Raw genomic sequence first — 55,800 nt, 5'->3', positions numbered from 1 at the left:
AAGTGGTGCAGCTCGGTTTAACGGAACGGGAACTGAAAGAGTTGGCCCAAAAGTCGGTGCAACTGATCCTGAGCCCGCGAGAAGGAGATAGCGAGGCGCTGGCTCAGTACAAAGCCTCGGCCGAATTCCGGGCAGGAGTTCATCTGGCCTGCGCGGCCATGGTGCTCGTCTTGGCGGAAAACAACGAGCGGATTAGCCAGCAGTTGGCTGCTCTCCAGGAAAAGGGATCCCTACCTCTACAGGAACCTTCCCAAAAACCTGCCAGCTAGAGCTGTGCCATGGTTCCAGAGACAGACCCACTGCAAGTGCGCAGCGAGCGGGACGCGATGGGGGAGCGGCAACTGCCGCAGTCGGTGTACTACGGCATCCAAACCGCCCGCGCCCTGGAGAATTTTCCCATCAGCGGCCTCAAGCCGCTGCCGGAGTACGTGGAGGCCTGCGTGCTCATCAAAAAAGCGGCGGCGGAGGTCAACGGCGAGCTGGGCTGCATTCCCCCCGACGTGGCCAAGGCCATTGTCCAAGCGGCAGACGAGATCCTCCAGGGATCCCTGCGGGATCAGTTTGTGGTGGATGTGTACCAGGCCGGGGCGGGCACCTCCCACCACATGAACGTCAATGAGGTGTTGGCCAACCGCGCCCTGGAGATCCTGGGAGAGCCCAAGGGGCGCTACGAGCGGGTCAGCCCCAACGACCATGTCAACTACGGCCAATCCACCAACGACGTCATCCCCACCGCCATTCGCCTGGCGGCCCTGCTGCGGGTGCGGCGGGATCTTTTGGGCACGCTGGACAACCTGGTGGCGGCGCTGGAGCAGAAAGCACAGGAGTTCCACGGCATTCTCAAGGCGGGCCGCACCCATTTGCAGGATGCTGTCCCCATAAGGCTGGGAGATAGCTTCGGCGCCTATGCGGCCATCTTTGCCCAGCACCGCCGCTGGATCGAGGAGGCCAGCCAGGCTCTGGGCAGCTTGGGGCTGGGGGGCAGCGCCGTCGGCACCGGCCTCAATACCCATCCCCAGTACCGGCAAAAGGTGGTGCAACGGCTGGCAGAGTACACCCAGTTGCCCCTTACCCCGGCCCCCCATCCCATGGCGGCGATGCAGAGCATGGCCCCCTTTGTGCACCTGTCGGGATCCCTGCGCAACCTGGCCCAAGATGCCATCAAAATGGCCAACGACCTACGCCTGATGGATTCCGGCCCCAAGACTGGCCTCAAAGAGATCCAACTGCCGCCGGTACAGCCCGGCTCCTCCATCATGCCCGGCAAGTACAACCCGGTGATGGCCGAGATGCTGAACATGGTCTGCTTTCAGGTGATCGGCCTGGACACCGCCATTCTCCTCGCCGCCCAGGCAGGCCAATTTGAGCTCAACGCGATGATGCCGCTGATTGCCTATAACCTCCTGCATAGCTTGCAGATCCTCAACAACAGCCTGCGCGTCTTTACCGAGCGCTGCGTCCGCGGCATCACCGCCCAGGCGGATCGCTGCCGCAGCTATGCTGAGGGGACGCTGGCTTTGGTGACTGCCCTCAATCCCTACATTGGCTACCTGCAGGCGGCAGAGGTGGCTAAGATCTCCCTGGAAACCGGCAAGCCCATCCGCCAGATCGTGTTGGAGCGCAACTTGATGAGCCCGGAACAGGTGGCCAAGGCGTTGAATCTGGAGGCGATGAGCCAGATGCGCTCTTAGCCCCTCCGCGAAAAGGGCAATTAGCCCTCTCGCCTGCCCCTTCCCCCTAGACTAAGTAAGACTCTCCTTTGCCAAGGCAGGCCATGACCGGAGAACGACTGAGCTTGCGGACGAAGCTGGCCTATGGGGTGGGGGATCTGGGCACGGGCATGACGGCCAGTATCCTCATTTTTTTCCTGCTGCCCTTTCTCACCAACACCGTCGGCATGGCAGCAGGCTTGGCCGGCAGCATCTCCGCCCTCACCCGCTTTTGGGATGCCATCAACGATCCCATCATCGGCCTCCTCAGCGACCGCACTCGCAGCCGTTGGGGTCGCCGCCGCCCCTGGCTCCTGTTTTCAGCCATCCCTTTTGGCCTAACCTTCGTAGCGCAGTGGTGGATCCCTTTTCCCGGTCGAACTGGGCTTCTGTTTGCCTACTACCTGGCGGTGTCGCTGCTGTTTAACGCCTTCTACTCGGCTGCCAACATCCCCTATGCCTCCCTGACGGCGGAGCTGACCCAGGATTACGACGAGCGCACCCAGCTTAACCAATTCCGCTTTGCTTTCTCGGTGGGGGGCAGCATGGTTGCAGTGGCCACCTTTCCCCTCTTGGTTAACCTGCTGCCGGATCGAGCTAGTGGGCATTTGCTGGCAGGGAGCTGTTTTGGGGTAATCTCCACTCTGCCTCTAGTGCTCTGCTTTTGGGGGGTGCGGGAACGGCATCAGTCCTGGCGGGATCCGCTGCCTTTGCTCCAGCAGTTGGGGGTGGCCCTCAGCAACCGCCCCTATCTATTTGTAAGCGGCATCTACCTATGTTCCTGGCTGGCATTTCAGTTTACGGCCACCATCATCCCCTACTTCATCGTTTTCTGGATGGACTTGCCCGAGGTGTGGATTTCCCTGGTGGTGCTGGCGGTTCAGAGCGTTGCCGTGCTGACCCTGTTTGCCTGGACGCGACTGAGCGCCCGGCTAGGCAAGCGCGCCATGTACCTGATCGGGGCGGGGTTCTGGTTGATCGCGCAGGCAGGCCTGTTCTTCCTACAGCCCGGCCAGGAGCAGCTCATGATTGCGCTGGCGTTGTTGGCAGGAGCAGGGGTTTCAGCCACGGCCTACCTTGGCCCCTGGTCGATGTTGCCAGATGTCATTGACCTGGACGAGCTGCAAACCGGGGAGCGGCGGGAAGGGATCTTCTATGCCTTGATGGTGTTCCTGCAAAAAGTAGGCCTGGGGCTGGGGCTGTTTTTCCTGGGGCAAGTTCTAGATTGGGCTGGCTTTATCCCTTCGGTAGCTGGAGAGCCTCTTCCTTCCCAGCCCGAATCAGCCTTGCTGGCCATCCGCCTCGCCATCGGCCCCCTGCCGGCAGTGGCTTTAATCGGTGGGATCCTGCTGGTGTGGCTGTACCCCATCACCCGGCAGCGCCACCGGCAGATCCTAAGGGAATTGGAGGCAAGACGAGCGGGAGCTGCTCCTGAGGGATCCCCTTAGACAGGGGGCCGCTTCCCGTCTGTCAGTTGAGGATGATGCGCAAGCCACTGCCGGAGGGCTGCACCGGCTCGGAGTTGGGCAGAATCCGCAGGCCGCTGCCGGAAGGCTGGATCACAGGGTTGTCAGTATTGACGAAGAAGGTGTTGGAGCGGCCATCCCGCTCGTAGACCACCACGTCGTTGGGGTTGAACTGGGAGCGGCAGATGATGGGAGAGTTGTCGGCAGCGGTGGCGGCGCTGCAGCGGTAGCCAGGGGCAGAGACCACTTGGCCCTCTGCATCGAGGGAAAAAGGAACTCCCCCAGGCGGGATCGGAGCCAAGAGCGGCTGGTCGGGGTTGAGGATGACCGAGCCACCGGTGCTGGGTTCGACCAGGATCCCGCGCCCGTCGATGACGATCCGCTGGGCTTGTGCAGGGACGACCGCCCCCAAGAGCAGAGCCAGGCTCAGGCTGAGTTGGAGGGGAATAGACAGCTTCATCGGATATCTCCTTTGGCCCAGGGCCATCCCACTTTTTGGGATCCATCGGCCATCCCCGATGGGATCCTGACTTGATCTTGGCCCAGGCAGAGGGAGCACCCCAGGGCGGAAGCCGTCACCTCGGTTGCCAGGATGGGCACTTTGGCCTCGGCTCGACTACCCCAGCCCCAAGCGGCCCAGCGCCAGCCCCACCACCAGCATGCCCAACACCAGAAAAGGCTGAGCGCTGGCCTGGTATTTGACGTCGTTGTTGAGGGGATCCCGCAGCAGGTACATGTCTTGGAAGGTGATCTGCGGGATAATCAGCAGCACCAAAATTGCGGCGTAGAGCTTTAGGCCAGCTCCCAGCAAAAACGAGGCCATGCCGAACTGAAACAGGTCGATCATCAGCGCCGCGATCCAGGCCGCCCCCATCGCCCCAAACATCACCGGCAAGGAGGCGAGGCCAAATTGTCTATCCCCCTCCATGCTTTTGAAATCGTTGACCACGGCGATCCCCAGGCCGGCCAAGCTGTAGATCAGGGTCAGAATGCAGATTGTCCAGTTCAGCTCGCCAAAGAGGGCATGTCCCGTCCACCAGGGCAGGGCGATGTAGCTGGCCCCCAGGGCGTAGTTCCCCAGCCAGCCGTTGCGCTTTAGTTTCAGGGGCGGCGCCGAGTAGATGTAGGCAATTAGGGCTCCCGCCAGGGCAATGCAGGTGATCACCGGAAAGTCGTGGCCGGTGTACCAATCCAGGGCATAGGCCAACGCCAGCCCCAGGATCAGCAGCACCCAGATTTGGATGACCACCCGCCGCAGGGAGATGGCCCCGGAAGGGATGGGGCGATAGGGCTCGTTGATGGCGTCGATGTCGCGGTCGTAGTATTCGTTCAGGGTCTGGGTGTAGCCCGTCATCAAGGGGCCGGCCAGGATCATGCCCACCAAGATGAGGGCCACGTTTTCCCAAGTCCAGGTGAAGTGGCCGGAGGAGGCCGCTCCCGGAATCAGGCCCCACACCAGCGGGATCCAGGTCACGGGCTTCATCAGTTGCAGGTGGACTTGCCAAACGGAGCGAGACTCCACCTCTGCCCCTTTCATGCCCAAGAGTTGGCGGACACGCCGGGCGGCGGATCCCTTGTCGGCTTCAGGAGCCGGGGCGGTTTCTGCGCCAGGACCCACAGCAGGGGCCATTTCGTCTGCCGTCGGCGCCCAAGATGGCTCTTGAGAGGTGCTTTCGCTCATGGTGGGGTGCGCAATCAAACTTCAACAACGGGGATACCCACCCCCATTCTGAGGCATCTTCCCACATTCCTCAAAACTTTCCTCTACACAATCTGCGCTGCCACGAATAGGGAGTGGTGCTGGGCCGGGATCCGCTCTTTCTCGGCTGCCGGGATCACCAGGGGGGGCTGTCGGGTATAGTTGACGGGATCCCGGAACCAAGGTCGGCTGTAAGTGTTGTAGAGGAGGGGCCGGGGAGCAGCAGAACGATTGGGCCGGCCCAGGTGAATCAAGCGGTAGTCGAACAGCAGGCAGGATCCCTTGGCCAGCGGCGGATCGACAAAGGGCATCTGCCGGGCCAGCTCGGTGTAGTGGGCCTCGAAAACAGCGTGGCTGCCAGGCCAGAGGCGGGTCATGCCGTTCTCTTCGTTGACCTCCACCAGCGGGATAAGCAAATTCAGGGCATAGCAGGGGACGATGGCATCTAGAATTGCGTCGCCGAAGAGGTGGGAGAGATCCCGGTGAACCTGTTGATCGGCGGATCCCGGCAGAGAAACTACCACCCCCAGCCCGCTCAGGATCAGGCTTGATCCCAAGATTCGCTGCAAGATAGGCAGGATTAAGGGATGGGCATAGAGCAGGGGATCGTTAAAGGGCCCCTCCAGGCGCACCGTCACCATCACTCGTCGATTGCCCACCAACAGGGCGTCGGGGTGGTTTTCGTGGGTGCAGTAGCGGCTGTAGGTGGTCAGAAAGCTACTGTGTAGCTTGTCGATGAGCGCCGTGGGGAAGATCTCCGGCAGCACCAGGTAGCCCTCGGTGGAAAACAGGTGAAACGCCTGCTCTACGGTCTCTGGATCCGGCTGCCGGCGCTCCCGCTCGGCATGGCTAAAGTGCACCTGGGCTAACACGAGCCTTTACTCCTTCTGCAAGCTGGCCACTGCCATGAGCATGCCCCGCGCTTTGTTCAGGCATTCTTGGTACTCCCGCTCCGGATCCGAGTCGGCCACGATGCCCGCCCCGGCTTGGATGCTCACCTGGTCCCCCTGAACCAGCAGGGTGCGGATGGTGATGGCGGTGTTCAGTTGGCCGGCAAAGTCGTAGTAGCCATAGGCGCCGGCGTAGGGGCCGCGGCGACACCCTTCCAGCTCGTGGATAATCTGCATGGCGCGGATCTTGGGAGCGCCAGTAACCGTGCCGGCAGGAAAGGTGGCCCGCAGCAGATCCCAGGCGCTGTAGCGGGGATCCAACTGCCCCACCACATTGCTGACGATGTGCATCACGTGGCTGTAGCGCTCGATCTGCATCAGGTCGTCCACCTGCACGGATCCCAGGCGGCAGACCCGCCCCAGGTCGTTGCGGGCCAAGTCCACCAGCATCACATGCTCTGCCCGCTCCTTGGGATCCGCCAACAGCTCCTGCTCCAACTGGCGGTCTTGGGCGGGGGTGGCGCCGCGGGGGCGGGTGCCGGCGATGGGACGCACGGTGGCGATGCGCTCTTCCCCTATCCGAGTGAGCTTGACCATCACTTCTGGGCTGGAGCCGACAAGGCAGAGATCGCCAAACTGGAAAAACGCCATGTAGGGGGAGGGGTTAATCAGCCGCAGGGAGCGGTAGAGCCGGAAAGGATCTCCAGCAAAAGGGGTGGTGAAGCGCTGCGAGAGCACCACCTGAAAGATCTCGCCAGCCCGGATGTAGGCTTTGGCCTGCTCCACCGCCTGGCAGTAGGCGGCGCGGCTGAGGGTGCTGGGGGGAATGGCATCGGGCAGTTGCGGCTTCCAGTCGAGGCTGAGGTGGGCAAGAGAAAGGGGGGCGCTGAGCTGTTGCACCAACTGTTCCACCCGCCGGCAGGCTTGGGCGTAGGCCTGCTCCGCCGGCTGCTGGCGTGTGTCGGCAAAGGCCACCACCCAGATCTTGCGCTTGACCTGGTCGAAGATCAGGATGCTGTCCACCTGCATGAGGATAGCGTCGGGGGGATCCCCCGGCTGCAGGGGGTGAATGGGCACCTTGGGCTCGATCCAGCGAATCAGCTCATAGCCCCAGTAGCCAAAGAGCCCGCCGATGCTGCTGGGCAACTCCGGCAGGTGCACCGGCTCATAGGGCTGCAGGCAGCGGGCCAAAACGGCAAAGGGATCCCCTTGGTGCTGCTCTCGATGCCCATCGCGGTGGATCTGCAAGGCCTGATCCCCGCGCACCTGCAAAACCCACAAAGGGTCGCAGCCGAGGAAGCTGTAGCGGGCCACCTGTTCCCCTCCCTCCACCGATTCCAGCAGAAAGTTGTAGGGCCGCCCGGCACAGACCCGGTACCAGGCAGAGACAGGCGTTTCCAAGTCCGCCACCCATTCTTGGTAGACCGGGATGAAATTGCCCTGTTGGCTGAGGGCGAGGAACTCCTTCAGAGAAGGGGAGATCATGGCCTGCACCTTCGCTTGCCCCTCTGACTTTACCTTAAGGGGGGAGCTCCAACAGCACCGCCACCGATTAAGCTGAGGGGGGCCTTTCTCTGAGCAACCTTGCCATGCACACCCCATCGCAGATCCTTCGCGAGCGCCTGCGCTTTCAAGGCCACAAGTACACCTTTGTCAGCCAGCGCTTGCGCTTTCCCAACGGCACCGAAGGGGAGCGGGAGTACCTCCTCCACCCCGGCGGCGTGGTGGCCGTGCCGGTCACTGCCGAAGGCAAGTTCGTCTGCATTCGCCAATATCGCTTTGCCGTCGCCGCCTACCTCTACGAGTTTCCCGCCGGTACCGTCGAGCCAGGGGAACATCCTGATGAAACCATTCGCCGCGAGCTGGAAGAAGAAACCGGCCTGCGCGCCCACCGCTGGGATCCCCTCGGCCAATTTTATCTGTGCCCCGGCTATTCCAGCGAGATCATGTACGCCTACCTGGCGCGGGATCTGGAAGTGCTGGATGCTCCACCGGCCAAGGATGAAGATGAAGACATTGCGGTGGTGGAGCTTTCGCCTGCCGAACTGACAGAAATGGCCCGTTTTGGCCTGGATTTCGACAGCAAATCCATCACCTGCTTTTGGCGGGCCCAGTTGTTTTTGGCAGCGGAAAATGCGGCCTTTGCGAGCAGGAACAAGCCCTAGGCATGGCCATCCTGCGCCTTGCCCAGCCCCCCTCTCCCCCTGGGAGAAGGGAGCGGGGGATCCCTGCCGCCAACAGGCTTAACCTCTACAGCAAAGTGGCGGCATAGTGGGCAGCCCCTATCAAGCCCACCTGGGCGTTCACCACCACCTGCACTGACAGTTGCTCCAGCAGAGTGCGCATCCGTCCCTTATCCAAAAAGGAGGGCAAAAACTCTCCCTCCCGCAACAGGCTCAGGAGCTTGGGCGCGATCCCGCCGGCGATGAACAGGCCCCCACGGGGCAGCAGGTGCAGGGCAAAATTGCCGACAGCGGCCCCATACAAGCTGGTAAACAGCCGCAAACACTCCACCGCCAAGGGATCCCGTCCCTCCAGGGCGGCATTGGCAATTTGGGCGGCTGGGTCGACGGGGCTGGCTCCCCTTTCCCAGGCGGCAATTTGGGCCAGCAACTGCTCCTCTCCCTGGCCCCAGCGGCTATCCCGCAGAAATTGATAGATGGCCACGATCCCCTGCCCCGAGACCACCCGCTCGGTGGAGACGCGCCCATGTCGTTGTTGCAGATACCGCAGCAGCTCCCATTCCAAAGGGGTCCGTGGAGAAAAATCCACATGCCCCCCCTCGCTGGCATGAACCTGGTAGCCGCCTTCTCCCCAGGTGAGGTAGGCCTGCCCCAGCCCTGTGCCCGCCCCGATGACGCCGATGGGCGCCTGGGGCTGCCGCTCTCCTGTCTGCAGCGTTTCCAGATCCTGATCTCGCAGGGCCAGCACCCCATAGCCTACGGCGCTGAAGTCGTTGATCAACGCTAGGCGGGGGATCCCCAGCTCCGCCGCCAACTGGCTTGAGTGCAGGCTCCAGGGCAGGTTGGTGATTTTGGCCCTCTGTCCCCCGGCTCCTGGACTGCTTTTTTCTTCCACTACGGGGCCGGCCACAGCAAAGCAGGCGGCAACCGGTTGGGGATCTCGCCCCAGCTCCTGCCGTGCCTGGGCCAGAAACTCCAGCACCACCGGGGTGAGGTTGGGATAGCTCTGGCTGGCGTAGCGGCAGTGGTAGAGGCTGTGATCGGGATCTTGGGCATTGAAGAGGCTGAGGCTGGTCTTGGTGCCCCCGATATCTCCCGCCAACAGCAACTCCATAGTGTTTTCCGGGCAGCGCGTTATTCTCACCCTGACATTTTCGGCAGTACCCTGGCAACGCCGGCCCCTCTCGGCCGGGGCGGGAAAGGGCAGGGAAGATGCTATGTTAACTGATGTAAAAGTTTCTAAGATTGCGTTTTGTTTCCTACCTCTTGTTCGCCGCCTCTCCAAGAAGAGCCTTCCCTGGCCTCCCAGGGCCCAGTCGGACGGGAGATTCCCCGTTCTTCTCTGCGAAGGCGGTTTCCCTCTCACCACGCCATCGGGGGAGCGGCGGCTGTGCTGGTGTGCCTACCCGTTTTTGTGGCAGCGCCCCTGGTGCGCTATAGCCCTTGGCTGAGCTTGGCGATGACTCTAGGCTGGCTGGGCCTTAGCTGGCGGCTCTACTCGCGGCCCCGCACCCGCATCTGGGGGGATCTGCTCTACGGCTTCACGCTGACTTGGCTGGCAGGATCCCTGTATTGGGGATGGCTGCGCTTTGAGCCTCTTTGGCACATGCCTGTGGAAGCCTTGGGGATCCCGATTGTCTGGTGGGGGACACGGCGACGGTTTGCCCGCATCGGTACCTGGTTTTATCTCGGCTCCCTGTGGGGTACGGCGGTTACAGATCTCTACATTCACTCGGTGGGGCTGCTGCCTGAGTGGCGGCAGGCGATGCAGTTTGACCGGTTGGAGCAGGCGGTTGTCCCTTTTAGGGCGGCCCTCGACAAAATGGCTACCCCCTGGGGCCTGGGTTGGGGCATCGGCTTGGGCCTTCTGTTGCTGGGTGTTGGATTGTGGAGAGTGCAGGGATCCCGCCGCTTGCACCACTGGGCATTTGCGGGAGCAGTGCTGAATACCCTGTTGGTGGATGGGCTATTCGGCTGGGGGGCAGCTCTGCTGCGGTGAGCCAACCACCTCTGCGGTGCTGACCCAGAAAATGGCGGCGCAAGGGACAACATTGAGGCCTGCAGAGGAGCCTGCCTACCGTTGTTTGGAGTTTCTACGTAGCGCTTTGTTGTGGCCAGGTAGCCGCGAAGGATCTCTTCCTCCCCAGGGAAGGTAGCTGACTTCTCCGGTGGGAGCAGTCCTCCAGCCTAGGAAAGAGTTCTCTGGCTTACCCCTGGGCGAAAGCCAGCTATAGGGGCGGGGAGAGCGTCAAGGTCAGTCGGGTGTCGGTACGCCTGTTCGGCAGGAGGCAGCTCCGGCAGCGGTGCCGGCTGGGGGAAAAAGTCGATGACCTCCCAGCTCTTGGCATCGGGAGAGGGATGGGCCAGTAGCCACCGTTCGGGCAGGGTTTTGGGCTGCGCTCCCCCAGGGGAAGGGGAACTTTGCGCCTTCTGGTGGGCCAGGGTGAGCTGGAAGGGATCCCCCTTGCGGCGGTAGGGGCGGCGGGATCCCGGTGGCTTGACAATTACGGTATAGGTGCCGCTGAGGTGGTGGCCTTCCAGTTTCTCTCCTGAGGCCAACAGCAGGGGTTCACGGCGATCCTGACGAATTTGGACATCCTGCACTTCCAAACGGCCTGCTAAGCGGTCGCTGCCCACCAGCGAGGCAACCGGCTCAGCCGGGTGGGAGATCTGGTAGGCCAGAGCCTGCTGCACAACCGACTTGGGAGGTCGGGGGCCACAGCCCCCCAGTAACCCCAACAGCCCAATGGCCAGGAGGCTCATCAGGCAACGCAGGCTATTGCGCAGGGCCTGCCCCCTATGGCGCCGGCTTCTCTCCGGTTTTGCCATGGCCTCCTCCCTAAGCAATCTCTGTTGGCATCGTGGCCAAGCCCCTCAGACGACTGCCACGGTGGGGTGCTGCTTCAAGTACTCGGTATTGACTCCCGACTCGCGGGTGAGAGCTACCAGGCCGGTGCGGGCAATCTCCCGAATGCCGAAGCTGGTTAACATCTTGATGATGGCCACCATTTTGCCCGGATCCCCTGTCACTTCCAAAGTCAAAGACTCTTCCGCCACATCCACAATCCGGGCACGGAACATCTGCGCCACGTCCATGATGGCCGAGCGAGTTTCGATGCTGGCGTTGACCTTGACGAGCATCAGCTCCCGTTCTACACAGGGGACATGGGTAATGTCGGTTACTTTCAGCACGTCGATCAGCTTGTAGAGCTGCTTGGTCATCTGCTCCACATCGTGCTCATCCCCCTGCACCACCATGGTGATGCGGGAGATGCCAGGCCGCTCGGTGGGGCCAACGGTGAGGCTGTCGATGTTGAAGCCCCGGCGGGCAAACATGCCGGCGATGCGGGTTAAGACCCCGGGCTGATCCTGCACAAGAGCGCTGAGGGTGTGTTTCACGGCAGCCACAGAAGGAGGTGGGAAAAATCCAACTGCAGATCAGGGGAATTGAGATGGCGATAAGCAAATTTTACGCCAGTTTCGCGGCAATGTTCTGAGGGGATCCCTTCGACCTCGCTAGCCAAAGGCTCCGGGATCTCCGTCCAAATCCTGGAGCTGCCGCAAAGATCGATGCGCCTGTTCCTGCAAAACTAGGTTGTGGTGTTGGCGGCTGACCTGCAAAGCGGCTTGCCAACTGGAAATAGCCGTTGCCCTATCTCCCATATTTCCGTAAGCCAGCCCCCGACCGTACAAGCCGTACTCGTCGGTGGGATCCCCGAGGTTGCCGTCGGCTTCCAAGCGAAAGGCCTGGTCGTAATCGTCGAGGGCAGCTTTGATCTCCCCCAGCTCGTAGAGAAGATTGCCCCTGATGTAGAGAACGTGGGGTTGGCAGGGTTCTGCCTCGAGGCTGCGGCTGAGGTCGGCAATGGCCTCGTCATAGCAATCGGCCCAAGCATAGGCAACGCCCCGCCCATAGTGGTGGGCCGGACAGGGATCCCAGCGGATGGCCTGGGACCAATCGGCCACAGCCGCCTCCCATTCTCCCAGGTAGCCGTACACCGTAGCGCGGCAGGCATAGGCAGGCGCCGAGGTGGGATCCCGACAAATGGCCTCGTCCAGGTGAGCTAGAGCTGAAGGCAGGGATCCCTGTTGCCTGAGCAGGTTGGCCAAGCGGAGGTGGTGGGGGGCGCTAGGATGCCGGCGTACTACCTCGGCAAGCTCGGCTATTGCCCCCTGCAAATCCCCCTGCAACTGAAGAAGGAGGCCGCGGTAGAGATAGGACTCTGGCCGGCGCGGGGCCAACCGGGTGGCTTGGTCGAAGTCCGCCAGCGCCTGGGGAAGTTGGCCGAGTTCGAGGTAAACCTGGCCGCGCAGAAGGTGGGCGTTGGTCAGACAGGGATCCTGCTGCAGCGCCAGGTTGAGCTGCTCGACAGCCCCTATCAGATCCCGGTTCAGCCACCGTTCGCGACCCCGGTTGTAAGCCAAGATGGCGGGGCGGGTGAAGGCTGAAATGGCTGCCGCACTGGCCAGACCCATCACTGCCGAGAGGCGATCCTGCCGCCAACTGGCCAAGCCCCCCAACAGCAGGGCAGCCGCGAGCAACAGGCGCAAACCGGCCGAGTCGTGGGCTTTGAGCATGGCATCAACCCGGAGCTGGTTTCTCTGATTCTGCCTGATTGGGCAGCGAGAAACACCCATCCGCACGAATTTGGGGAGTCTCTCTTGTTCAGGCTGGATCCGCATAGGAAGGGGATCCCTGCTGTTCCCCTTCCTTCTCCCTTTTGGGTGGAACGGACATTCTAGGCCCAGAGCATCAGCCGCAGCTCATAGGGATCGTGCATGTCAGGATGAAAGGGCAGCAGGCGGATGGCCAGCCCCTGCAAGCCGCTGGCCTCGTAGCGAATCTGGCCGGAGAAGATGGCCCGATCCTCCACCGTCTCCACGTAGCGCAGGGGGGTTGCTTGGCCGTTCCGGATCTGGCCGTTGTCGTCCACCGGCCCCTGGTAGGCCTGGACGATGACATCCTGGGGTTGCAGGGATCCCAGCCGCACCTCAACGGTCACCGTGAGGGGATCGCGGGCCATCACCACTTGGTCGTTTTGCGCCGAGGGGAGGCCGGCGGCGGAAGCTTTCTTGGGGGGTTCGACCTGGACATTGACAACCCGAATGTTGTACCAGTTCTCCTGCAGATGGCTGCGCCAGCGGGTAAACTGGCGAGCCGACTCGAAGTTATCGCGGCGCATGCGGTCGAAGTAGTTGCTGAGGGGAATGTAGGCCCGCTCGGCATACTCCAGTACCATGCGCTGGGTGCTAAAGCGGGGGCAGTTGAGCTGAATGGCCTGCTTCATGCGCCGAATCCAGGCGTGGGGCAGGCCATCGCTACCGCGCTGGTAAAACAGAGGGGCAACCTCCTGTTCCAGCAGGTCGTAGAGGGCGTTGGACTCCACCTCGTCTTGGTAGGCGCGATCCTCGTATTCCTCGCCGCGGCCAATGGGCCAGCCGGTCTGGTAGTAATCGGCCTCATCCCACCAGCCATCCAAAATGCTCAGGTTCTGTCCGCCGTTGGCCGCCGCCTTCATGCCACTGGTGCCGCTGGCCTCGCGGGGGCGCAGGGGGGTGTTTAGCCACACATCCACCCCGGCTACCAGCAGGCTGGTGATGTACATGTCGTAGTCTTCGATAAACACCAGCCGCTGGCGAAACTCCGGCTGGCGCGACACTTGCACAATTTGCCGGATCAGCTCCTTGCCGGGGTTGTCGCGGGGGTGGGCTTTGCCGGCAAAGATAAACTGCATCGGGTAGCGGGGATGGTTGAGCAAGGCTTTGAGCCGTTCCAGGTTGTGAAACAAGAGGGTGGCCCGCTTGTAGGTGGCAAAGCGGCGGGCAAAGCCAATGGTGAGCACTTCCGGGTTGAGGGCTTCAGAGGCCCACTGAATTTCCACCGCTGAGGCCGCCCGCTTTTGCAGTTGCTCCACCAGGCGCTCGCGAACGAAGTTGATCAGGCGCGAGCGGCTGCGCTCGTGGGCCCGCCACAGCTCCCCATCCGGGATCCGATCCACTTTCTGCCACAGGGGATCCGAGGGGGGAGCCTCCGCCCAATCCGGCCCCAGGTAGCGATCGTAGAGGGCCTGGTTCTCTTCCCCCACCCAGGTGCGGGCATGCACCCCGTTGGTGATGGAGGTAATCGGCACTTCCTCCAGCGGGATCTCGGGCCAGAGGCGGCTGAACATCTTGCGCGAGACCGACCCGTGCAGCTTGCTGACGCCGTTGACAAACGAGGCCATGTTGATGGCCAGCACTGCCATGCTGAAGGGGGATTGAAAGTCGCCGGTGTTTTCGCGGCCCAGGGCCAAAAAGCGCTCCCGGCTCAGGCCCATCTGGCTGTAGTAGAAGCCGAGGTAGTAGTCGATTTTGTCGGGCGGGAACAGGTCGATCCCGGCAGGTACCGGCGTGTGGGTGGTAAACATCTGGCTGGACTTGGCCACCTGCCAGGCTTCTTCAAAGCTCAACCCCTGCTCCACCATCAACAGGCGGATGCGCTCCACCGCCAAAAAAGCCGAGTGCCCCTCGTTCATGTGGTAGACGGTGGGATGGATGCCGAGGGCGCGCAAAGCCCGCACGCCGCCGATCCCCAACATGATCTCCTGGTGGATGCGCACATCCTGGTCGCCGCCGTACAGCTCATCGGTGATGTCCTGGTCGTACTGGCTGTTGGGCTCGATGTTGGTGTCCAGCAGGTAGAGGGGCACCCTCCCCACCGTCACCTTCCAAATGCGGGCGAACACCTTGCGGTTGGGATAATCCACCTCAATGCGAATTTCGCGGCCCTCCGCATCTCTCTGCAGCTCCAGGGGCATGTTAAAGAAATCGTTAACTGGGTAGCGTTCCTGCTGCCAGCCGTCGGGGTTGAGGTACTGGCGGAAATACCCCTTTTGGTAGAGCAAGCCCACGCCCACCAGGGGCAAGCCCAGGTCGCTGGCCGCCTTGAGGTGATCCCCGGCCAAAACCCCCAAGCCGCCTGAGTAGAGGGGTAGACAATCCGCCAAACCAAACTCGGCCGAAAAATAGGCATAGCATTCCCCCTCCACCGCTTGGGCCGAACGATACTTGCGATACCAAGTGTCCTCCTGCAGGTAGCTCTGCAGTTGTTGGCTGGCCCGTTCCAACTGGGCCAAAAAGCCGGGATCCTCCGCCAACTCATCCAGCCGTTCCTGCCGGATCCGACCCAGAAGAGCCACCGGGTTGTGGGCACAGGCATCCCACAGATCGGGATCCATGCGCCGGAATAGGCTGCGGGTTTCTACGTTCCAACTAAAATGCAGGTTGTAAGCCAACAAGCGCAGACTTTCCAGCGGAGTAGGCAGGTAGGGAGTGACCTTAAACGTGCGTAGCGGCTTCATAAAGACTGGGAGGAGCGTTGTTTCCACTGTCAGGCTACCTTGCCCTCAGCCTGAGGGCGTGGCTTTTTAACTTGAATGTCGATTTGTAATCCAGTGGATGCCGAGCTGTAATCCAACGGCTGCTCGAACTCCCTCAGGGCTCTATTTGGGATGGATCCGACTGCGCCCCTGGCCGATACGATCGCTGCCATTGCCACTGCGGTGGTGCCTGAACAGGGCAGCGTGGGGATTGTGCGCCTTTCCGGGTCACGAGCCCTTCCCATTGTCCAAGCCATCTTTACCCCTGCCCGCCGCAACGCAGTCTGGGAGAGCCATCGGCTCCTCTACGGCTGGATCCGCGACGAGAAAGGCCAAATCCTAGACGAAGCGCTGGCTGTTTGGATGCAGGCCCCCCGTTCTTACACCCGCGAAGATGTGGCAGAGCTGCATTGCCACGGTGGCATCATGGTGGTTCAGGCCACGTTGCAACAATGCCTGCGGCAGGGGGCGCGGTTGGCCCAGCCGGGGGAGTTTAGCCTGCGCGCTTTTCTGAATGGCCGCATTGACCTCACCCAGGCCGAGAGTGTGGCCGATCTGGTGGCGGCCCGCTCCCCTCAGGCGGCCCGGATGGCCCTAGCAGGCTTGCAGGGTAAGTTAGGGGGATCCATTCGCGCCCTGCGCCAGGAGCTGCTGGGTTTATTGGCAGAAATTGAGGCTCGCATCGACTTTGAAGAGGATCTGCCCCCCTTGGACGTTGCTGCTTGGCAGGCCCGGCTCCAAGCTATACAAACCCAGATCCAAGCTCTGCTGGCCACGGCAGAACGGGGACAACTGCTGCGCACCGGGGTGAAGGTGGCCATTGTCGGGAGGCCCAATGTGGGCAAGTCCAGCTTGCTCAATGCCTGGTCAGGACAGGATCGGGCCATCGTCACCGATCTGCCCGGCACCACCCGCGACGTGGTGGAATCCCACCTGGTGGTGAAAGGGATCCCCGTTCAACTGCTGGACACTGCCGGCATCCGCGCCACCGAAGATCCGGTGGAACGGCTGGGGGTGGAGCGCTCCCAACGCCTAGCCCAGGCTGCCGATGTGCTGGTGCTGGTCATCGACGCCCAGGCCGGCTGGACGGATGCCGACGCCGCCATCTACGCGTCCATCCGCCACCGCCCCCTCATCCTGGTGATCAACAAAACCGACCTCGCCCCCGCCGACAAGATCCGCCTCCCGCCCGAGATCGCCTACCGCGTCCCCGCCGTCGCCGCCCAAGGCCAAGGGATCCCGGAGCTGGAAGAGGCCTTGGAGCAGCTTGTGACTCAGGGGCGGCCCCAGCCCAACCTGGAGGTGAGCCTCAACCAACGCCAGGCCGCCGCCCTCCGCCAGGCCCAAGCCAGCCTGGAACAAGTCGTTCAGGCTATGCAGGCGCAGCTCCCCCTCGATTTTTGGACCATCGACCTGCGCGGCGCCCTGCACGCCCTTGGCCAAATCACCGGCGAGGAGATCTCCGAAGCGGTGCTGGATCAGATCTTCAGCCGCTTCTGCATCGGCAAGTAAGCGCTTGCTAACTCATACTCATTCCGAGTTTGTGTTAGTATGGACTCAGTCGGGAATCAGCAGGCCCCAGAGCCGAGGCGGATCCCAGATAATGGAAACACAACTTAGGAGGTTGGCTATGGTTACCGCCGCAAAAACCCGTCTCTACCCCACCCAGATCGACTTGCCGGCGGAGGCCCGCGCGCAACTGGTGGAGCTGCTCAACCAGTCCTTGGCGGACACGCTGGATTTGAAAACTCAGGTGAAGCAGGCCCACTGGAACGTCAAAGGCATGAACTTCATCGCCCTGCACGAGATGTTCGACACCTTTGCCGGCACTCTGGAGAACTACGTGGACATGCTGGCGGAGCGGGTTACAGCTTTGGGGGGCATTGCCCGCGGCACGGCCCGCATCGTCGCCCAAACCTCAGCCTTGCCGGAGTACGACCTGACGGCTGAAGACGGCCGGGCTCACCTGCAGGCTTTGGCGGCCCGCTACGGCCAGTATGCCGCTTCGGTGCGCCGCAACATCGACCGCAGTACCGAACTGGGGGACGCCGATACCGCCGACCTGTTTACCGAGATCTCGCGCCAGATCGACAAAGATCTTTGGTTGATCGAGGCTCACCTGCAGGCGTAACGCTGGCAAGGCAAATCTGAAGAGGCAAGCGGGATAGGCAAAATGGGCGTCAACGCTCCCCTCCTGTACCTGGTGGCTTTGGCCGGTATCCTCAGCGTGGTGGGCTACTTCGTCCTGCGCGAGGTGCTGCGGATACGGGCCCAGGAAAGAGTCATCCGGCAGCTCCAGCCCCGCCTGAGCAAAGGCAAGGGATCCCCGCAGGAGCACTACGAGTTGGGCAGCGTCTATCTGCAAAAGCGCCTCTACGACCAGGCCATCGTCCAGCTTAAAAAAGCTCTAGAGGTGGCTGGGGAGAACATTCCCCCCGTCTGCAACGCCCTCGGCTTTGCCTACTTCAGCCAGGGGCAATACGACTTGGCCATCCGCTACTACAAAGACGCGGTGGCAGCGGATCCCGGCTATGTAACCGCTTGGAACAATCTGGCCCATGCCTACGAGAAGAAAAATCTCTACGGCCCTGGCCTCGAGGCCTACGAGACGGTGCTGCAACTGGATCCGAAGAATGCCATTGCCAAGCGCCGCGCCGAGTCCCTGCGCAAACGTTTGCGGCCCAGCCCCCGCGGCTGACCGTGTTTTATCTGGGTAGATGTCTGCGCAGATATGTATAAATATGTATAAATACTTATGGCAGCTCGCCTATCGATTGGCGGTAGCTGCTCAATCCCGACTATTGGAGTTGCTTCTTTTCCCCTCACAAGAAAGGTGAAATCTTGAGAGGGAATGGAGGATTCGGTATCGTATTGCCTGGGCTGGTATTATGTCTTAAAAAAAGAGAGGCCATTTCATGGATGCACAATCGGTGGCACCTGTGGTTCTGGTAATCCTGGATGGCTGGGGTTATCGCGAAGCCCCTGAGGGCAATGCGGTGCTGGCCGCCCGAACCCCTGTCGTGGACAGCCTATGGGCTACCTACCCCCATACCCTGCTGCAAGCTTCGGGGCGAGCCGTGGGCCTGCCGTCAGGGCAAATGGGCAACTCAGAAGTGGGCCACCTGACCCTGGGGGCGGGGCGGGTGGTGCCGCAGGAGTTGGTGCGTATCAGCGACGCCATCGAGACGGGATCCCTTTTTCACGAGCCCCTCTTGGTGGAGGTTTGTCATCGGCTCAAGGAGCAGGGGGGCCGTTTTCATTTCATTGGCCTCTGCTCTGAGGGGGGGGTTCACTCCCACATCGACCATCTCTACGGCTTGCTGAAGCTGGCAGCCCAGGCGGGGATCCCTGCCTATGTCCACGCCATCACCGATGGCCGCGATACCTTGCCCCGCGATGGAGCCAGGGTTCTGGCCGCTCTGGAAAAAGAGCTGCAATGGCTGGGCAGCGGCGTCATCGCCACCCTGAGCGGCCGCTACTACGCCATGGATCGGGATCGCCGTTGGGAGCGCACCCAGAAGGCCTACGAGATCCTGACGGAAGACGGCCCTGGCTGTGGCCGCAGCGCCGCCGAGGTGATGGAAGACTTTTACGCCCAGGATATTACCGACGAGTTTATTCCCCCCACTCGCTTGGCTCCGGGGGCGGTGCAGTCGGGAGATGCGGTCATCTTCTTCAATTTCCGCCCGGATCGCGCCCGCCAGCTTACCCAAGCTTTTGTCTGTCCCGACTTTTCCGGTTTTCAGCGCCGTCTGATTCCGGATCTCACCTTCATCACCATGACCCAGTACGATCCGACCTTGCCGGTGCAGGTGCTTTTTAAGCCGCAGAACCTGGATCACCTGCTGGGCCAAGTGGTGAGCGAGGCCGGCCTCAAGCAATTGCGCATTGCCGAGACGGAAAAGTACGCCCACGTCACCTACTTTTTTAACGGCGGCATTGAGCAGCCCTTTCCCGGCGAAGATCGCATCTTGGTTCAAAGCCCGCTGGTGGCCACCTACGACCAAGTGCCGGAGATGTCAGCGGTGGAGGTGACCGACAAAGCCATCGAAGCTATCGCCCGCCGCGAATACAGCCTGGTGGTGCTCAACTACGCCAACCCCGACATGGTGGGCCACACCGGCAACTTCAAGGCCACGGTGCGGGCGCTGGAGACGGTGGATCGCTGCCTGGGCCGTCTGCTGGCGGCGGTGGTGGACGTGGGGGGAACCACCTTAATCGTTGCGGATCACGGCAACGCCGAGCAGATGTGGGACGAGCAGGGCAACCCTTGGACGGCCCACACCACCAACCCCGTGCCCTGCATCCTGGTGGAGGGGGAAAGGCGCAAGATCCCTGGTCGCGGTGGCGATGTCAAGCTGCGCTCTGGCGGCACCCTGGCCGATGTCGGCCCCACCCTGCTCGAGATCCTAGGCCTGCCTCAGCCCCCCGAGATGACAGGGCAATCTCTTCTGCAGCCGGCAGAATACACCATCCTGCAGCGCCAGCCCAGTCCAGTGGGGCGCTGAGACCGGGAATTGCTCACTCGGCCACGGGGATCCCTTCTTGGATCAGCCAAGCCCTCAACTCCTCCCAGGTTCGGTAGAGGGCCAAAACCTGCGAGCGCTCAGGGTGATAAGGAGCGCTCAGGCGCTCCAGTTGCAAAAAGCGAGCCTGGGGAGGGATCACCGCCACTTCTGGATCGGGGGGCGTAGCCCGCTGCAGGGAGCAGCTATAGCCACGGTAGATCAGCACCAAATCAGCTTCCCCCTCGCTTTCCACCTCCACCCGCAGCACCTCCTGGGGGTGGGCCTGGCTGTAGCGCTCCAGAGCCAGCGGCCAGGGCAGAGCACTCATGCCAGCTCCCCCCTGTCTGCGCCAGGCCGCAGCCGCCAGACAAAGTAGACGCTGTAGAGCAGGTAGGCCACCAAGCCCCAGGCCCCCACGCTCCCCAGCAGCTCCGGCGGCACATTGGGATGGAAAATTTCTCGAAACCCCAGCGGCGGCTCAAACCAAGCTCGACACTCTGCCGATAGGGAAGCCCGGAAGGCACAGGGCACAAAGGCCCCCGAAAAGAGGATCCCAATCCCCATGTAGCCAGTCAAGATCCAGCGCCAGAGCAAAAAAGCTCGCGCCGCCCCGCTTCTCGACTGCTCAAGGGCAGTGCTCCAATCCTGCCAGAACCACAGACCCATTGGGATCAACAGCCGCGCCATCGCCCCGCTCAAGAAACTGATGGGCAGACCGCCGATCATCAAATACACCGTCACCGCCAATAGGCTGGATACCCGCCAGTAGACGATCAAGAGCTGAATCAGAGGACGCAACCCCACCGCAAAGGCCCAAATTAGGAGAGCCAACGGCAGCACCACCGTCAGCGCTACAGCCAAGCTGTAGTCCACCCAGATCGCCTTGACCAGCCAACTCACTGGGATCATCCTCGCCCTTTCTTCTCACTGCCCCATAGTATATAGAGCAACAGAATCGGCGGGATCCACCTCAAAACAACAGGAGGTAACAGAAGATTGCAGCTTCTCAGCCACCCCAGGCAAAACTTTACATCCGCGGTCTTTCAGAAAGTTTTCCATTTTTGCCGTTGCCGATCCACGAAGGTGGTAAATTCTTAGAGGAACATCTCCGTCTGTCGAAGGGCTAGTCGTCTTTCGAGGCGATAGTTGCAAGGTTCCATCCCGCCCTGGCCTCGCCCAACTCGTTAAGTATTGTTACTTAGTCGTGTTATTTTGGGTTAAGGCCAGATCCTCAGAGGTGGTGACCTCATTCCCATGGCACGTTCTTCCCGACTCCTCTCCCACAGTCCTGCCCGTTGGAAGGCGACCCCGTGGAAGCCTAAGCCTTTGCCGCCCCTGGAGGAGGCGGCGCCTCCGCCACAGCAGGAGGCGGGTCTGGGCTGCCAGAGTGCGTTGCAGCCGTCGCTTGCCCCGGGCAAAGCGGATTTGCGGGAGAAGGCGACAACGGCTGGCAGGAGCTATGAAGCACTGCAGCTATGGTTGGTGCTGGTCACCTTGGGGGTGAGCCTGGCCATTGCGGTGGGGGTGGCTTTGGTTTACTCGCCGGCGGTGGCTGCCAATTATTTGCTGGGGGCAATCGTCGGCGTAGTCTATCTGCGCATGCTGGGCCGCGGCGTCGCGGAACTGGGCAAAAGTCGCAGCCGACTGGGGGTAACGCGTTTGGCTTTGTTTGTCGGGCTAATCGTCCTGGCCACCCAGGTGAAGTCTTTGCAGATTTTGCCCATTTTCTTGGGGTTCATGACCTACAAGGTCACCCTGCTGATTTATCTTGTTCAGACCTTGACCCGTTTATCTTCTTCTGCGTGATGCTCATGAACCTGTTCTTCTCCGCTCCTCCTCTGGTAGCAGAACTTGAGGTTGGTCATCACCTTTACTGGCACCTGGGCAAATTTACGGTTCACGGGCAAGTTTTGATTGCCAGTTGGATTGCCATCGCCCTGATCTTGACCGTGGTGCTGTTGGGGACTCGTCAACTGCAGCGGGAGCCCGCTGGTCTGCAAAACTTTATCGAGTACACCCTGGAGTTTGTCCAAAGCATTGCCCGTGCCCAGATTGGTGAGAAAAACTTCCGGCCCTGGGTGCCCTACGTTGGCACCTTGTTCCTGTTTATTTTTGTCTCCAACTGGATGGGCAATCTCTTCCCCTGGAAGTTGATTCCCCTGCCGGAAGGAGAGCTGGCCTCTCCCACCAACGACATCAACACCACCGCCGGCTTGGCGCTGCTCACCAGCGTCATGTATTTCGTGGCCGGTATCAGCAAGCGAGGGCTGTCTTACTTTAAGAAGTACATCGAGCCCACGCCAGTTCTGTTGCCCATCAACGTCCTGGAAGACTTCACCAAGCCCCTCTCCCTGAGTTTCCGTCTGTTCGGCAACATCTTGGCAGAAGAGCTGGTGATTGCGGTGTTGGTGTTGCTGGTGCCGTTGTTGATCCCGGTGCCGGTGATGATCCTATTTCTGTTTACGGGGGCCATTCAGGCTTTGATCTTCTCCACCCTCTCGGCCGCTTACATTGGAGAGGCGCTGGAAGGTCATGGGGGTGGGGATCACCACGATTGACCTGCGGAGGGAAGGTGGGGACTTCTACCCAGTTCAACGCCCCCTCTCCTTCAAAGGTCGTCGCAAGGGATCCCTTCTCTGGTAAGGTTTGTTGGGGCCGAGGGCTTGAGCCTGGAGGCCGCCGACAAAGAGGCGATCGGCTCGACTACTCCGGTCAGATCACCTCAAGCTCAAGACGCTGTTGCGTTCGTGTCAACATCTGTTTTGTAACGACAAGGAGCATCTTGCTATGGATCCGTTAACCTCTGCTGCTTCTGTGTTGTCTGCCGCTCTGGCAATTGGCCTGGGATCCCTGGGCCCGGGTCTGGGCCAGGGGAATGCTGCTGCCGCTGCCATGGAGGGGCTGGCCCGTCAGCCGGAAGCAGAAGACAAAATCCGCGGCAACCTGTTGGTTAGCCTGGCCTTCATGGAAGCCCTGACCATCTATGGCCTGGTGGTGGCGCTGGTGCTCTTGTTCGCCAACCCCTTCGCCTGATGTCTCTGGGGGCGGCCCGGATCAATAGCTCTGTTGCGCCGGTTCGCCCCCTGCCTTGTTCGATGTTGGATCCCGTTTCTGTTGGTGCGGCCCCATGATCTGTTCAACCCTGTTGGCCGTTGAAGCTGCCGAGAAAAATGGCCTCTTCGATCTCGACGCCACCTTGCCCATCATTGCCGTCCAATTTCTGTTGCTGGTGGCCGTGCTCAACTCCCTCTTCTACGAGCCGGTTACTCGGGTTATCGACAGCCGCAACGACTACATCCGCACCACCCAGGCGGAGGCCCAGGAGCGGCTGGACAAGGCGATGGCCCTGACCCGCCAGTACGAGGCTGAGATCGGCCAGGCCCGCCTCCAGGCGCAGCAGGTGATCGCCGAGGCGGAAGCGGCTGCGGCCCGTATCCGTTCGGAGAAGCTGGCGGCGGCCCAGGCGGAGATCCAAGCTAAGCTGGAGGCGGCGCGGCGGCAAATCGAGCAGGAAAAGCAGACGGCGCTCGAACAACTGCAGCAGCAAGTGGATGCCATTGCCGCCCAGATCACCGAGAAGCTGTTGGGCAGCGCCCGTTAAGTGGCCAGTTGAACATTCCTTTGGAGTAGCGCGTGATGCTGGTGTGGAGCCTTGTGCCCGCTTGGCTTTTGGCCGTTGCCGAGCCGGTGACGGAAGCCACTGAGGGTTCTGCAGAAAAGGGGATCCTGGATGCGATTCTGGAAAGCAACTTAATCAACATCGCCATCATCCTCAGCCTGCTGTACATTTTGGGCCGCCGGGTGGTGGGGGAAGCTCTGGCCAAACGGCGAGAAGGCATCCTCGAGGAGCTGCGCCAGGCGGAGCAGCGCAAGCAGGAGGCGATCGAGAGGCTGGCGGAGGAGCAGCAAAAGCTGGCGCAGGCTCAGCAGGAGGCGGAGCGCATTCGCAAACAGGCGGAGGCCAATGCGGAAGCCCGCCGGCAGGAGCTGTTGCAGCAGGCGGAGGGGGAGATCGAGCGGCTGCGCGCCAACGCCGAAAGGGATCTCTCTGCCGAACAAGAGCAAATTCTCCAGGAGCTGCGCCGCCAGATCGTGCGCCAAGCCCTGAGCAAGGTGGAGCAGGAGCTGCCGCAACACCTCAACGAGCAGGTGCACCAGCGCCTGATTGAACGGGGGATCCAGATGATTGCCCGCTAGGAGGAAAGGGGAAGTTATGATCAGCAGCACCATGGCCGCCAGAGTGGTGGATCCCTACGCCGAAGCCCTTGTTTCGCTGGCCTCTGCGCAGGGATTATTGGATACCTTTGAGGCCGACATCCGTTTCATTGCCGCGGTTGTGCAGGCCACGCCGGAGCTGGGCCAATTCCTCGCCAGTCCCCTGGTCAAGGCGGAAGCCAAGAAAAACCTGTTGCAGCAGGTGTTTGCCGACCAGATCCACCCGCTGCTGCTGAACGCGCTCAAGCTGTTGAGCGACCGTCGCCGTATTATGTTCCTCGGGGCCGTCTGCCAGCGGTTCTTGGAGCTGCAGCGGAAGCTCAAAAATATCGTCCTGGCCGAGGTGACCACAGCGGTACCTTTGACCGAGGCGCAACAGCAGTCGATCCGCGAGCGGGTGAGGGACTTCACACAAGCCAGCGGCGTGGAGCTCCAGACCAGCCAAGATCCCACGTTGCTGGGTGGAGTGATCATTAAGATTGGATCCCAGGTGATCGACCTTAGCCTGCGCGGCCAGTTGCGCCGGCTGGCGCTGCAGTTAGCCTAGATTGGCCGAGCGTTTTTCCTTAATTTTGGATCCCTTCCCATTCCCTCGAGAGGACTGCCATGCCTACAATTCGCCCAGACGAGATCAGCACCATCATCAAGCAACAGATCGAACAGTACAACCAGGAGATGCAGATCTCCAATGTCGGCACCGTCCTGCAGGTGGGGGACGGCATTGCCCGCATCTACGGCTTGGAGAAGGTGATGGCCAGCGAGCTACTGGAGTTCGAGGATGGCACGGTGGGCATTGCCCTCAACCTGGAGGAAGACAACGTCGGCGCGGTGCTGATCGGCTCCGGGCGCAACATCCAAGAAGGATCTATCGTCAAAGCCACGGGCAGAATTGCCAGCATCCCGGTGGGAGAAGCCCTGCTGGGCCGCGTGGTGGATCCCCTCTGCAATCCCATCGATGGCAAAGGGCCGATTCACTGCACCGAGACGCGCCTCATTGAGTCGCCGGCCCCTGGCATCGTCGATCGCCGCTCCGTCTACGAGCCCCTGCAGACTGGCATCACCGCCATCGATGCCCTGATCCCCATCGGGCGGGGCCAGCGGGAGCTGATCATCGGCGACCGCCAAACCGGCAAGACCACCCTTGCTGTCGACACCATCCTCAACCAAAAAGGACAGGATGTCATTTGCATCTATGTGGCCATCGGCCAGAAGCAGAGCAATATCGCCCAGGTGGTGAACATCCTGAGCGAGCGAGGGGCGATGGACTACAGCATTGTGGTGGCTGCCGGCGCCGACAGCCCGGCCCCGCTGCAGTGGCTGGCCCCCTATTGCGGCGCCACCATCGCCGAGTACTTCATGTACCAGGGCAAGCATACCCTGGTGGTCTACGACGATCTGTCCAAGCAGGCGGTGGCCTACCGGCAGATGTCGCTGCTGTTGCGGCGCCCACCTGGACGGGAAGCCTACCCAGGAGATGTGTTCTATCTGCACTCGCGCCTGCTGGAGCGGGCCGCCAAGCTGAACAGCCGGCTGGGCGAGGGATCCATGACGGCGCTGCCGATTGTGGAAACCCAGGCCAACGACGTGTCGGCCTATATTCCCACCAACGTTATCTCCATTACCGATGGGCAGATCTTCCTGGAGTCGGATCTGTTCAACGCCGGCATTCGCCCGGCCATCAACGTCGGCATCTCTGTCAGCCGCGTCGGCTCGGCAGCCCAGACCAAGGCGATGAAGAAAGTGGCCGGCTCGATCAAGGTGGAACTGGCGCAATATCGCGACCTGGAAGCCTTTGCCCAATTTGCCTCCGACCTGGACGAAGCTACCCAGAAGCAACTGGCCCGCGGCCAACGGCTGCAGGAGATCCTCAAGCAGCCGCAGTACTCGCCCCTGTCTTTGGATCAGCAGGTGGCCATCATCTACGCCGGGACGCGGGGGTATTTGGACGACATTCCGGTGGAGAAAGTCTCCAGCTTTAAGCAGGGCCTGCTGTCCTACTTGGGCACCGCCCATCCCAAGTATGGCGAGATCGTCCTCTCCACCAAGCAGCTTACCGACGAGGCGGAAGAGATCTTGAAAACCGCCATCGCGGAGTTCAAGCAAAGCTTCCTGGCCAAGGCGGCCTAGTTGCCGGGGATCCCCATCCAGTGACCACAGCAGAGAGGATCGGTTATGGCAAACCTAAAGCGGATTCGCGACCGCATCAAGGCGGTGAAGAACACCCGCAAGATTACAGAGGCCATGCGCCTGGTGGCCGCGGCGCGGGTGCGACGGGCTCAGGAGCAGGTGATGGCCACCCGTCCCTTTGCCGATCGCCTGGCCCAGGTTTTCTACCGCCTGCAGACGCGGTTGCGGCTGGAGGATGTCGACCTGCCCCTGCTGAAGCAGCGGCCCATTGAGACCGTGGGCCTATTGGTGGTGGCCGGGGATCGGGGCCTGTGCGGCGCTTACAATGCCAACGTTATCAAGCGCACCGAGGAGCGGGTGCGCGAGCTGCAGGAGACGGGGCAGCAGGTGCGGCTTTACCTGGTGGGCCGCAAGGCGGTGCAGTATTTTCAGCGCCGCTCTGCCCCCATCGCCAAGACCTACGTGAATCTGTCCCAGATCCCCACTGCCGCTGAAGCTGCTCAAATTGGGGATGAGCTGCTCTCCGCTTTCCTCTCCGAGAAGGTGGATAAGGTGGAGCTCATCTACACTCGCTTTGTCTCGCTGATTAGCTCGCGGCCAGTGGTGCAGTCGCTGCTTCCTCTGGATCCCACGCGCCTGGCTGCCCGCGACGACGAGATTTTTAACCTTCTGGTGCGCGGGGGAGAGTTCACCGTCGAGCGCAGCAAGATCGTGGCTGCTGTTTCCGCTCCGCCGCCGGACATGATCTTCGAGCAGGATCCGGTGCAGATTTTGGACGCGCTGCTGCCGCTGTACTTGAATAACCAGTTGTTGCGGGCTTTGCAGGAAGCAGCGGCCAGCGAGTTGGCGGCCCGCATGACGGCCATGAGCAACGCCAGCGACAACGCCACCGAGCTTATCCGCACACTGGGCCTTGCCTACAACAAAGCTCGGCAGGCGGCCATCACTCAGGAGATCCTGGAGGTAGTTGCCGGGGCTGAGGCCCTGTAAACTTCCCTCCAGTGACCCACTCCTGCACTCAAGCTGACGCATAGAGGGCAGCCTTCTCTAGCCCAGAAAAGCCAAGCGCCTCGCGCCGCGACCCTCACCCCCAACCCCTCTCCCTCTAGGAGAGGGGAGTAGGGAGACGTTTCATTTCATTTGAGGAGCCTAGATTGCGTCGCTGGGCTATCTGGGCGTTGAGCAGGATCACCGGCAAAATCCCCACCAGGACAATCGCCAAGGCAGGAGCGCCGGCCTCGGCCAGCCGTTCGTCGGCAGCCATGCGGTAGGTGTGGACGGCCAAGGTATCGAAGTTGAAGGGGCGTAGCACCATCGTTGCCGGCAGCTCCTTCATTACATCCACAAACACCAGCAGCATCGCCGCCAGGATCCCGCCTCCCATCAGGGGCAGGTGCACCCGTAGCAAGGTGCCCAGGGATCCCTGCCCCAAGCTGCGGGCTGCTTCATCCAGGCTGGGAGGAATGCGCGCTAGCGTCGCCTCGACCGTGGCCAGGGCAACGGCCAAAAAGCGCACCAGGTAGCCAAACACCAACGCCACAATGGTGCCGCTGATCACCAAGCCGGGCGGCTGTTGCAGTACCACCTGCCGCAAGTCGCTCAGCAGTTGATCCAGCCGCCCTAGGGGAATCAGAACCCCCACCGCGATCACCACCCCGGGCAGCGCGTAGCCCAGAGAAGACAGCCGCACCGCCAGCCGCAGGCCCCGGACAGATCTCGCCTGCTCGAACCCTTGCAGCCGCAAACCGTACAGCACCACCACCGCCACCAAGACGGCAATCACCGCCGTGATCGTCGAGAGGAGAAAACTGTTCTGGGCGTAGCTCCAAAAGCGGCGGCCCAACTCTCCCTGGCGCAGAGTCATGTTGAGCAGGATCAGGGCCGGCACGACAAAGCCCAGCCCAATCGGGATCCCACAGGCCAGCCACGCCCCCACCGCCCGCATCCCCTGCAGACGGTAGCGGGTGAGGGACGGCTTGAACCCTTGGCGATAGTAGCGCGCCCGCCGGCGGGAAAATTGCTCCAGGGCCATCAGCAGCAGCACCAACAGCAGCAGCAGCGCCGAGAGCTGGGCGGCAGCCACCGGATTGCCCAAGGCCGTCCAGGTGCGGTAGATGCCGGTGGTAAAGGTATCGACCCCAAAGTAGCTGACCGTCCCAAAGTCGTTCAAGGTCTCCATCAAAGCCAGCAGACAGCCGGCCACGATCCCCGGCCGCGCCAGCGGCAAGGCCACTCGGAAAAAGCTGGCCCACGGCCCATAGCCCAAGGAGCGGCTCACCTCCAAACAGGCCACCGACTGTTCCTGGAAGGCCAGCCGCGCCGAGAGATACACATAGGGGTAAAGAGTGAGGACGAGCAGCAGGATCGCCCCCCACAAGGAGCGAATGTTAGGGAACCAGTAGTCGCCGATGCCCCAGCCGGTGACCCGCCGCAGCCAGATCTGGAAGCCGCCGGTTACTTGCAAAAAGTCCGTGTAGGCGTAGGCCAACACATAAGTAGGAGCTGCCAGGGGCAACACCAGCATCCACTCCAGCCAGGCCCGCCCCCAAAACTCGCACATCGTCACCAGCCAGGCGGTGCCGCTGCCGACCAGGATAACGCCCACTGCCACACCCACCATCATCACCAGGGTATTGCGCACATATAGCCCCAAGACCGTGTCGGCCAGGTGCTGCCAAACCTGCCGCTCATCGGCAAAGAGGCTGAGCAGCACCGTCAGGACGGGAAGGAGGATGAGGCCGCTGAGGGTTAAAGTCAGGAGTGCCCATCCGCTGAGAGGGGGGAAGCCAACTTTTTGCAGAGATTTGCTCAACAACTTTAGCCCAGTTCCTGTGTGCATCTCAATTTTTCAGGGACACCTGCTCCGGCAAGCTCTGAGAAAAAAGGGAAATCCGTAGGGAATTTCCCCCTTTTGACAGCTAGGTTCTCTTTCAAAACAAACCCTTTGGCAACTTAACAAAATAGACAATGTTCTCGTCTAGCTTGTTGTCTAGGTAGGGCATCTTTTTCTCCTGAACCACGCCTTTTTCCGAGACAATGCCGAAGTCGTCATCGTTCACTATCGCCAGAGTATTTGCGTCGAGAATGACCAATCCCTCTGGCTTATCGTGGAGATAATTGGGGATCGACGTGATGTCAAAGACTTCTTCTTTGGCAACAGGCTTGATCCCTGCTGCGGCCTTTTCCTCTTGGGTCAACTGCTCCAGCGTTTTGCCGTCGACCAACCGGCCGTTTGGGCCAGGATCAAAGACATCGGTAGCGCCAGAGATGTCAATTTTGTAGATTTTCTTGGTTACGTCTTTGTCGGCTCCCGGAGTTTTGCCGTCCCGCTCGAGGACTAGGAAAGTCGTGTCTGTGATGGCGGCAATTTCGCTAACGGCCGTGCCTGTTCCCTCCAGAGGGTAGAGGTATTCCCTAAACTTGCCCGTGGTCAGGTCATAGAAGAGTATTCTGCAAACGGTCGCAGTCTTTTGAACGTCTTTGTTTGGGTTCAAAAGCGGCGACTGCATGATGCCAACCAGATAGTTCTGATTGGGCGTCAGCGTCAGCCCCTCCATGCCGCGATTGGGGCGCCGATGTTTGTAGACTTCTGGCAGCTTTTTGCCACCGACTCCGCTCCCAAAAGGATTTAGCCACTCGATGGCCTTGCCGTTGGCGTCGAAGTGGATCAAGTGAGGTCCATATTCGTCGGCAACCCAAAAACTGCCATCTTTGGCCACCGCAATGCCTTCTGGATCGATGCCCTTGAGATCCGGCGCTATCTGTTTGCCACTGAGATCGTAAGCTTTTTCTCCTGTTCCCCCCAAATCAGATGGATTGGGGATCCCCGTGAGATTTTTGCCGGTTTCGTCTTGCAGCAGGATGACTTTGTCTAACTTGAAGCCCTCGCCCTCCAGGGATAATCTGGCAACTTGAGGGGTAAAGTCGGGCTTAGGAAAGATCTTGTCGTTGGATTCAGCTCCGTCGATATTGGGGCCGCGATCGGTGAGAGCATAGAAGTACTGGCCATCAAAGGCAAGGCCAGAGCCAAACCCGCCATTATAGATTTTGACGCCGTTTTCCGTGGTTAAAAGCAGATCCCGCTTGGGAACGGGAGCCTTTTCGGGGAGGCTTTCAATGGCCTCTGCCGGGCTACTGCTGTAGGAAGAAGTTAAAAAAGGGAGGAGCAAAAACAAGACTGCAGTGCGCAGTTGCTTCATTGGCTGAGCCTCCAGAAACCTTGAAAAAGTATAGACAAAAGGCCCGAGCGGCCTCGAACGGAGGCAACGCCGTCCTAGAGTATCAACGTTTGGCCAAAAACTGTCAAGCTGCTTAACGTTTGCGGCTCTACCAACGGGAGGCTGCGCTCAGGGCCTGTCCTGGAGGCATGATCTACTTCCAACCGGCCCGATCCATAACCATCAGGGCATCGGGGGTCACGCGACCGATGCTGGCGGCGTTGATCGTGTCTCCCTTGAAGGTGCCAAAGCTGGCCACCACCGAGTCGATCTCAGCCCCCGGCAGCACCGGGTACTCGTTGTTGCTTTGGGCAAAGATAGCCTGCGCTTCTGGGCCGGAGAGGAACTCCAGAAACTGGATGGCCGCCTCTTTGTTGGGAGCAGTTTTCAAAATTCCGGCGCCGCTGATGTTGACGTGCGTGCCGCGATCTTCTTGGTTGGGGAAGAAGACGCCCACCTTTTCCGCTACGGCCCGATCTTCAGGATTGTCGGATTTGATCAAGCGCGCCAGGTAGTAGGTGTTGGCTAAGGCTACATCCCCCACGCCAGCAGCTACGGCTTTGATCTGATCGATGTCTCCCCCTTCCGGCGGGCGGGCAAAGTTGGCCACTAGGCCGCGGGCCCACTTTTCGGTTTCCGGGATCCCATGCGCCAAGATGATCGAGGCCGTCAGAGATTGGCTGTACACATTGCTGGAGGAGCGGGTGAGCACCTTGCCCCGCCACTTGGGGTTGGCCAGATCTTCGTAGGTGGAGAGCTCCTTGGGATCCACCTTGTCCTTGTTGTACATGATCACCCTGGCCCGCTTGGTGAGGCCAAACCAGTAGCCCTCCGGATCCCGCAGAGACTCGGGAATATTTTTGGAGAGCGTCTCCGACTGAATGGGCTGAAAGAAGCCTTCGTTCTGGGCACGCCACAGTCGGGCGGCATCCACTGTCATGAAGATATCAGCGGGGCTGTTGGATCCCTCGCTGCGGATGCGCTGGACGATCTCGTCGGCTTTGCCCTGCACCCAGTTCACCGTAATGCCCGTTCTCTGCTTGAAGAGGTCGTACAATTTTTCGTCTGTGCCGTAGTGCCGAGAGGTGTAGAGGTTCACCTCCCGGTTGGCGCCGCGGGCCGGACGCCCCAACGAGCCTGCCGCCAAGGCTACAGAGCCCAGAGCGGCCCAGCTGACAAATTGCCGTCGCGATAAGCGCATACCCAACTCCTAAACTCAAAAACATTTCAAGAAAGGCTGCTGCATTGACCCAGTCAGCAATGCCTTTACCCGAGAAAGCACTTGAAAGTCCCTCCCCTGAAAGCAGGGGAGTTTTCCCAAATGCCGGCCTTTTGATCTTTGTCTAGGCCAAGCTTATTGAGATTTTTATTCAAGAATTTTGCTCTGGGGCAATGATAGAGGATCCTAAGTACCGAGTCAAGCTGTTGGGAGTTGTTCTCATCTTTGAACCGTTTGGCCTCAGATCCGCCAACTCTCGCTGGAAACAAGAGCCAAGGTCGCTCCTCATGCGGCTGGCCGGGCAAGGGGATCCCTTACTGGAATATTTTGGGTAGGTCGGGGTTTTAGAGCTGCCTTGGGTATAAAGGGAGCAGGGTGGATGGTGGAGTATGGTGGGCTCCCCTTCTCAAGGGCCGGATGAGCAACTGCAAGACAATGGCCGGGATCCAGGTGCTTTCCTCCTAGTCTGTGGCTACAACGACTTGGCAGCGTTGACGCTGCAGATTCTGGAAGACTTTGGACAGCGCGCGGTGGTGGTGGCTCCTGGCCCGCGGCCTTCTTTGTTAAAGGAACCGTGGCAATACGTAGAGGGGGATCCCCATCAGCCGGAGGTGCTGCGCCGGGCTGGGATCGAGCGGATCAAGGTGGCGCTGCTGCTGGAGGACAACGACCAGGCCAACTTCGAGCTGGCCCTCTTGATTCGAGATCTCAACCCGCAGGCGCGCATTGTCTCTCGTCTGTTTAACACCGGCCTTGCCCGCTACCTGGACTCGATTTTGCCGCAGCATTTTTCCCTATCGGTTGCCGGCTTAGCGGCTCCGGCCTTTGCCCTCAAGGCTGTCTCGGACGAATTTGTCGGCTACTTCGAGCTGCCCCAGTTGGAGGCTCAGCCGGCCACGATGCCGCCGGAGCTGGCCGATCCGCTTTATTTGGGCGCCCCCCAAGAGACCACCCTCTGGAACGTGGTGGAGCTGACCATCGGCTACAACTCCCGTCTGCTGCACATGCCCCTCGCGGAACTGGAGGAAACCTTTGGGGCGCGGGTGCTGTTCCACTACCCGGTGGACGGGCTGTCCGACTTTTCCGAGTTTCGGGTTTTCGACGATTTCGACCACGAGGCAGAGCTGCTGGAGGGGGATCGCATTTTGGTGATCTGCGACCCCAGATCCTATCTGCAACTGTTGGAGCGCAACGGGCGGCGCGGCTCTTCGCGGGCCCAACGCTGGGCCAGCGGACAGGCGCAAGACAGGCGACAACAACGGCGAGGCAAGTCGTTCGGGCGGGGCCTCCTATCTTGGCTGCGCAGAAGCCTGCAGGGACTGCTGCAGGTCAAGCCCATCGTGCATACCCTCACCTTCACCTTGGGGGCGATGTTGGTGCTGGGGGTCATTAATTTCAGAATTATCGGCAAATCTGTGGTTGACGGGCTGCTGCTGACCATCGTGGTGTTGACAGGGGGGTATGGCGACATCGAGGCTTTTCAGCAGGCGGAGACGCCGCTGGGGGTGAAGGTGGTGGCGGTGGTCATGACCTTGGTGGGAGCTGCCCTGGTGGGGTTGATCTACGGGTTGGTGACCGACAAGTTGGTGAGCAGCCGCTTTGGCTTGGGCCGAGCCGCCCGTATGCCCAAAGCGGATCATGTGGTGATTGCCGGTTTGGGGCGGCTAAGCTACTTGGTGCTGCAGTTGTTGCGGCAGATGGGCTATGAGGTGGTGGTGGTGGAGCCCGACAGCGACAACCCTCTGGTGGAAGCGGCGGAACGGGAGGGGGCGGTGGTGATTCGGGGCAACTACGCTCTGGCCAGCACGCTGCAACAGGCTCGCATCCAAAGCAGCCGCTGCCTGATCTGCACGACGCCTGACGATCTCACCAACCTCGAGACCGCCCTGACCGCCCACAGCCTGCAACCGGGGATCCGCACCATCTTGCGGGTTACCGATCCCCAGGTGGCGGCGCGGATGCAGCGGCATCTGCAGACGCTGGGAACCAGCTACAGCACCACCGCCCTGGGGGCGCGCGCTTTTGCCACGGCAGCGCTGGTGGGATCCGTTTACGGCACCTTAACTTGGGAGGGGGAAACGCTGCTGGTGACGCTGCTGGAGGTCTCGCCTTCCAGCCCTTACCTGGGGCTGTCCCTGCGGCAACTGGCCCAGGATTACGACCTGGCAATTTTGCTGCATCACTCCCGACCGGGCCGGCCCTGTGTTTTCCCCAAGATCTGGCAGAAAGAGGGCGAGACGGTGTTGAAGCGGGGGGATCGCCTGTATGTGATGGGGACGGTGGGATCCCTGATTCGCCTGGCCCAGGGACGCCCTCTGCCGCCGGAGCTGTATCAAGTGCGCCTTTTGGAATGTCGCAACCCCTACTTTGAAGACGAGATCCTCTCCACCTTGGCGTTTTATGCGCGGCTGCCCAAGACGGCCCTGAAGCCGCTGTTGCGCTGTCTGCCGGCGGTGGTGAGCCCCCCTCTCCCCCGCGACAAGGCGATTAAGTTGGCCCGCCAACTGCGCAAAATGAGCACCGAGGTGCAGGTGTTTGCCCAGGTGCAGTCCGGCGAGCGGCGGATCCTTGAAGTCCTCTAGGGCTTTTCGGCCACAAGACGCACAAAGCGATTTTGCCCGTAGAGCTCCTGGGCCACGACTCTTAAACCAACCTTCTCCAACAGCCAGGCCAAGTCCTCGGCGCTGAAGCGGTTGTGCTCGTAGAAGTGGGTAAATTGATCCACCAAGGTATCTAGGGGGGTGTCCGGCTGAAACAGTTGGGCCTCGGTGGCGGCATCGAAGTAGAGGCTGAGGGGGGCGCGCACCCAGTCCACTAGCAAAAATCGTCCCCCTGGCTTGAGTAGACGCCGCACCGCTTGCAACAGGCGCACCGGCTGCACCATCTCGTGGATCACCACCACCGCCTGGGCCGCGTCAACGCTGCTATCGGGCAGGGGCAAATGGGGATCGTGGAGGTCCGCTTGCAGCAGTTGGATGCCGGGGATGTCTTTGAGGTCGGCTTTAGCCCGCTCCAACATGTAGGGCATCAGATCTACGCCGATCAACTGTCCGCCGGGGTAGCGCTGGGCCCACTGCCGGAGGACATACCCCGGCCCCGTTCCCAGATCCAGCAGGCAGGGCGCAGCAGGCAAGCAAGGCTCAACGTGCTGCTGCCAAAACCGCCAAAAGGCCTCGTTGAAGCGCCCAGGAGCCGTGGCCAGCATGCGCTCGCAAAAGCTGGGGCCACGGTGGTGCTGGTAAAGAAGCTGAAAGGTATCGAGGCCGGTTTGGGGCATGGCTGAGCATTCTCAACGAATCCTGGGAACCAGGTCAGCAGCGCAGGAAGGGCATCGAAGCAAATCAAAAAGGAATGTCGGCCTAGCGAGCGGAAGAAGCGGTGGAGAAGTTGGCGATGCCCGTCTCTAGGTCGTCAAAACAGGTCAAGACCTTTTCCATGGAGGTGAGGCTGAGGACAAGGGAGACACTTTCGGGAACGCAACAGAGGCTGAGGTTGCCGCCGGCAGCCCGGCACTTGCGCAAGGCCGAGATCAGCACTCCCAGGCCGGAGCTATCCATAAAGGTAACCGCCGACATGTCGATCAACAGGTTGTGGTAGCCAAAATCCAAAACCTGCTGCAGCAACTGCCGGACTTCAGAAGCGGCTTTGGCGTCAAAGCGACCCTCTAAGGGCACGATTGCCAGCTTTTGCCCCTGGGGGGTTTCGGCAGTACGGATGCGCAGCTTAAAATCCATCGTTTCCAGTCAAGACCTCATGCCCCACCTTAGCACCATCGGTTGCTGCTATTACCCCCTCGGCAGGAAATCCCTCTTATGCAGAAAGAGAGGGTATCCCTCTTTGCCATGGCAATTTCCAACTGGTTGAGATTGTCTGCGGGGCCCAGCGTTGAGGCAGCTACCCTCACTTCCTCTTCAGACGGGGAGCAATCCCTCACCCCCTACCCCTCTCCCTTTGGGAGAGGGGAGCTAGCCGCTCCGCCTGCAGGCAGAGGGATCCAACCTTGGCTCCCCATCTCAGATCCTGGCCGGATCGAGCGCATAAGTCGGCTCGAGGGCGGGAAGGGACATACGCAGGCGAGGACGGTGCATGGCCAGCAACTGGGCCAGGCGCCTGCGCAGCTCGGTTCGCGGCACAATTGCGTCGATGAGCCCGTGGGCCAGCAGATATTCGGCCGTCTGGAAGCCCTCCGGCAGCTTGCCCTTGCCGATGGTTTGCTCAATAACATTGGGCCCGGCAAACCCCACCTGGGCGCCGGGTTCGGCCAGGATCAAATCCCCCAACATGGCAAAGCTGGCAGTCACCCCCCCATAGGTGGGATGGGTGAGCACAGAGATGAACAATTGCCCGGCCTCGCGGTGCCTTTGCAGAGCGGCTGCCGTTTTGGCCATTTGCATCAAGCTGAGGATCCCTTCCTGCATGCGGGCTCCCCCCGAGGCGGAGAAGATGACTAGGGGCAGGTGATCGCGGGTAGCTCGTTCGGTAAGACGGGTGATCTTCTCGCCCACCACCGAGCCCATGCTGCCGCCCATAAAGCGGAAGTCCATCACGCCCATCGCCACTGGGATCCCTTCCAAGCTGCCCAGCCCGGTCAAGACGGCATCTTTAAGTTGGGTGCGCTCCTGATAAGAGGCCAGTCGCTCGGCGTAGGGCTTTTGGTCGAAAAAGTGCAGCGGATCGGTGGGGGCCAGGTGCTCGTCAAGGGGCTGCCAGGAGCCGGGATCCAAAAGCTGCTGCAGCCGCTGCGGGGCCGTGATGCGATGGTGATAGCCGCAGCTCGGGCAAACCTGCCAGTTCTGCTGCAGATCCTTGGTGTAGGTGAGGGCGTCGCAAGCCGGACACTTCTGCCACAGGCCGTCGGCGATCTCCCGCACTTGCCGCTCTTTGTCGAAGGGGCTGCTGCCGGTCAAGTTAAGGGAAGTCTGCTTGCGCCGCTCGGCAAACCAATCCAGTAAAGACATAGCCGCTGAGGTACCCCCCTAGCTAGGGATGGCCAGAGCTGAATCTGTAAGCCCTGCCGGTGAGCTGCGAAACTCATCTTAACGTTCTCAAGCTATCAAAGAATCGCCAAGCTGGAAATAGAGACTTGCAATAGCCCATGACCGCAGAAACCCAGTGGCAGGTGTTGACCACAGGGGATGGATCCCTGACCTTTTTCTCCCAAGAGTTCGGGCAGGCTTTCCATAACACCAGCGGCGCTGCCCAGGAAGCGCTGGAGAAGTTTGTCCGCCCTTGCCGGCTGGATCGCCTGCCGTTGGAGCGGGATCCGGACGATCCCATTCGCCTCTTGGATATTTGCTTTGGCCTCGGCTACAACTCCGGCCTGGCCTTGGAGACGATTTGGCAGGTGCGGCCCGATTGCCCTGTGGAAGTCATTGGCCTGGAGCGATCCCCAGAGGTGCCCCGCCAGGCCTGGCAGGTGGGGGTGGGATCCACCTGGAGCTTTGGCCAGGAGTGGCAACACTTGATCGAGCAGGGATCCTGGCAATCGCCGCGCTGGCGGGGAACCCTGCTGTGGGGAGATGCCCGGCAAACCCTGCTCCAGGTGCCGCCGGGATGGGCGGATGCGGTGTTTTTGGATCCCTTCTCCCCTTCGGTTTGCCCGGAGCTGTGGACGGTGGACTTCTTGCGGGCAGTGGCCGAGCGAATGCGCCCCAGCGGGATCCTGGCCACCTATTCCTGTGCGGCGGCGGTGCGGGCGGCCTTGCTGGAGGCGGGGCTATTCATTGGCTCGACGCCGCCGGTGGGCCGCCCCTGGCCGGGCACGGTGGCCTCGCCCCAACCGCATCACCTGCCGCTCCTCTCGCCCATGGAGTGGGAGCACCTGCGAACCCGCGCCGCGGTGCCCTACCGGGATCCTACCTTGCAAGGGGATAGAGCCCAGATTCGGCTGCAACGCCAGCGAGAACAGCAAACTTCACCCCTTGAGCCCACTTCCGCCTGGAAACGCCGCTGGCCTGTGCAAGCCTAGCGACCGGAGTGCAGATCTGGGCAGCTTTTGCCGGAATTGCTGTCTGAGTGTATCCAAGACACCTGCACCAGTCCCGTACCCTTACGCAAGCTGCCGTGTCTTGACAAAGTTAAGCTAAAGTGAAGCCCTCTCTCCGGTGAGCTGCTATGTCTCCTTCGGCCTCTGCCGGTACACTGGTTGTCCTTTGTGCTGAACAGCACCGTGTTACCCTGCAGTTCTTGGCTCGCCTCTCTCGAGCTCCGGAGTTAGATCTGGAGCAGCGGCGTCTCTGTGTGCAAAGGTTGCGGCAGCGCCTCTCCCGCCACATTCAACTGGAGCGCCATGTCCTTTACCCGCTGCTCAGGACGGCTCTGGCGGCGGATCCCCACCGCAGCGCCCAAATTGACCGGCTGGAGCAGCAGTTGCGGGATCAGATCCCGGAGCTGACGCGCTTTTTGCACCAGGCGGAGCGCGACCCGCAGCAGTTGGATCCCACTTCTGCTCTTCACTTCTATCGGCAGTTGCGGGCCCAGTTCGAGCAGGAAGAGAAGCTCTTGCATCCCCTCTTTGCCCAGCATGTTTCCCCCGCTGCAGAGCAGCAGCAGTTGCGCCTGTTCCGCAAGCGCCTGCAGGCCAGCGCCTCCAGTTCTGCTGCCGGTCGTCGCCCCAGCTTGGAGGAATGGGAGCGGCAGGCAGTGACTCGCCCTGTCTTTCCCCACGAACGCCTTTGGCCTCCGCAAGGTAGCACGGCGTCGATGGCCACCCCTTAGCCAAGGACGGTCTTGTCTTTGGATTTTGCCTTGGGTAACTTTCTGCTGGTTTTGGCAAGCTGGCTTGTGGTACTTTTTCCCCAGCCGACCCCTTGCATCGATGCAACCTTGGGATCCCGAAACCTACATCGATCAGAGGGCCCAACTCCTGCATCCCGACCATCGAGCGGAGGTGATCGAAAACTTCGCCCGCTTCTTGCCCCTTGCTCAACAGCTGCTGGAGTTTCCGTTGCTGCCGACGGTTGAGAAGATGAGCCTCTAACCCAGCCCCTCTCCTTTGTCGGCCTGCCAACATCCCTGCCCTTTGGCGTACAACTGGTGGCTGCCCCCTACCAAGAGGCCAACCTGTTGCGGGCCGCCGCCCATCTGGAAGCGCTGGGGATCCCGGATGCGCGGCCTGCCTGAGCCAGGAGATGCTCCCTCTAGGCGCGTTTGAACCATATCTAGTGTTTTAATTTTGAATCCTTTGCTCCAGACGCTAAATTTATAATCCCCTCGATAGGGGTAAAAATGTGCCACTCTTGAGGGCCGCTTTTGCCCCTTTGTTTTTGCCAGAGAGTTTGAATCTTGTCGGGGCAGGACGTGAGCTGTTTGCCCAGAGAGAGGAAAATCTTAAAGTAAAATTAATCCCACGGTTGTTGTAGCGAATAACCTCTTTTCCGGCTTGGGTCGATAGAATGAGCGGCATAAAATGGACATGGCACCCCCACCTGGACTCTGCATTATGGATCACCCTACTTTTCTGGCCCAGCGCTACACGAAACTGTGCGAGGCTTATCTCTCGCTCAACGAAGCCTTCGCCAAATTAGATCACTCCCACAGCCGCCTGCAGAAGAGCTTCAGGAGGCTTCTGGTCACGGCCCGGAAAGCTTTGGATGAACTGCCTATCCTGCGGCAGGACGTCGAACAGTTACAACAGGGCGTCGAACAAAGGGATCGCTTGGTCCGTTCCCTGCGAGAAGAACTTCGGGAGAGAGAAGCTCGGCTGGGCGAGCTGATTGCCAACTATGACCAAGTCTGTCACGAGCTGGAGTCCACCAAAGCAGATCTGTTGAGCGCTCAGGCGTTGATTGAAAAACTGGAAGCAGAGAATGCCCAACTTTTGCAACAGTTGAGTCGCCTCACCAGTTTGGAGGAGGAATTGGCCAGCTTGACAGAACGGCTGAACCAAGCAGAGGCAGCCCGCCAAGCGTTGGAGGCCCGCAACCGTGAGCTGGAAGCAGCCCTGGGAGAGCGAGATCGGCAAGTGGATAGCCTGCAAGCGCGGCTGGCGCAATTGGAGCGAGAGAACGCCTCGCTGAAGGCGCAACTGTCGCAGGTGGCTGACCTGCTTACCGAGGACTCGATCAATCTCCTGCAAGAAACCGAGAATGCCGTCAAGGCCGATGAGGAGGTGCTGCCCCTGGTGCTGGCCTCGCTGCCAGAGACTGAGCGCCTTATGCAAGAGGCCGAGCAACTCCTCTCCTCTTGCTCAGAGCTGGTCCAAGTGAAACCACAAGCGGCTTGATCTGAGGGTTAGCCTTCCAGCCAGGGCTGACAACTGCACACCAGGTGACGATCCCCGTAGGCGTTGTCAATGCGGCTGACGCTGGGCCAGAACTTGCGCTCCTTGACCCACGGGAGGGGATAGGCGGCTAGGGAGCGAGGGTAGGGGCGATCCCAGTGGTCGGCAGCCACTACCTCGGCGGTGTGGGGGGCAAGTTTAAGGGGATTGCGCACGGGATCCATCTCGCCCCGCTCGATGGCAGCAATCTCCTGGCGAATGGCGATCATTGCCTCACAGAAGCGATCCAGCTCTTCTAGGGATTCGCTCTCGGTGGGCTCCACCATCATTGTCCCCGGCACCGGCCAGGAGATGGTGGGGGCGTGGAAGCCGTAGTCCATTAGCCGCTTGGCTACATCCTCCACCTCAATGCCGGCGCTTTTCTTGAGGGGGCGCAGGTCCAGGATGCACTCGTGGGCCACCCATCCCCCCGGCCCTTTGTAGAGCACCGGGTAGTAGGGATCCAGCCGCTTGGCGATGTAATTGGCATTGAGGAGGGCCACTTGGGTAGCTAGGGTAAGGCCGGCGGATCCCATGAGGCGGATGTAGGCCCAGGCAATGGGCAGGATGCTGGCACTGCCCCAGGGGGCGGCGCTGACCGGGCCGTTGCAGCCGGGCAAAAAGGGGTGGCCGGGCAAATGCGGCAGCAGATGACGGGCAACGGCAATGGGCCCCACCCCCGGCCCGCCGCCGCCGTGGGGGATGCAGAAGGTCTTGTGCAGGTTGAGGTGGCAGACATCGGCCCCCAGCTCCGCAGGGCGGCAGAGGCCCACCTGGGCGTTGAGGTTGGCCCCATCCATGTACACCTGCCCCCCGGCCTCGTGGATCATCTGGCAAATCTGGCGGATCCCTTCCTCAAACACCCCATGGGTGGAGGGGTAGGTAATCATCAGGGCAGCCAGGCGTTCCCGGTGCTGCTCCACCTTGGCCCGCAGGTCTTCGAGGTCGATGTTGCCGGCCCTGTCGCAGGCCACGCTCACCACCTGCATCCCCGCCATGACAGCGCTGGCGGGGTTGGTGCCATGGGCAGAGGTGGGGATCAGGCACACCTGCCGCTGGCTTTCCCCTCGCGCCTGGTGGTAGCGGCGAATGGCCAGCAAGCCGGCGTATTCCCCCTGAGATCCGGCGTTGGGCTGCAGGGAGACGCCGGCAAAGCCCGTGATCTCCGCCAGCATCTGCTCCAACTGGGCAAAGAGGGTTTGATAGCCGCGAGCTTGTTCCAGGGGCACAAAAGGATGGAGCTGGGCAAACTCCGGCCAGGTCATCGGCAGCATCTCGGCTGTGGCGTTCAGCTTCATGGTGCAGGAGCCCAAGGGGATCATGGAGTGGACAAGGGAGAGATCCCGGCTCTGCAGGCGGTGGATGTAGCGCAGCAGCTCCGTTTCCGAGTGGTGGCGGTTGAACACCGGATGGGTGAGGTAGGGAGTGGTGCGCAAGAGCTGGGGGGGCAGGCTTTGGTTGGCATCCAAACCCAGGCCCTCGACATCCCAGGCTGGCTCTTCAGAGCCGGCAAAGATCTGCCAGAGATCGCGCAGATCCTGAGCGGTGGTGGCCTCGTCCAAGCTAATCCCCAGGGTCATCTCGTCGATCCGGCGCAGGTTGATGCGCCGCTGGGCGGCCCGCTCTTGGATCTGCCCAACCTGGGCGGGGGACTCTGCCCTTACCCAAAACGTGTCGAAGAAATACTCTGGCCCCACCCTGTAGCCCAGCTGGCGAATCGCGGCCGCTAGGTGATGGGCCTGGCGGTGGATGCGTTCGGCGATTTGCCGCAGGCCTCGGGGGCCGTGATAGACGGCATACATGGAGGCCACCACGGCCAAGAGCACCTGGGCGGTGCAGATGTTGCTGGTGGCCTTGTCGCGGCGGATGTGCTGCTCCCGGGTTTGCAGAGCCAGGCGCAGGGCCGGCCTGCCCTGAGCATCCTGAGAGATCCCCACCAGGCGCCCCGGCAGCAGCCGTTTGTGGGCCTCGCGAGTGGCAAAGTAGGCGGCATGGGGGCCGCCGTAGCCCAGGGGCACCCCAAAGCGCTGGGTGGATCCCACCACGATGTCCGCCCCCCATTCTCCCGGCGGCTGCAGGAGAGTCAGGCTGAGCAAGTCGGCAGCTACGGCCACCACCATCCCCCTTTGGTGGGCCCGCTCCACCAGCTCGCGGTAATCCCGGATCTCTCCATAGGTGTTGGGATACTGCAAGAGCAATCCAAAGCCGTTCTCCAGCTCCAACTGCGAAGGATCGGCCACACGCACCTGGATCCCCAAGGGCTCTGCCCGCGTCTGCACGACGGCAATGGTCTGGGGATGGCAGCCGCGATCCACCCAAAAAACTGGGGATTGCTTGCCCGCTAAGGTGTAGGCCAGGCTCATCGCTTCGGCGGCGGCAGTGGCTTCGTCCAGCAGGGAGGCATTGGCGATCTCCATGCCTGTTAGATCGATCACCATCGTCTGGAAATTGAGCAGGGCCTCTAGCCGCCCCTGGGCGATCTCCGCCTGGTAGGGGGTGTACTGGGTGTACCAGCCGGGGTTCTCCAGAATGTTGCGCTGAATCACCGGCGGCGTCAGGCAGTTGGAATAGCCCATACCCAAAAAGGAGCGCCACACCTGGTTCTGGGCCGCCATCGCCCTCAGCTCCGCCAATACTTGTTGCTCGCTGCAGGGGGATCCCAGGCCCAGGGGTCGGCTGCTGCGGATGGCCGCCGGTACCGCCTTATCCACTAATTCCCGTAGAGAGCTCAGCCCTAAGGCGTGCAACATCTGACGGATTTGCTGGGCGTCCGGCCCGATGTGCCGCCAGAGGAAGAGTTCTCGCTGCTCTAGCAGCTCCAGCTCGGCATCGACGGCAGAGAGGGGTTGAGGCGTCTCCCGTCCAGAGGGGCTGAGGGGATGGAGGATGGTGGAGTCGGACATGGGGCAAAACAAAAGCGATGGAAAGTCGGTCAGCCGCCAAAAGGCTATTCCCCGATCATAGTTGTTAAAAATTGTTTCTGTCGGGATCCAAATTTGAATCTGGGTCTCGATTCGGGGGAGCGGGGATGAGACACTAAATGGTCGGAGAATGTTAGCGACCTATCCCCTGAGCGTTGTCATGACTGCTTTCAACTCTGTCTGGAGAGGTGGTGCTATGCGTCGGCTCCTGTCCGCCTTGGTGTCTATCCTGTTGCTGCTCTGTCTGTGCTTGGTCCCCTTGGGGATCCCGGCGGTGGCGGCGGAGCTGCCGCCGGTGAAACATCTTGACACTCCCATCGACGTGAACAACACCATCCTGCGCAACTACCGCCAGTTGCCCGGCTTCTATCCCACCCTGGCCCGCATCCTAGTAAAAAATGCTCCCTACAACAGCCTGGAGGACATGCTGCAGATCCCAGAATTGACGGAGCAACAGAAGGCCTTGATCAAGGCGAACGCGGAGAACTTCGTGTTTGGGGAGTACCAAGAGGGAGCCAACCAACTGGAAAACCGGATCAACCAGGGATACTACGGCTGATCCTGGCAGGGTCTGCAGGGGAGAAAGCTTTCTGCTTCTCTGCAGCTTTTATGAAGCCTGCGTCGACATACCCCCCATCCCTAAAGGGCGGGGATTCTTGTTCTTGGTTCCACGACAGCACTTACTAACTAGTGGCTAGTGGTTAGTAATTAGTGACGGGCCACTAACTTCTTCACCTACTTGTCACTACGCCAGATCTCCCCAAGCGTTCCCGAACCCCCCTCTGTCCCCTCGTACACGGGGGGATGAAAGGGGGGCCCAGTAGTTCCCCAATGGCCTTGGGAATTCCCCCGCTAGTTGTGAGACCCAAGGGGAGCTGCCCTCCTCAGTCTCTATCCCCCGTCGCCAGAGTACCCCGAAGGTTTTGATGGGCTTAAAATAGCCCATGGTGCTCATCGAGCCAAGTGGATGGAGCCAACTTCGAGAACATTTCCAACTGCTGTCTCGTCAGCCCAGGGAGATCCCCGCATCGCCGAGATCACGCAGCGGGGAGTGGCCGAGGTCTTCCCAGGGGGAGCGGCAGCCTTGGCGGAGCGCCTGGCCACCACCGATCGCCCCTTGCGGGTGAAGCTGGGCATCGATCCCACGCGGCCAGATCTGCACCTGGGCCATGCAGTGGTCTTGCGCAAGTTGCGCCAATTCCAGGATGCTGGCCATGTGGCCATCCTCCTCATCGGGGATTTTACAGCCCTGGTCGGGGATCCCACTGGCCAATCGGAGGCGCGTCCCCGTCTGACGCCGGCAGAAGTGGAGGAAAATGCCCGCACCTATCTGGAGCAGGCTGCCAAGATTTTGGACTTTGCCACCCCTGGCCGGCTGGAGGTGCGCCGCAACAGCGAGTGGCTGGCCCGCCTTACCTTGAGCGAGCTAATCGAGCTGCAGGCTCAGATGACGGTGGGGCAGATGTTGGCCAAAGAGGACTTTGCCCAGCGCTACCGCTCGGGGACGCCAATTTATCTCCACGAATTTCTCTACCCCCTCCTGCAGGGCTATGATTCGGTGGCCCTGGCAGCCGACGTGGAACTAGGGGGGACTGACCAGCGCTTTAACCTCCTGGTTGGCCGGGAGCTGCAACTGTGGAAGGGCCAAACCCCTCAATTTTGCCTGACGGTGCCCCTGTTGGAGGGCTTAGATGGCTACCAGAAAATGTCCAAGTCCAAAAACAACTACGTGGGCCTGACCGAGGATCCCCTCACCATGTACTCCAAGCTAGAGAAGGTGCCGGATCAGCTGGTGGAGCGCTACTTTGAGCTGCTCACCTCGGTGCCCCCCTCGGAGCTGCCGGCGGATCCCCGCCAGCGCCAGATCCTCTTGGCCAAGACCCTCGTGGCCCAATTTCACTCTTCTGAAGCCGCAGAAGAGGCGCAGCGCACCGCCCAAGCGCTGGTGTTACAAGGCAATCTCGTTGAAACGGGATCCATCCCCACTTTTGCCATCCAGTGCTTGTCTTACCCGGTAAAACTGAGCTACATCCTGCGCGAATCCGGCCTCTGCAAGAGCGCTGCCGAGGCCCGTCGGCAAATCCAAGGGGGCGCCGTGCGGCTGGACGGGCAAAAGGTGGAGGATCCCGACCTGGAGTTTGCCCAAGCCTCTGAGCTGGACGGGCGGGTTTTGCAGGTGGGCAAGAAGGCCTTCTGCCGCTTGGTGGTCGGCACAAACTAGTCAGCTTTGGTTTTCTCCCCTCACCCCCAACCCCTCTATGAGGGGAGCTCGATGGTTCCACAACTATTCAACAGGTGGGGATGGGCTTAAAGCCGAGCCCGGCTTTCTTCTGCTTGGTCTTGGCTGAGGGGTTAAACAGCGGCGAAGCTAACACGGGCTCTGGCCGGGGCCGGATCGATCTTGCCTCCGCCACAGCTTCGGCGAGCTTTTGCCGCACCAGCTCTTGGGTCTCCAAAATATTGGGATCCGCCGCCCATTCCGGGGCTTCTTTGACCGGATCGTCTTCGGAAGTGAATTCCAAATCGTAAACCTCGTTGCGGTAAGTGGGGCTGAAGCACTCCCAGGCGCGCAGGCTGTAGAAGTAGGGGAATAGCCGCACCATGCGCTCGATATCCAAGTGTTCGGCAAAGCGCCGAAAGGCTTCTTCTTCGGAAACCGGAAAAGGCGCATAATGCTCGGAAACAAACCACTGCAAAAACTTTCGCGCCTCCGGAACGATCTGCTCTGGGGCCATGGATCCCAGCGCTGCCGCGTTGAAGCAGTTGACCAAAAGGTGCTCCAGCAGCACAGCGTTGTACTCGGCAAAGCAGGTTTGCTCGCGGCTTTCTACCGGCTGCCAAGGCATCTTGCCGTTGGCGGCAATGAACAAGTGAACCAGGTCATGCGAGGGATTGGTTTGGATGGAGCCGTGCCCCTCCAGCTTGGCCCCGTCACAGCTAAAGATCTGGTACTGAGGGCTCCAGTAGAACTTCAGTTGCTTGGCCGCCATGTTTGACCGTCCTCCTCACCCAGAGGGATCCCTATTAGAGCTTACACCTGTGGACGGGTTCCCATGCACCTCAGGCGGCGTCTGCCCGCCTTCGGGAGAGGAGATGGGGGCAAAACTGGACTGCCAAGCTTTTTCTAGGCTGGCCGGCAAGCCTCTTGAAGCTCCCCAACCCCACGGGCCATGCTTCTAAAGCCAAAGTTAAACAAGGACGCTTATTTTAAAAAAACTGTCACCTCTGAAAGCCATCGCCTGAGGATCGACAAGTTTTTAGTATCTTTTTTTACTTGCAAGTGTTTCTTTCTACGATACTCTTTCGGCTCTCCCTATGGTAGCGTTACATCGCGATTTTGCCTTTTCTCTCGACCTTGTCTGTGCTTCCAGTCAATTCCCGCCAGGTCTTGACAATGCGACTTAACAGACCAGAAAACCGAGAAACTAGCTGGGTGATTGCCCTGATCCTGCTAGGGATCTCTATAGCCGGCTGTGGCTCTTCCAGTAGCACGGGGATCGACCCTGCTTCTTTGGGATCCCCAACTCGCCTGACTTTCAATGGGGCTCTGACGCGCAATTTCAGCGGCACCCAGGGGGAGATGGAGTTCAACATTGCCCTTTTGCAAAGATCCGCCTCAGCCGGTCACCCAGCTTTCCCCTGCCCAGGTCAGCCTACAGGTTAACCGGGTAACCGATCTGCAGGGCATCCCGCAGTCAGCCACAGTAACCCTGAGCCCCACTCGCATCGAGAATCCTCGAGCGGAGCTGGCCCGTCAGCCTTTGCTGATGGCCATTCTCATGGACGGCTCCGGCAGCCTGCTGGTTTTGGATCCCCAGTCCCGGCGCTTCTTGGCTGTTTTTGGGCTTTTGGATCAATTTCGCGCCACACCCCTGGATCTGGGGGCGGTGCTCCGCTTCGATAATCGAGGAGCTGGTTTTGGCGCTACCGCTCTCGGCCAGCCCTTGCGCACGGCCCAACTGCTGCAAGACTTCACCAGCGACAAGCAACTGCTGAGGCGGGGGGTACTGCGGGCAAATCCTGGTGGGAACACTGCCCTTTATGATGCCACGGTGGAAGCCGCGCGTTTCTTAAGCGACTTTCGCCCCAATGAGCCCTTCAACCGGCGCCTGGTGGTGTTCACCGACGGCATCGATAACGAGAGCACCCGCTCCATTGAGCAGACCACTCGGGAGCTCACAACGCTGGCCCGAGAGCGGGGGCAGAAGCTAACTGTGTATGTGGTCGGGCTGGGCGTTGACTTAAACCTCTTGGAGCTCCAGCGGCTGGCGGCGGCCACAGAAGGCACTTTTGTGTTGGCGCGGTTTGCCGAAGCTTTGGAAGCTCCCTTTGCCAATTTATTCCCTGCTGCGATTGGGGAGCACCGCCTACAGGTGCGGGCACAGGGCAATCTTCCTCTGCCGGTTGGTTTTTATCTTCTCAGCGGCGAGCTGAGGGTTGAGCGAGACGGGATCCGCTTGGTAACACCCTTCAACGACGCCGTTCTCGCCGTGGGATCCCCCTAGGGCCATTCTGCAGGCCGACAACATTCGCAATCAAGAGCGAGGCATAAGCATATGTTGCGACGACTGGGCATATCCAGAAGATTTTGGCGACCGGCTGCCCTTGGCCTGGCTGCCGCGCTTACAGGCTACTTAACTGTTTTTCTGAAAGGTTGTGGTAGTAGCGGCCCCAGCAATCCTTCTGGGGCGGGGCTGCCGACAAGGGATCCCGCTGCAGGCTCTGCGGCTGCCATCCTGGGGTTGGTCGTTGATCCCTTTGCTCAGCTTTGTGGCCCGGGATCCACGGCTGCCCTTTGTGCAGGCGGGCCGATCTTTTCAGTGGGCAACCCCGTTCAGCTAGTCGGCTTAAGCTCCCGCGGAGATATTCTGTCTCCCCCCTTAGCCACTGCCACCCTGGATAGCAACTTGCGGTTTACGATCCCCTTTTCCGGCTTAATTACGCAGCCGCCGGGGAAATTGGTTTCGGTGCAATCGAACCTCGTCAGGCAGGGACAGCAGGTCGGCCAATCGACACCGCTGCGGGGATTTGTTTTCAGCGCAGCCGTCGATGTTTCTCCTTGGAGCGAGGCTCTCTATCGCATCTTGTTACGGCAACGGGAGCGAGTGCCTTTTTCGAACTTAGCCCCCCCCTGAGCTTAGGGATTTGGAGAACATTTTGTTTGTCAGCGTACCTCTTTCCAGGACAGCCCGCAACCTAGAGGAAATTATTGCCGATATCATCCAGCAAGCGGATCGGCTGAGCTTTAATGAACTGCGGTTTGTCGAGGATCTGATTCGAGTTTGCTATGCCCCGGAAGGCAACCAATCCGATCAACCCTGTCGGCTGCGGATCCCGATACTGACCCTGCCGCCACTGCCCCCTGAGCCGCCGGCAACTTGGCCACCGGCTTCTCCTCTGGTTCCCATAACTCCTTCGCCAGCAGCAACACCTTCTCCCGAGGCTCCTGCCCTTCCCATCGTCATCACCAATAGGGCTTTAGTTCGTCTGTCGTCTGGAACTTTAGTATTTAGCAATCCAGTCACGGTGAGAGTGGACAATTTGTAGCTGTCTCGTTTGGAATCGAGTTCTGTTTTTTCTTTTCTGAGGACATTTCTTGAAAAAGCGAGGAGTGTTAGATGTTGGCCTCAAGACTTTCTACGCCCAACTTTAAGCAATCTGCTGGGCTATTCCGAATTCTCAGCCGCACTCTGGGATCCGTTTCCACAGCTTTGCTCGTTCTTCTTTTGAGGGCGGAGAGTGCCAATCCTGCCACATCGGGCAATATACCTCTGCAACATACTGTTCAAGATGAGCTGGTCTTTATCGACCCAGCTTTGCCCGATCTATCGATCTTGCTAGCAGGGATCCGACCTGGAACAGAAGTTATTCTTTTGGATCCTAACAAAGACGGGATCCAGCAGATCGCCGAGGTGCTGCGAGGTCGAAAAGGGGTTAGAGCCTTACACATCCTATCTCATGGCTAATCCGGCTCAATACAGTTGGGCAAAAGCATTCTCAACCTAGAAAACCTATCAGAATATGCAAGCTTGCTCTCGCAGTGGAAATCTAGCCTGACCGACGATGCAGAGATCTTGATCTACGGTTGCGAAGTGGCATCCGGTTCAGAGGGTCGTCTTTTCATCAAGGAGCTAGCCCATCTAACAGGAGCTGACATTGCCGCTTCTACCAACCTTACAGGTTATGCTGGATACAACGCAGATTGGATTCTAGAGGCTACGACCGGCTCTGTTGCCACTCCCACAATTTTTGTCGAAGGATCAGTAGAGCATCGTTACCGCCATACCTTACAGGTTGGCGCCACGCCCACCCTGGATGCTAACTTTGTTTTAACAAACATCCAAGTAGGCACTAACAAGCTTTCTCTCATTGGTGTAACCGAGCAAGTTGTTTTAAGAAGAGTCAACAACCCACAGGCATCAGGAACTTGCAACATTGTCTGGGTTGTTCATCCTGACACTCCTGGCAGTCTTGGAATTACAGCTATGGAGCAGGCTCTCTTAATCGATCCTATAAATCCGGTTATCAAGGCAGGGACAGATAATATTTTTACAAACCTCGACTCTGGCACTCGTAATATCAATAACATAGAAAGAGTTGACTTTATTACTCCAAGCGGCATAACTGCTCCCAGTGCCAATCTAAATAAAATCGGGTTTCTCCTTTTGGATAGAGGCGGCAATGACTCTTTTAAGATAGCCGCTATCACTAGTCTTGACCCTAACCCTGTAAATTATACTTACGGATCAGTTGTTGCGGTTGGAGCAGGTACTTGGTCACAGGGAACGACGCTTGTTCGAACAAATGTGCATAACGATCTGTGTGAAAGCGAGCCCCTAGATACGAATATTACGTCCAAAGTATTCAATCAAAAGCTATCGGGCGTTTTTGTAAGCTTCCAAGATCTAGGTATATCGCCTAATCAAACATTCTACGGATACTCGGTGGTTGGCAATGATGTAACCGGCTCAATTCAAAACTTCAACACCTTCCCAAAGAATACGAATCAAACCAACGGCGGCTGGGACATGACGGCAGGAGGGGGAATTGTGGCTTACAACCCTCTTGCCAATGACGACACTGCAACCACTTCCCAAAATACACCGGTCACCATCACGATTCTGTCTAATGATGTAGGGTATGTCTCTAGCTTGGATCCGAGTACCATTGACCTAGATCCGACCACTCCTGATCCGGAAACTACTCTGACAGTTTCCGGAGAAGGCACATATGTCGTCAACCTAGCTACTGGGGAAGTCACTTTTACGCCGGAGCCTAGCTTCATAGGTACCACTACCCCGATTAAGTACACCGTAAAAGACGCAAACAATCTAATTTCCAACGAAGCCACCATTACCGTCACAGTTACTCCAGCATCAACCCCGACACCGACACCGACGCCAACGCCAACCCCAACGCCAACGCCAACACCGACGCCAACGCCGACACCAATGCCAACCCCAACACCAGCACCCCGAGAAGAAGGGATCCGACTGGTGAAGCGGATCAGCGCCGTCAACGGCCTTCCTATCCGCGAGTTCTTCGACGAGCCCACGGATCCCAACGACAACCCAGGGATCCCTTGGCCGGGCGGGGCAGCCACCTTCCTGCAAGGCGCCATCAACCAGCCGGTACGTCCCGGAGCGCGGCTGCAGTTTGCGATTTACTTCCTGCTGGATTCGCCCGGCTCGAGGCTGACGGTGTGTGATCCCCTCGCCCCCGGTCTTGGCTATGTGCCGGGCAGCTTGTCTGTGACGCCGGCAGGTGGCTCTCCAGTGGCTCTGAGCGATGCGGTTGATGGGGATGCGGGAGCTTTTATCCCGCCGGGGCAAGCGGTGCCGCCGGCCTGTGGGGGCATCACCAACCCCAACGGCCTGGTGGTGGTCAATGTGGGGCAAGCCGGCAGTGCCGGGGCCATCCGCTTCGAGGCTGTCGTTCCCAGATAGAGGTAGCCATGACCTTGCAGCTTGACTGCTGAAGGCGACTTCACCCCCCTCTTTCGCAGCAACGCTTGCCGCCAGCAACGCTAGAATGCCAGGCTGAGAGCAAAAGCAGTGTCGGCAACGGGTGAAGACATGACACAGCGTGCCCAGCAGGGATCCGCAGTTGGCAGCAATCGGTGGGAGTGGGGAAGAAGATCACTCCGGCTGGTCTTAGCGGCTGTGTTGCTTTGGACGATTTGGCTGGGTGGGATCCCGGCCCTGGCGCTGCCGCAAGGGGATGCCATTACGGATCCGCGAACCCTCTTGCGGCGGGCGCTGCCCATCCAAGACAGTCGGATCTGGGAAATTGACGAGGCCATCACCAAAATCGAGGCCGACCTGAAGTACAACCGCTGGTCGGCGGTGCGGGGGGATGTGCGCCAGGTGGAGCGGCTCCTGGATCGCTATGCGGATCCCCTGCTGGCGGAGTTGCCCCCCGAGCAGGCTGCCGCCGCCTCTGAAGCAATAGCCGCCCTACGCCAGGAGTTGCAGCTCATCAGCCAGGCCACGGAGCGCAAATCCAAGGGCAAGGAGGAAGCCCGCGCCGCCTACGACCGCCTCATAGACGACTTGGGATCCCTGGAGAACAACTGGGTGGGGGCCTTCCCCTACGAGGTACCTGATGAGTACGCCGACAAGCCGCAGCTCCTGGGCCGGGCAGAAGTGGAGCTGAACACCACCGCCGGGCGCATGGTGATCACCCTGGATGGCTATAGTGCTCCAATAACTGCTGGCAACTTTGCTGACCTAGTGCAGCGGGGCTTCTACGATGGCCTGACCTTTGACCGAGTGGAGAAATTCTTCCTAGTGCAAGCTGGAGATCCCCCTGGCCCTGCCGACGGCTATGTGGATCCGGCCACCGGCAGAGTCCGCACCATCCCCATGGAGATCCGGGTCAAGGGTGAGGTAATGCCCCGCTACGGCCAAACCTTCGATCAACTGGGCCTGTGGGATGTGGAGCCGGCCCTGCCCTTTGCTGCCGAAGGGACGGTGGCCATGGCCCGCTATCCCGAGGATCCCAACAGCGCCTCTTCTCAGTTCTTTATCTTTATGGCCGAGCCGGATCTCACTCCCGCCGGCCTCAACCTCATGGATGGCCGCTACGCCGTGTTCGGCTATGTTACCGAGGGCACCGAGGTGCTGCGCAAGATCAAGCTGGGGGATCAGATCCTGAGCGCCCGGCTGATCTCAGGCCAAGAAAATCTCAGGAATGGGGCGTAGGGATTTTGCATCACTATCTCCTACCTTTGCCCTTTTGAGTGGCTAGAAGGCGCGGCTGAGGGCAGTTCCCGGGCCCTGAAACGCCAGCCAAGAGATCAGAAAGTTGGTAACAAACACCCCCAGCAACGCCGTCACCACAGCATCGGTGGTGGAGCGCCCCACCCCCTTGGCGCCCCCGCTGGTGGAAAGGCCCCAGTTGGAGCCGACAATGGCGATCAGAGACCCAAACACCATCGCCTTCAAACAACAGACGATCAAGTCCCAAGGGGCCAGGAGATTCTGAGCCGAGGTGAGAAACACCGTGGAAGGAATGTTGTAAACCGACGCGCAGATGATCATCCCCCCCACCAACCCCGTCAACAGGGAGAGGATGGTGAGCACCGGCAGCATCAGCCCCGCGGCCACTACCCGTGGGATCACCAGATAGTCCACCGGATCGGTGCGCAACAGGTAAAGGGCGTCGATCTGCTCCGTGACTTTCATGGTGCCCAGCTCGGCGGCAAAGGCGGATCCCACCCGTCCAGCCAGGATCACCGCCGTCACCACCGGCGTCAGCTCGCGGGCCAGGGCAATGGCCAAAACCCCGCCGATGAGGGAAGAAGCTCCAAAGTTGATGAACTCGCGCGCCAACTGAATCGTGAAAACGCCGCTGATCACCACCGCTGTGATCAAAACAATCAGCAGCGACTCCAGCCCCACCGCTGCCAGTTGCTCCAGCGTGTTGCGACGGTGAATGCGGCCCCGCAGCAGGTGCAAGGTCACCTGCCCGGCCAGGAGAAAACTGCTGCCCACCCGTTGGAACCAGTTCATGATCTCTCAAGAGGCCGATACGGCTGACGGCTCCGCCTCAGGTTCTGCCGGAAGCTGGAAGCTGGGGACAAACGAGGCCCGCGTCAAGGGTTGGTCGATCATCAGCCCTTCCCCCCCCAATACCTCGAGGGCACGCCCCTCGACGGAGATCCACACCCGCGCGCCGGGGTTCTGGCTGGTGGCCGTGTAGAGCACCTGCGCGATCCGGCTCATCATCGCCGTGGATCCCCCCCCTTGCGTGAATTCAGAAGAGAAATTGAGGAAAATATCGTTGCCTTCCACCCGCACATCCAGCAGCCGTGTCTGGGGAGGGATGGCGGTGGTGAGGTGGGGATCCCGGGGCCCGGCGATCAGCTCTTCCAAAGCCACACGGATGGCCTCTTGGGCGTCGAAGGCGCGCACGGAGCGCTCCTGCTGCACGTAGTAGATCGAGTTGTTAGCCGTGGTCAGCCAGTACAAAGAAAGGGTTTGCCGCGGCCCAATGCTGTACCACCAGGCTCCCCCCATCACCCCCACCCCCAGCAAAAAGCCCAGGATCCCCAGGGGCAGGGCCTGGTCGCGCCGTGGGCGGGAACGTCGCCCCCCCAATTTGCCAGAGCCAAGCTGTGCGGTACGCCCTCCGTAGTGATCCATCGCTGCCATTCCCCTGTCTTGCTTAGCTCTAGGGTAGCGAAGAAAGGCCCACCCTGCCGGGGATCCCCAAACCGGCACAGGCGCAAGCCAGCTTGAACTGGCTTCACGCTGGCCACAGCCATTCGCGACAACCAAGAGGCGGCGCGGCTGCTCTCCCGCCTGGACGAGGCCCGCATCGAGAAGCTCCTGGCAGAAGACGACCCTATCGACGAGAAGATTTAGCCCCAATGGGCGGGGATCCCTGCTAGGGAAGGGCGGCTCGCCGGGATCCCATCAGGGTCTCCAAGCTCTCGACCCGCACAAAGCCGATCACCTGCACCTGATCAGACCCTATCTCCAGGCTGAGCACCCGCACCAGGAGCCCCAGATCTTCTAGCTCTTGCAGATCAAACACCTCGTTAAGGCCGCCCAAAAACGCTGCCGAGATCTCATCGGGAACCCGCACAGAGCCGATGACAAACTCCGGATCCTGAAGCTGCAAGCGGCGCCCCTCCTCCACCTGGATCCCGGCGTTGAACACTACATCAACTGCTCGCGTCAGCGGGACGGAGTCTTTTTGCTCGCTGCCGCCTTCCTGCTCCACCAAGAGGGCAGAAAGTCGAAGGCGGTCAGGAGCCAAAAACTCGACCCGGGGTTTGCGCAGATCGAAGCGGCGGGGTTCGTCCCTAAGCCCGCCAAAGGGCAGATCTGCTCGGATATCCTGAAACTGTCTCAGCACCTCTGGCGAGTTGAGGGCAGCATTCAAGTCTTCTTCCCGCACCACCACCCGCACCGCCGCCTGCAGAGGACGCTCCAGCCGCAGAGGAGCCCCGCGGAAAAAAGAGGGGTCAATGGCCACCGGATCTGTTTCCAGCTCCAGCAGCTCTATGCGCGGAAACGGAGCCCTGTACAGCCCCCGCCCGGCAACCAACAACCGATCCGCCTGGCCGCTCAAAAAACGATAGTTAGGGCGGCTTTGGATGCGCACCTCCAAAACCTCTACCCCATCGAGCTGAGCGAGCAAAAGCTGCCGAGCCGCCTGATCTGCCAGGTAGCCTGCCCCTCCTCCCAAGCCCGCCAGCAACCCCACCAAAGCCGCCAGGATCTCCATATTTGCCGCTGTCACGTCTCCCCCACTCAGGTTAGCAGGGGGATCCCTGGCCCTCGTCAGGGATGCCGGCTAACGCAACACCTTAAGGGGACTAGCCTCAATAGGGCGATTTCCCAGGAAAGTTTTGGCAATTTTCAGGCCGTCCGCCATCACCGGCCGGTTGAGGGTTGGGTCATGGACAAATTTGACGCCGGAAGCCACCGTTGGGCGCCCCTCGCCCCAGGTATCCACAACTTTCAGAGTGGCAGCAGCAACCGGACGGCCATCGGCAAAGTAATCCACTACCTTCAGGGTGGAAGCTCCCACCGGGCGGTTGTCGATCTCGATCTTGCTGAACTTGACAGGGCTAGGAAACACCGGCGGGCCGGACCTCTCTCCTGACCCTAGAGCAGCCGGCAGGATCGGGTCGGCAGGCCGAGGAGCCAAGTTCAGACCGTTTCCTTGTCCCGTAGAGGTTTCTTGCTCCGGCAGCGGGCTGGAAAGACCACTAGGAACGGCCATAGCAATCTCCTAAGTTACAGAGGGAGCTGAAGGGAAAGGGGAGAAGAAACGACGGAATAAAACCGCCAAGCTGGGCGTCTTTAGGATCCCCGCAACCTCAGACCAGATTCTAAAAATATTCTAAACCATCGTTGGGCCTACGATCGGCTGCTCACACTCTGGCTTTATCCGTCAACTGCCGCTGAGGCACTCAGCGACGCTACACCTTCCCCGGTGCCATTGAGTCCGTATACACATTTGTAAACACTGTGTTACCCTTTGAAAGGACTTATCGGCAACTGAGGAGTGTTCGAGTAGCTGTGGTGAGTCAGCCAACTGTGGCTACGGATGACGCAGGCCAAGGGTGGAAAAAGCTTTTGGCGCGCTGGCGCGGCGACCTTATGGGCGGCTTGACCACAGCAGTGGTGGCTTTGCCGCTAGCGCTTGCCTTTGCCATTGCCAGCGGCGTTGATCCTAAAGCGGGGCTTTACACAGCAATTGTAGCTGGATTTAACACTCCCACCGCCTGAAGGCGGGGGATTCTTACGCAGTCCACAAAAGAACCCGTAACGGCGTTGTCAAAGCGCCTCTAGACAGTTCCTTCACGCAAAGCCCCAAGGTTCTGCTGACTTTCTTAAGCAGGTTGGCGGCAGCATTTGCCTCAGCGTTGACCAACCACCCCTTTGCCGTTTGGTACAGGCCCCGCTTGACACGCTTTCCAGAGGGTTTCCACCCGTCGGGTTTTTCACCATAAATTAGGTACAGCCTTTTAATTTAAAATAGGGTACAGGTATTCAAGAGGAAGGAGAGAA

General features: G+C 60.3%; 54 protein-coding genes and 2 pseudogenes. 32 read left to right on the top strand and 24 right to left on the bottom strand.

What is annotated here, in order from left to right; translation table 11 throughout:
- Window positions 1–2 precede the first annotated feature (2 nt).
- The 3 genes from NW855_RS00795 (at window position 3) to NW855_RS00785 (ending at window position 3,157) form a co-directional block, all read left to right on the top strand.
- A complete protein-coding gene (locus NW855_RS00795) occupies window positions 3–269 on the top strand; it encodes a hypothetical protein (protein WP_011430957.1) in 267 nt (88 codons plus the stop codon).
- A 9-nt stretch (window positions 270–278) separates the two neighbouring features.
- Window positions 279–1,691 carry an aspartate ammonia-lyase gene (locus NW855_RS00790; RefSeq protein WP_041438484.1) on the top strand — a complete coding sequence of 471 codons (1,413 nt, stop codon included), beginning with the start codon at window positions 279–281 and terminating at the stop codon, window positions 1,689–1,691.
- Window positions 1,692–1,774: 83 nt separating this feature from the next.
- A complete protein-coding gene (locus NW855_RS00785) occupies window positions 1,775–3,157 on the top strand; it encodes an MFS transporter (protein ID WP_414508256.1) in 1,383 nt (460 codons plus the stop codon).
- A 22-nt stretch (window positions 3,158–3,179) separates the two neighbouring features.
- On the opposite strand, the gene NW855_RS00780 is transcribed toward NW855_RS00785, so the two are convergent.
- The 4 genes from NW855_RS00780 to trpE form a co-directional block, all read right to left on the bottom strand.
- The gene (locus tag NW855_RS00780; protein ID WP_011430954.1) at window positions 3,180–3,635 is read right to left on the bottom strand and encodes a hypothetical protein; all 456 of its coding nucleotides are present in this window, start codon (window positions 3,633–3,635) and stop codon (window positions 3,180–3,182) included.
- Window positions 3,636–3,791: 156 nt separating this feature from the next.
- Window positions 3,792–4,856 carry a chlorophyll synthase ChlG gene (chlG, locus tag NW855_RS00775; protein ID WP_071813560.1) on the bottom strand — a complete coding sequence of 355 codons (1,065 nt, stop codon included), beginning with the start codon at window positions 4,854–4,856 and terminating at the stop codon, window positions 3,792–3,794.
- A gap of 83 nt (window positions 4,857–4,939) precedes the next feature.
- Window positions 4,940–5,746, bottom strand: a complete 807-nt coding sequence (locus NW855_RS00770; protein WP_414508255.1) for a phytanoyl-CoA dioxygenase family protein — start codon at window positions 5,744–5,746, stop codon at window positions 4,940–4,942.
- Between the two features lie 6 nt (window positions 5,747–5,752).
- Window positions 5,753–7,249: an anthranilate synthase component I gene (gene trpE / locus NW855_RS00765; RefSeq protein ID WP_011430950.1), complete on the bottom strand. Its 1,497-nt coding sequence runs from the start codon at window positions 7,247–7,249 to the stop codon at window positions 5,753–5,755.
- Between the two features lie 104 nt (window positions 7,250–7,353).
- Between trpE and NW855_RS00760 the strand changes: the two genes are divergently transcribed.
- Window positions 7,354–7,929 carry an NUDIX hydrolase gene (locus NW855_RS00760; protein WP_011430949.1) on the top strand — a complete coding sequence of 192 codons (576 nt, stop codon included), beginning with the start codon at window positions 7,354–7,356 and terminating at the stop codon, window positions 7,927–7,929.
- 85 nt (window positions 7,930–8,014) lie between these two features.
- On the opposite strand, the gene NW855_RS00755 is transcribed toward NW855_RS00760, so the two are convergent.
- The gene (locus tag NW855_RS00755; RefSeq protein ID WP_414508254.1) at window positions 8,015–9,061 is read right to left on the bottom strand and encodes a glucokinase; all 1,047 of its coding nucleotides are present in this window, start codon (window positions 9,059–9,061) and stop codon (window positions 8,015–8,017) included.
- Between the two features lie 138 nt (window positions 9,062–9,199).
- Between NW855_RS00755 and NW855_RS00750 the strand changes: the two genes are divergently transcribed.
- Window positions 9,200–9,946, top strand: coding sequence for a DUF3120 domain-containing protein (locus NW855_RS00750; protein ID WP_414508253.1), 747 nt, complete (start codon window positions 9,200–9,202; stop codon window positions 9,944–9,946).
- A 188-nt stretch (window positions 9,947–10,134) separates the two neighbouring features.
- On the opposite strand, the gene NW855_RS00745 is transcribed toward NW855_RS00750, so the two are convergent.
- The 4 genes from NW855_RS00745 to glgP all read right to left on the bottom strand — a co-directional run bounded on the left by NW855_RS00745 (window position 10,135) and on the right by glgP (window position 15,287).
- Window positions 10,135–10,776 carry a hypothetical protein gene (locus NW855_RS00745; RefSeq protein WP_414348416.1) on the bottom strand — a complete coding sequence of 214 codons (642 nt, stop codon included), beginning with the start codon at window positions 10,774–10,776 and terminating at the stop codon, window positions 10,135–10,137.
- Window positions 10,777–10,821: 45 nt separating this feature from the next.
- Entirely contained in the window at window positions 10,822–11,346 is a 525-nt protein-coding gene (gene ilvN / locus NW855_RS00740) for an acetolactate synthase small subunit (RefSeq protein ID WP_011430944.1), read from the bottom strand.
- A 117-nt stretch (window positions 11,347–11,463) separates the two neighbouring features.
- On the bottom strand, window positions 11,464–12,525 hold the full coding sequence (locus NW855_RS00735; RefSeq protein ID WP_011430942.1) for a tetratricopeptide repeat protein: 1,062 nt from the start codon (window positions 12,523–12,525) through the stop codon (window positions 11,464–11,466).
- Between the two features lie 161 nt (window positions 12,526–12,686).
- Window positions 12,687–15,287: an alpha-glucan family phosphorylase gene (gene glgP, locus NW855_RS00730; RefSeq protein ID WP_414508252.1), complete on the bottom strand. Its 2,601-nt coding sequence runs from the start codon at window positions 15,285–15,287 to the stop codon at window positions 12,687–12,689.
- A gap of 150 nt (window positions 15,288–15,437) precedes the next feature.
- Between glgP and mnmE the strand changes: the two genes are divergently transcribed.
- The 4 genes from mnmE (at window position 15,438) to gpmI (ending at window position 19,813) form a co-directional block, all read left to right on the top strand.
- On the top strand, window positions 15,438–16,817 hold the full coding sequence (gene mnmE / locus NW855_RS00725; protein WP_414508251.1) for a tRNA uridine-5-carboxymethylaminomethyl(34) synthesis GTPase MnmE: 1,380 nt from the start codon (window positions 15,438–15,440) through the stop codon (window positions 16,815–16,817).
- Window positions 16,818–16,935: 118 nt separating this feature from the next.
- Window positions 16,936–17,436 (top strand): DNA starvation/stationary phase protection protein Dps, encoded by a 501-nt coding sequence (gene dps, locus NW855_RS00720; RefSeq protein ID WP_011430939.1) that lies wholly within the window; start codon window positions 16,936–16,938, stop codon window positions 17,434–17,436.
- A gap of 42 nt (window positions 17,437–17,478) precedes the next feature.
- Window positions 17,479–18,003 (top strand): tetratricopeptide repeat protein, encoded by a 525-nt coding sequence (locus NW855_RS00715; protein ID WP_011430938.1) that lies wholly within the window; start codon window positions 17,479–17,481, stop codon window positions 18,001–18,003.
- Between the two features lie 217 nt (window positions 18,004–18,220).
- A complete protein-coding gene (gene gpmI, locus NW855_RS00710) occupies window positions 18,221–19,813 on the top strand; it encodes a 2,3-bisphosphoglycerate-independent phosphoglycerate mutase (RefSeq protein ID WP_414508250.1) in 1,593 nt (530 codons plus the stop codon).
- Between the two features lie 13 nt (window positions 19,814–19,826).
- On the opposite strand, the gene NW855_RS00705 is transcribed toward gpmI, so the two are convergent.
- Window positions 19,827–20,141 (bottom strand): hypothetical protein, encoded by a 315-nt coding sequence (locus NW855_RS00705; protein ID WP_099812972.1) that lies wholly within the window; start codon window positions 20,139–20,141, stop codon window positions 19,827–19,829.
- Complete coding sequence (locus NW855_RS00700; RefSeq protein ID WP_099812974.1) at window positions 20,138–20,722, bottom strand: DUF3177 family protein; 585 nt, start codon at window positions 20,720–20,722, stop codon at window positions 20,138–20,140. Before NW855_RS00700 ends, NW855_RS00705 begins: the two co-directional genes overlap by 4 nt.
- A 345-nt stretch (window positions 20,723–21,067) precedes the next feature.
- On the opposite strand from NW855_RS00700, the gene NW855_RS00695 reads away from it, so the two are divergent.
- From NW855_RS00695 to NW855_RS00660, 8 genes are all read left to right on the top strand, one after another.
- On the top strand, window positions 21,068–21,619 hold the full coding sequence (locus NW855_RS00695; RefSeq protein WP_228375272.1) for an ATP synthase subunit I: 552 nt from the start codon (window positions 21,068–21,070) through the stop codon (window positions 21,617–21,619).
- Window positions 21,620–21,624: 5 nt separating this feature from the next.
- Complete coding sequence (gene atpB, locus NW855_RS00690; RefSeq protein WP_011430933.1) at window positions 21,625–22,371, top strand: F0F1 ATP synthase subunit A; 747 nt, start codon at window positions 21,625–21,627, stop codon at window positions 22,369–22,371.
- A 229-nt stretch (window positions 22,372–22,600) separates the two neighbouring features.
- Window positions 22,601–22,846 (top strand): ATP synthase F0 subunit C, encoded by a 246-nt coding sequence (atpE, locus tag NW855_RS00685; protein WP_011430931.1) that lies wholly within the window; start codon window positions 22,601–22,603, stop codon window positions 22,844–22,846.
- 94 nt (window positions 22,847–22,940) lie between these two features.
- On the top strand, window positions 22,941–23,414 hold the full coding sequence (locus tag NW855_RS00680) for a F0F1 ATP synthase subunit B' (protein WP_011430930.1): 474 nt from the start codon (window positions 22,941–22,943) through the stop codon (window positions 23,412–23,414).
- 35 nt (window positions 23,415–23,449) lie between these two features.
- Entirely contained in the window at window positions 23,450–24,010 is a 561-nt protein-coding gene (locus NW855_RS00675; protein WP_414402408.1) for a F0F1 ATP synthase subunit B, read from the top strand.
- Between the two features lie 16 nt (window positions 24,011–24,026).
- Window positions 24,027–24,575: an ATP synthase F1 subunit delta gene (gene atpH / locus NW855_RS00670; RefSeq protein WP_011430928.1), complete on the top strand. Its 549-nt coding sequence runs from the start codon at window positions 24,027–24,029 to the stop codon at window positions 24,573–24,575.
- A 59-nt stretch (window positions 24,576–24,634) separates the two neighbouring features.
- The gene (atpA, locus tag NW855_RS00665; protein ID WP_011430927.1) at window positions 24,635–26,155 is read left to right on the top strand and encodes a F0F1 ATP synthase subunit alpha; all 1,521 of its coding nucleotides are present in this window, start codon (window positions 24,635–24,637) and stop codon (window positions 26,153–26,155) included.
- 45 nt (window positions 26,156–26,200) lie between these two features.
- Window positions 26,201–27,145 carry a F0F1 ATP synthase subunit gamma gene (locus NW855_RS00660; RefSeq protein WP_011430926.1) on the top strand — a complete coding sequence of 315 codons (945 nt, stop codon included), beginning with the start codon at window positions 26,201–26,203 and terminating at the stop codon, window positions 27,143–27,145.
- A 115-nt stretch (window positions 27,146–27,260) separates the two neighbouring features.
- On the opposite strand, the gene NW855_RS00655 is transcribed toward NW855_RS00660, so the two are convergent.
- From NW855_RS00655 to NW855_RS00645, 3 genes are all read right to left on the bottom strand, one after another.
- Window positions 27,261–28,994, bottom strand: a complete 1,734-nt coding sequence (locus NW855_RS00655; RefSeq protein WP_099812977.1) for an ABC transporter permease — start codon at window positions 28,992–28,994, stop codon at window positions 27,261–27,263.
- 91 nt (window positions 28,995–29,085) lie between these two features.
- Complete coding sequence (locus NW855_RS00650; protein WP_099812978.1) at window positions 29,086–30,354, bottom strand: esterase-like activity of phytase family protein; 1,269 nt, start codon at window positions 30,352–30,354, stop codon at window positions 29,086–29,088.
- 172 nt (window positions 30,355–30,526) lie between these two features.
- Window positions 30,527–31,579, bottom strand: coding sequence for a Fe(3+) ABC transporter substrate-binding protein (locus tag NW855_RS00645; RefSeq protein WP_414402403.1), 1,053 nt, complete (start codon window positions 31,577–31,579; stop codon window positions 30,527–30,529).
- 401 nt (window positions 31,580–31,980) lie between these two features.
- Between NW855_RS00645 and NW855_RS00640 the strand changes: the two genes are divergently transcribed.
- Window positions 31,981–34,173 (top strand): NAD-binding protein, encoded by a 2,193-nt coding sequence (locus NW855_RS00640; RefSeq protein ID WP_414508249.1) that lies wholly within the window; start codon window positions 31,981–31,983, stop codon window positions 34,171–34,173.
- On the opposite strand, the gene NW855_RS00635 is transcribed toward NW855_RS00640, so the two are convergent.
- The 3 genes from NW855_RS00635 to accD form a co-directional block, all read right to left on the bottom strand.
- The gene (locus NW855_RS00635) at window positions 34,170–34,868 is read right to left on the bottom strand and encodes a class I SAM-dependent methyltransferase (RefSeq protein ID WP_099812983.1); all 699 of its coding nucleotides are present in this window, start codon (window positions 34,866–34,868) and stop codon (window positions 34,170–34,172) included. The two genes, NW855_RS00640 and NW855_RS00635, sit on opposite strands and share 4 nt — an antisense overlap.
- An 82-nt stretch (window positions 34,869–34,950) precedes the next feature.
- A complete protein-coding gene (locus NW855_RS00630) occupies window positions 34,951–35,325 on the bottom strand; it encodes an STAS domain-containing protein (RefSeq protein ID WP_011430919.1) in 375 nt (124 codons plus the stop codon).
- Between the two features lie 279 nt (window positions 35,326–35,604).
- Entirely contained in the window at window positions 35,605–36,549 is a 945-nt protein-coding gene (gene accD / locus NW855_RS00625) for an acetyl-CoA carboxylase, carboxyltransferase subunit beta (RefSeq protein WP_011430918.1), read from the bottom strand.
- Window positions 36,550–36,686: 137 nt separating this feature from the next.
- On the opposite strand from accD, the gene NW855_RS00620 reads away from it, so the two are divergent.
- The 3 genes from NW855_RS00620 (at window position 36,687) to NW855_RS00610 (ending at window position 38,570) form a co-directional block, all read left to right on the top strand.
- A complete protein-coding gene (locus NW855_RS00620) occupies window positions 36,687–37,559 on the top strand; it encodes a tRNA (5-methylaminomethyl-2-thiouridine)(34)-methyltransferase MnmD (protein WP_414508248.1) in 873 nt (290 codons plus the stop codon).
- A gap of 146 nt (window positions 37,560–37,705) precedes the next feature.
- Window positions 37,706–38,308, top strand: coding sequence for a hemerythrin domain-containing protein (locus NW855_RS00615; RefSeq protein WP_099883738.1), 603 nt, complete (start codon window positions 37,706–37,708; stop codon window positions 38,306–38,308).
- A gap of 100 nt (window positions 38,309–38,408) precedes the next feature.
- Window positions 38,409–38,570, top strand: a complete 162-nt coding sequence (locus NW855_RS00610; protein WP_099883740.1) for a DUF4089 domain-containing protein — start codon at window positions 38,409–38,411, stop codon at window positions 38,568–38,570.
- Here NW855_RS00610 and NW855_RS00605 read toward each other — a convergent pair.
- Entirely contained in the window at window positions 38,567–38,749 is a 183-nt protein-coding gene (locus NW855_RS00605; protein WP_168174230.1) for a hypothetical protein, read from the bottom strand. The two genes, NW855_RS00610 and NW855_RS00605, sit on opposite strands and share 4 nt — an antisense overlap.
- A 283-nt stretch (window positions 38,750–39,032) precedes the next feature.
- On the opposite strand from NW855_RS00605, the gene NW855_RS00600 reads away from it, so the two are divergent.
- The gene (locus NW855_RS00600) at window positions 39,033–39,815 is read left to right on the top strand and encodes a hypothetical protein (protein ID WP_099834815.1); all 783 of its coding nucleotides are present in this window, start codon (window positions 39,033–39,035) and stop codon (window positions 39,813–39,815) included.
- 8 nt (window positions 39,816–39,823) lie between these two features.
- On the opposite strand, the gene gcvP is transcribed toward NW855_RS00600, so the two are convergent.
- Window positions 39,824–42,754, bottom strand: a complete 2,931-nt coding sequence (gene gcvP / locus NW855_RS00595) for an aminomethyl-transferring glycine dehydrogenase (RefSeq protein ID WP_011430912.1) — start codon at window positions 42,752–42,754, stop codon at window positions 39,824–39,826.
- Window positions 42,755–42,968: 214 nt separating this feature from the next.
- Here gcvP and psbU point away from each other — a divergent pair, with 214 nt between their 5' ends.
- Window positions 42,969–43,331 carry a photosystem II complex extrinsic protein PsbU gene (gene psbU, locus NW855_RS00590; RefSeq protein WP_041438474.1) on the top strand — a complete coding sequence of 121 codons (363 nt, stop codon included), beginning with the start codon at window positions 42,969–42,971 and terminating at the stop codon, window positions 43,329–43,331.
- A gap of 408 nt (window positions 43,332–43,739) precedes the next feature.
- Window positions 43,740–44,993, top strand: a complete 1,254-nt coding sequence (tyrS, locus tag NW855_RS00585; protein ID WP_099812990.1) for a tyrosine--tRNA ligase — start codon at window positions 43,740–43,742, stop codon at window positions 44,991–44,993.
- A gap of 67 nt (window positions 44,994–45,060) precedes the next feature.
- Here the strand turns inward: tyrS and NW855_RS00580 are convergent, their stop codons facing one another.
- On the bottom strand, window positions 45,061–45,762 hold the full coding sequence (locus NW855_RS00580) for a hypothetical protein (protein ID WP_011430909.1): 702 nt from the start codon (window positions 45,760–45,762) through the stop codon (window positions 45,061–45,063).
- Window positions 45,763–46,365: 603 nt separating this feature from the next.
- Between NW855_RS00580 and NW855_RS00575 the strand changes: the two genes are divergently transcribed.
- From NW855_RS00575 to NW855_RS00545, 7 genes and pseudogenes are all read left to right on the top strand, one after another.
- Window positions 46,366–47,277 carry a vWA domain-containing protein gene (locus NW855_RS00575; RefSeq protein ID WP_414402405.1) on the top strand — a complete coding sequence of 304 codons (912 nt, stop codon included), beginning with the start codon at window positions 46,366–46,368 and terminating at the stop codon, window positions 47,275–47,277.
- A gap of 151 nt (window positions 47,278–47,428) precedes the next feature.
- Complete coding sequence (locus tag NW855_RS00570; protein WP_414402406.1) at window positions 47,429–47,614, top strand: hypothetical protein; 186 nt, start codon at window positions 47,429–47,431, stop codon at window positions 47,612–47,614.
- Window positions 47,615–47,679: 65 nt separating this feature from the next.
- Window positions 47,680–47,907, top strand: coding sequence for a hypothetical protein (locus tag NW855_RS00565; RefSeq protein WP_414508247.1), 228 nt, complete (start codon window positions 47,680–47,682; stop codon window positions 47,905–47,907).
- A 10-nt stretch (window positions 47,908–47,917) separates the two neighbouring features.
- Entirely contained in the window at window positions 47,918–48,319 is a 402-nt protein-coding gene (locus NW855_RS00560; protein ID WP_414402407.1) for a hypothetical protein, read from the top strand.
- A gap of 71 nt (window positions 48,320–48,390) precedes the next feature.
- A pseudogene (locus tag NW855_RS00555) lies at window positions 48,391–49,050 on the top strand (DUF4347 domain-containing protein); the annotation flags it as partial.
- 207 nt (window positions 49,051–49,257) lie between these two features.
- Entirely contained in the window at window positions 49,258–50,718 is a 1,461-nt protein-coding gene (locus NW855_RS00550; protein ID WP_414508267.1) for an Ig-like domain-containing protein, read from the top strand.
- A 129-nt stretch (window positions 50,719–50,847) separates the two neighbouring features.
- Window positions 50,848–51,975, top strand: a complete 1,128-nt coding sequence (locus NW855_RS00545) for a peptidylprolyl isomerase (RefSeq protein ID WP_414391071.1) — start codon at window positions 50,848–50,850, stop codon at window positions 51,973–51,975.
- Window positions 51,976–52,017: 42 nt separating this feature from the next.
- Here NW855_RS00545 and NW855_RS00540 read toward each other — a convergent pair whose 3' ends face one another.
- The 4 genes from NW855_RS00540 to NW855_RS00525 all read right to left on the bottom strand — a co-directional run bounded on the left by NW855_RS00540 (window position 52,018) and on the right by NW855_RS00525 (window position 55,009).
- On the bottom strand, window positions 52,018–52,785 hold the full coding sequence (locus NW855_RS00540) for an MlaE family lipid ABC transporter permease subunit (protein ID WP_011430901.1): 768 nt from the start codon (window positions 52,783–52,785) through the stop codon (window positions 52,018–52,020).
- A gap of 6 nt (window positions 52,786–52,791) precedes the next feature.
- Complete coding sequence (locus tag NW855_RS00535) at window positions 52,792–53,418, bottom strand: GerMN domain-containing protein (protein WP_099813000.1); 627 nt, start codon at window positions 53,416–53,418, stop codon at window positions 52,792–52,794.
- Window positions 53,419–53,662: 244 nt separating this feature from the next.
- Complete coding sequence (locus tag NW855_RS00530; protein WP_228375271.1) at window positions 53,663–54,523, bottom strand: DUF2993 domain-containing protein; 861 nt, start codon at window positions 54,521–54,523, stop codon at window positions 53,663–53,665.
- Window positions 54,524–54,577: 54 nt separating this feature from the next.
- Window positions 54,578–55,009 carry a hypothetical protein gene (locus NW855_RS00525; RefSeq protein ID WP_011430898.1) on the bottom strand — a complete coding sequence of 144 codons (432 nt, stop codon included), beginning with the start codon at window positions 55,007–55,009 and terminating at the stop codon, window positions 54,578–54,580.
- 380 nt (window positions 55,010–55,389) lie between these two features.
- Between NW855_RS00525 and NW855_RS00520 the strand changes: the two are divergent.
- Window positions 55,390–55,500, top strand: a pseudogene (locus NW855_RS00520) (SulP family inorganic anion transporter); the annotation flags it as partial.
- Between the last annotated feature and the right edge of the window lie 300 nt (window positions 55,501–55,800).

Source organism: Synechococcus sp. RC10B2 (genome assembly GCF_047502635.1).
Note: the sequence above shows the minus strand (reverse complement) of the source record. Positions and strands in the feature narration are given on the sequence as shown.

Excerpts from the sequence above, each read along its gene's own strand:
- NW855_RS00790 (WP_041438484.1), top strand. The coding sequence starts at position 279 with ATGGTTCCAGAGACAGACCCACTGCAAGTGCGCAGCGAGCGGGACGCG.
- NW855_RS00785 (WP_414508256.1), top strand. The coding sequence starts at position 1,775 with ATGACCGGAGAACGACTGAGCTTGCGGACGAAGCTGGCCTATGGGGTG.
- NW855_RS00780 (WP_011430954.1), bottom strand. The coding sequence starts at position 3,635 with ATGAAGCTGTCTATTCCCCTCCAACTCAGCCTGAGCCTGGCTCTGCTC.
- chlG (WP_071813560.1), bottom strand. The coding sequence starts at position 4,856 with ATGAGCGAAAGCACCTCTCAAGAGCCATCTTGGGCGCCGACGGCAGAC.
- trpE (WP_011430950.1), bottom strand. The coding sequence starts at position 7,249 with ATGATCTCCCCTTCTCTGAAGGAGTTCCTCGCCCTCAGCCAACAGGGC.
- NW855_RS00760 (WP_011430949.1), top strand. The coding sequence starts at position 7,354 with ATGCACACCCCATCGCAGATCCTTCGCGAGCGCCTGCGCTTTCAAGGC.
- NW855_RS00755 (WP_414508254.1), bottom strand. The coding sequence starts at position 9,061 with ATGGAGTTGCTGTTGGCGGGAGATATCGGGGGCACCAAGACCAGCCTC.
- NW855_RS00745 (WP_414348416.1), bottom strand. The coding sequence starts at position 10,776 with ATGGCAAAACCGGAGAGAAGCCGGCGCCATAGGGGGCAGGCCCTGCGC.
- NW855_RS00735 (WP_011430942.1), bottom strand. The coding sequence starts at position 12,525 with ATGCTCAAAGCCCACGACTCGGCCGGTTTGCGCCTGTTGCTCGCGGCT.
- glgP (WP_414508252.1), bottom strand. The coding sequence starts at position 15,287 with ATGAAGCCGCTACGCACGTTTAAGGTCACTCCCTACCTGCCTACTCCG.
- mnmE (WP_414508251.1), top strand. The coding sequence starts at position 15,438 with ATGGATCCGACTGCGCCCCTGGCCGATACGATCGCTGCCATTGCCACT.
- dps (WP_011430939.1), top strand. The coding sequence starts at position 16,936 with ATGGTTACCGCCGCAAAAACCCGTCTCTACCCCACCCAGATCGACTTG.
- NW855_RS00715 (WP_011430938.1), top strand. The coding sequence starts at position 17,479 with ATGGGCGTCAACGCTCCCCTCCTGTACCTGGTGGCTTTGGCCGGTATC.
- gpmI (WP_414508250.1), top strand. The coding sequence starts at position 18,221 with ATGGATGCACAATCGGTGGCACCTGTGGTTCTGGTAATCCTGGATGGC.
- NW855_RS00705 (WP_099812972.1), bottom strand. The coding sequence starts at position 20,141 with ATGAGTGCTCTGCCCTGGCCGCTGGCTCTGGAGCGCTACAGCCAGGCC.
- NW855_RS00700 (WP_099812974.1), bottom strand. The coding sequence starts at position 20,722 with ATGATCCCAGTGAGTTGGCTGGTCAAGGCGATCTGGGTGGACTACAGC.
- NW855_RS00695 (WP_228375272.1), top strand. The coding sequence starts at position 21,068 with ATGGCACGTTCTTCCCGACTCCTCTCCCACAGTCCTGCCCGTTGGAAG.
- atpB (WP_011430933.1), top strand. The coding sequence starts at position 21,625 with ATGAACCTGTTCTTCTCCGCTCCTCCTCTGGTAGCAGAACTTGAGGTT.
- atpE (WP_011430931.1), top strand. The coding sequence starts at position 22,601 with ATGGATCCGTTAACCTCTGCTGCTTCTGTGTTGTCTGCCGCTCTGGCA.
- NW855_RS00680 (WP_011430930.1), top strand. The coding sequence starts at position 22,941 with ATGATCTGTTCAACCCTGTTGGCCGTTGAAGCTGCCGAGAAAAATGGC.
- NW855_RS00675 (WP_414402408.1), top strand. The coding sequence starts at position 23,450 with ATGCTGGTGTGGAGCCTTGTGCCCGCTTGGCTTTTGGCCGTTGCCGAG.
- atpH (WP_011430928.1), top strand. The coding sequence starts at position 24,027 with ATGATCAGCAGCACCATGGCCGCCAGAGTGGTGGATCCCTACGCCGAA.
- atpA (WP_011430927.1), top strand. The coding sequence starts at position 24,635 with ATGCCTACAATTCGCCCAGACGAGATCAGCACCATCATCAAGCAACAG.
- NW855_RS00660 (WP_011430926.1), top strand. The coding sequence starts at position 26,201 with ATGGCAAACCTAAAGCGGATTCGCGACCGCATCAAGGCGGTGAAGAAC.
- NW855_RS00655 (WP_099812977.1), bottom strand. The coding sequence starts at position 28,994 with ATGCACACAGGAACTGGGCTAAAGTTGTTGAGCAAATCTCTGCAAAAA.
- NW855_RS00650 (WP_099812978.1), bottom strand. The coding sequence starts at position 30,354 with ATGAAGCAACTGCGCACTGCAGTCTTGTTTTTGCTCCTCCCTTTTTTA.
- NW855_RS00640 (WP_414508249.1), top strand. The coding sequence starts at position 31,981 with ATGGTGGGCTCCCCTTCTCAAGGGCCGGATGAGCAACTGCAAGACAAT.
- NW855_RS00635 (WP_099812983.1), bottom strand. The coding sequence starts at position 34,868 with ATGCCCCAAACCGGCCTCGATACCTTTCAGCTTCTTTACCAGCACCAC.
- NW855_RS00630 (WP_011430919.1), bottom strand. The coding sequence starts at position 35,325 with ATGGATTTTAAGCTGCGCATCCGTACTGCCGAAACCCCCCAGGGGCAA.
- accD (WP_011430918.1), bottom strand. The coding sequence starts at position 36,549 with ATGTCTTTACTGGATTGGTTTGCCGAGCGGCGCAAGCAGACTTCCCTT.
- NW855_RS00620 (WP_414508248.1), top strand. The coding sequence starts at position 36,687 with ATGACCGCAGAAACCCAGTGGCAGGTGTTGACCACAGGGGATGGATCC.
- NW855_RS00615 (WP_099883738.1), top strand. The coding sequence starts at position 37,706 with ATGTCTCCTTCGGCCTCTGCCGGTACACTGGTTGTCCTTTGTGCTGAA.
- NW855_RS00610 (WP_099883740.1), top strand. The coding sequence starts at position 38,409 with ATGCAACCTTGGGATCCCGAAACCTACATCGATCAGAGGGCCCAACTC.
- NW855_RS00605 (WP_168174230.1), bottom strand. The coding sequence starts at position 38,749 with ATGGTTCAAACGCGCCTAGAGGGAGCATCTCCTGGCTCAGGCAGGCCG.
- NW855_RS00600 (WP_099834815.1), top strand. The coding sequence starts at position 39,033 with ATGGATCACCCTACTTTTCTGGCCCAGCGCTACACGAAACTGTGCGAG.
- gcvP (WP_011430912.1), bottom strand. The coding sequence starts at position 42,754 with ATGTCCGACTCCACCATCCTCCATCCCCTCAGCCCCTCTGGACGGGAG.
- psbU (WP_041438474.1), top strand. The coding sequence starts at position 42,969 with ATGCGTCGGCTCCTGTCCGCCTTGGTGTCTATCCTGTTGCTGCTCTGT.
- tyrS (WP_099812990.1), top strand. The coding sequence starts at position 43,740 with ATGGAGCCAACTTCGAGAACATTTCCAACTGCTGTCTCGTCAGCCCAG.
- NW855_RS00580 (WP_011430909.1), bottom strand. The coding sequence starts at position 45,762 with ATGGCGGCCAAGCAACTGAAGTTCTACTGGAGCCCTCAGTACCAGATC.
- NW855_RS00550 (WP_414508267.1), top strand. The coding sequence starts at position 49,258 with ATGGAGCAGGCTCTCTTAATCGATCCTATAAATCCGGTTATCAAGGCA.
- NW855_RS00545 (WP_414391071.1), top strand. The coding sequence starts at position 50,848 with ATGACACAGCGTGCCCAGCAGGGATCCGCAGTTGGCAGCAATCGGTGG.
- NW855_RS00540 (WP_011430901.1), bottom strand. The coding sequence starts at position 52,785 with ATGAACTGGTTCCAACGGGTGGGCAGCAGTTTTCTCCTGGCCGGGCAG.
- NW855_RS00535 (WP_099813000.1), bottom strand. The coding sequence starts at position 53,418 with ATGGATCACTACGGAGGGCGTACCGCACAGCTTGGCTCTGGCAAATTG.
- NW855_RS00525 (WP_011430898.1), bottom strand. The coding sequence starts at position 55,009 with ATGGCCGTTCCTAGTGGTCTTTCCAGCCCGCTGCCGGAGCAAGAAACC.